Here is a 57,671-nt window from a genome sequence, read left to right as displayed (position 1 = left end):
GACGTCGATCGCGGCACTGCCGTCGGCCCTGGCCGCCGCCGAGCCGCAACTGGTGATCAGGGACGGTGCCGTGCTGGCCGGTCGGCTTGCCCGCGTCTTCCCGCCCGCCGACCCGGCCGGTATGACCTGGGATCCGGAGGGCACGGTGCTGATCACCGGCGGCACCGGCGGCCTGGGTGGCATGCTGGCCCGCCACCTGGTGACCGAGCACGGCGTCGGCCACCTGACGCTGGCGAGCCGTCGCGGTGACCGGGCGGAGGGCGTCGAGGAACTGGTGGCGGAGCTCGCCGGACTCGGCGCCCGGACGAACGTCGTGGCATGCGACCTGGCGGACCGTGATGCCGTCGCCGCCCTGCTGGCCGGGATACCCGCCGAACACCCGCTGACCGCGGTGGTGCACGCCGCGGGCGTGCTGGACGACGGCGTGATCGGCACGCTGACGTCGCGGAGCCTGGAGAAGGTGTTCCGCCCCAAGGTGGACGCGGCCTGGCATCTCCACGAGCTGACCAGGGACGAGAATCTGGCGGGCTTCGTCCTGTTCTCGTCGGTGGCCGGGACGTTCGGGACGGCGGGGCAGGCCAACTACGCGGCGGCGAACGCCTTCCTGGACGCGCTCGCCCGGCACCGCCGGGCCGAAGGGCTACCGGCGGTCTCGCTGGGCTGGGGGCCGTGGGACCAGGCGAGTGGCATGACCGGCGCCCTGAGCGAGGCCGAGATGGGCAGGCTCGCCAGGCGCGGGACGCTCCCGCTCTCCCCTGAGCAGGGGCTGGCGCTGTTCGACGTGACGGTCACGGGCGAAGAGCCGGCCCTGTTGCCCGTACGTCTGGATCTGTCGGCGTTCCGCACCGGCGGGGACGTCCCGTTCCCGCTGCGAGGGCTGGTCAGGGCGCAGGCCCGCAGGCAGGCCACGACCGAGGTGGCGGCCACGCTCGTCGAACGCCTCGCGCCGCTCGGGGAGGGCGAGCGGATGGCTGTCCTGCTGGAGCTGGTGCGGGGCCAGGTGGCGCGGGCGCTGGGCCACGCGGACGGCGACTCGATCGAGCCGCTGGGCAGTTTCCAGAGCATGGGCTTCGACTCGCTGACGGCCGTCGAGGTGCGCAACAGGCTGGCCGCCGACACCGGGCTGAGGCTGCCGGCGACGCTCGTGTTCGACTACCCGAACGTCACGGCGCTGACGGAGTACCTCCTGGCGGAACTGCCGGGTGACCTCGGCGCCCCGGTGAGCGGGCGCGTGGTCGCGCGACCGGTCACACCGGTCGGCGACGACCCCGTGGTGATCGTGTCGATGGCGTGCCGCTACCCGGGTGGGGTGACCTCTCCCGAGGAACTGTGGCGGCTGGTCGAGGAGGGTGGGGACGCGATCTCGGCGTTCCCGACCTCTCGTGGCTGGGATCTGGAGTCGCTGTACGACCCCGGCCGCGAACGCCGGGGCACCAGCTACGTCCGCGAGGGCGGCTTCCTGCACGACGCGGGGGAGTTCGACCCCGGTTTCTTCGGGATCTCGCCCCGTGAGGCGCTCGCGATGGACCCGCAGCAGCGGCTCCTTCTTGAGGTGGCCTGGGAGGCGGTCGAGCGGGCCGGGATCGACCCGCTCTCGCTGCGCGGCAGTCACACGGGTGTGTTCGCCGGGGTGATGTACCACGACTACGCGACGAGCGCGGAGTTCCCGCCGGACGTGGTGAGCTTCATGGGCACCGGTACGGCCGGCAGCGTGCTGTCCGGGCGGCTGTCCTACATCCTCGGTCTGGAGGGGCCGGCGATGACGGTGGACACCGCGTGCTCCTCCTCGCTGGTGGCGTTGCACCTGGCGGCGCAGGCGCTGCGCGGCGGTGAGTGCTCGCTCGCACTGGTCGGTGGTGTGACGGTGATGGCGACTCCTGGGGCGTTCATCGACTTCAGCGCCCAGGACGGGCTCGCCGCCGACGGGCGGTGCAAGTCCTTCTCCGAGGCCGCCGACGGTGTCGGCTGGTCCGAGGGCGTCGGGACGCTGGTGCTGGAGCGCCTGTCCGACGCGCGGCGCAACGGCCACCAGGTGCTGGCCGTCGTCCGCGGTTCCGCGGTGAACCAGGACGGCGCCTCCAACGGGCTGACCGCGCCGAACGGCCCCTCACAGCAGCGGGTGATCCGCCAGGCACTGGCCGGCGCCGGACTGGCCACGGTGGACGTGGACGTGGTGGAGGGCCACGGAACGGGGACGAGCCTGGGCGACCCGATCGAGGCGCAGGCGTTGCTCGCCACCTACGGGCAGGACCGGCCGGCGGACCGGCCGCTGCTGCTGGGCTCGATCAAGTCGAACATCGGGCACACCCAGGCGGCGGCGGGCGTCGCCGGTGTGATCAAAATGGTGATGGCGATGCGCCACGAAGTGCTGCCGGGCACGCTGCACGTGGACGCGCCCTCGTCGCACGTGGACTGGGAGCAGGGGGCGGTGGAACTGCTGACCGAGCACCGCCCGTGGCCGGGGGGCGGATGGCCGCGCCGGGCCGGGGTGTCGTCGTTCGGCATCAGCGGGACCAACGCGCACGTCATCCTGGAGGAGGCGCCGCCGTCCGCGGACGCGACGGCCGGACGTCGCTCGCCGAACGGCTCACCGGGCAGGTCGCAGAACGGACCGCAGAACGGACCGCAGAACGGGGCGTCGGACGTATCACTGAACGGATCGTCGTCAGGCGTCCCGACCGGCCAGGCGCCGGACGTCGTGCCGGTGCCGGTGCCGGTGTCGGGGAAGACGGATGACGCGCTGCGGGCGCAGGCGGCACGCCTGCTGTCGCGGGTCCAGGACGATCCGGACGTCTCCTGTGTGGACATCGGCTTCTCGCTGGCGACGGGCCGTTCCGCGTTCGAGCACCGGGCGGTGGTGCTGGCCGGCGACCGGGACGGGTTGCTCGCGGGCCTGGCGGCGGTGGCCGACGGGCGCCCGGCACCGGGAACGGTGAGGGGACGTGGCGTGCGGCCGGGCAGGCTCGCGCTGCTGTTCACCGGACAGGGCGCCCAGCGGGCCGGAATGGGCAGGGAGCTGTACGAGCGGTTCCCGGTGTTCGCCGACGCCCTCGACGCCTTGCTCGCACACCTGGACCCCGAGCTGGACCGCCCGCTGCGCGAGGTGATGTTCGGCGGCGACACCGAGTCGCTGAACCGGACCGGATACACCCAGCCCGCGCTGTTCGCCCTGGAGGTGGCGCTGTTCCGGCTGGTGGAGTCCTGGGGCGTCAAGCCGGACTTCCTGGTGGGGCACTCGATCGGGGAGATCGCGGCCGCGCACGTGGCGGGCGTGCTCTCGCCTGCGGACGCGTGCCGGCTGGTGGCGGCACGTGCCCGGCTGATGCAGGCGCTGCCTGAGGGCGGCGCGATGATCGCCGTACAGGCTTCTGAGCGTGAGGTGCTGCCGCTTCTCGCCGGATGCGAGGACGAGGTCTCCGTCGCCGCGGTGAACGGTCCCGCCTCGGTGGTGATCGCCGGTGCCGAGGACGCGGTCGTCCGGATCTCCGACCTGCTGGAGGCGAGGGGACGCAGGACGAGGCGGCTGAGGGTGAGCCACGCGTTCCACTCGCCGCTGATGGAGCCGATGCTGGCGGAGTTCCGCGGGGTGGCCGAGGGCCTGGACTTCGCGGCACCGCGGATCCCGGTGGTCTCGACCGTGACGGGCGAGCTCGCGTCGGCGGAGGAGCTGTGCTCACCGGACCACTGGGTGGAGCAGGTGCGGCGCGAGGTCAGGTTCGCCGACGGCGTGGAGACGCTGCGGCGGCGCGGGGTCGGCGCGTACCTCGAACTGGGACCCGACGGGGTGCTGACCGCGATGGCCGAGGACACCGTCCAGGACGAGGCCGCGGTGCTGGTACCGGCGCTGCGCGGTGACCGCGGCGAGCAGGACGCGATCATGACCGCGGTGGCGACGTTGCACACGCATGGGCTCGCGGTGGACTGGCCGGCCGTGTTCGGGGCCGCGTTCGGCGACGCCCGCCGGGTCGACCTGCCGACGTACGCCTTCAGGCATCAGTGGTTCTGGCCGAGTGGGCGGCGGGTCGGGGACGTCAGGGATCTCGGGCTCGCGGCGGCGGCGCACCCGCTGCTGGGGGCCGCGGTGCGGCTCGCCGGGTCGGAGGGGGTCGTGCTCACCGGCCGCCTCTCACCGCGATCACACCCGTGGCTCGCCGACCACGCCGTCGGCGGGATGGTGATCCTGCCCGGCGCGGCACTGCTGGAACTCGCCGTCCGGGCCGGGGACCAGGTCGGCTGCGACCGGGTGGAGGAACTCACCATGGCCGCCCCGCTCGTGTTCGGCGAGGGGGAGGCGATGGACCTGCAGGTGTCTGTGGGCGCGCCCGACGCGTCGGACCACCGTGAGCTCGGCGTCTACGCGCGGCCCGCGGGCGCCGCCGACGACGAGACGTGGACACGGTACGCGACCGGTGTGCTCTCCGGCGGCGGACGCGAGGGCGCGGCCCTGGCCGAGGTCTTCGACACCGAGGTGTGGCCACCGAGGGGAGCGTCCGCCGTCGAACTGGACGGCCTCTACGAGCGGTTCGCCGAGGGCGGGTTCGTCTACGGCCCGCTCTTCCGGGGGTTGCGCGCGGCCTGGCGGCGTGACGACGAGGTGTTCGCGGAGATCGCCCTGCCCGAGCAGGCCGGCGACGCCGGCTCGTACGGCGTGCACCCGGCGCTGCTGGACGCCGCCCTGCACGCGGTGCCGTTCCTGGAGTCCGCCGAGCCGGAGGCGGGGCGCCTGCCGTTCGCGTGGGGCGGCGTGCACCTGCACGCGGCCGGCGCGACGACGCTGCGCGTGCGCGTGACCAGAACCGGCGAGGACACGGTGTCGGTGAGCGCGGTGGACACGGCGGGAGCGCCCGTGCTCACCGCCGAGTCGCTGGTGTCGCGTCCGGCGTCGCCCGGCGGCCTGGTCGCCGGCGGACGCCGGACATCGGGGGACGGGCTGTTCCGGCTGGAGTGGACGCCTCTGCCCCAGACGCCGGCCGACGCTCGGGAAGCGGAGGCGGAGGTGGTGTCGCTGGACGTGACGGCGGATCCCGGGGATCTCGTCACGCCGGGTGCCCCGCCGCGTGCCGCGGCCGTGTTCCTCGCCGCCGAGCCCACCGACCCCGCCGACCCCACTGACGTCATCACCGCGACCCGCGGGTCCACCGCTCGCGTGCTCGGCCTTCTGCAGCGCTGGCTCGCGGAGGAGCGGCTCGGTGACAGCACCCTCGTCGTGATGACGTGTGGCGCGGTCGCCGTCCACGAGGACGACCGGGTGACCGACCTGCCGGGTGCCGCCGTGTGGGGACTGGTCCGCGCCGCGCAGGCGGAGAATCCGGGCCGGTTCGTGCTCGTCGATCTCGACGAACCGCGGGCGCCTTCGACGGCGCTGCTGCGGGCCGTCCTGGCCTGTGGCGAGCCGCAGGTCGCGGTGCGTGACGGGGGGCTGAGAGCGGCGCGCCTGGTGCCGGCCGCCATGGACGGGGACGGCGTACGGCGGTGGGATCCCGAGGGCACGGTTTTGATCACCGGTGGCACGGGTGGCCTCGGCGCCGAGGTGGCGCGGCACCTGGTGGGCGAGCACGGAGTGCGGCGGCTGCTGCTGGCCGGCCGCCGAGGTCTGGAGGCGCCCGGCGCCCCCGAGTTGCGGGCCGAGCTGGCCGCCCGCGGCGCCGAGGTCGTCGTCGCCGCGTGTGACGTCTCCGACCGGGGCGCGCTCGCGGACCTGCTGGCAGGCGTACCCGCCGATCATCCGCTGACGGCGGTCGTCCACGCGGCGGGGGTGCTGGACGACGCGACGATTCCCTCCCTGCGCCCCGAGCGGATGGACACCGCGCTGTGGCCCAAGGCGGGTGCCGCCTGGCATCTGCACGAGCTCACCCAGGGGGTGGAACTCGCCGCGTTCGTGCTCTTCTCGTCGATGGCCGGCGTGGCCGGCGGTGCGGGGCAGGGCAACTACGCTGCGGCCAACGCCTTCCTCGACGGACTGGCCCACCACCGCCGGGCCGCCGGGCTCGCCGCGTTGTCGCTGGCCTGGGGTCCCTGGGTGCGGGACGCCGGGGCGACCGGCGGAATGACCGGCGCCCTCGCCGACACCGACCGGCGGCGGATGGCGCGGGTGGGCATCCGTCCGCTGTCGGTGGAGCAGGGACTGCGACTGTTCGACGCCGCCGGAGGTGTGGACCGCCCGGTGCTGGTGCCGGTCAGGTTCGACCTGCCGGCGTTGCGGGCGCGTGAGGAGGTTCCGCCGCTGCTGAGAGGGCTGGTGCCCGCCGGAAGACGCCGGACGGCCGCGAGCGGGCGCCAGGAGCCGGACACCCTGGTGCACGGGCTGACCGCCCTCGGCGCCGCCGAGCGCGCCGAGGTGCTCCTGGATCTCGTACGGGGCCAGGTGGCGGCCGTACTCGGGCACAGCGGAACCGGCTCCGTCGAGCCGGACCGGGCGTTCAAGGAGCTGGGCTTCGACTCGCTCACCGCCGTCGAGCTGCGAAACAGGTTGACCGACGCCACCGGGCTGCGCCTGCCGGTCAGCCTGGTGTTCGACCACCCCACCTCGCTCGCCCTCGTCGACCACCTGCTCGACCGGCTCGGCCTGACCGAGCAGACGGGGTCCGCGGCGCTCCTCGCCGAACTCGCGAAGCTGGAGAGGGCGTTCAGCGGGATGGCCGTCGACCCCGAGGCGCACCGGCAGGTCGCGGCGCGCCTGGACGTTCTGAAGACGAAATGGGCGGCGCTCTCGCGTGATTCCGGTGATCCCGGCGATACGGAGCTCGACCTCGACTCGGTCTCGGACAGTGAGATGTTCGACATGCTCGACAACGAGCTCGGCCTGTCGTGACCCTGTCGTCGCTGTCGTCGCTGTCGTCGCCGTTTCGGTTCGTGCGTGAGCCGGCCACCTCATGAGGACACGAGGTCGGCTCGCGGCGGGCAGCCCGCACGCCGTCCCCGCGAGGGGTGGAAAACCCGCCGAGGGGGTCCGGCCGAGTGCCGGACGCTCTCGCCGGACCGGGCAGGTCCCGCCGACCTCCGAACGTGCCTCATGATCGAGGATCTACTGCCGGGAGAGGTCAGGTCATCGGAGGTGTTCGACGACTCGCGGCCCTGCGCCCTGTTCTTCGAGGAGGAGGCCGTGATCAGCAGGGCGGTGGAGAAGCGCCGCCGCGAGTTCACCACGGGACGCTGGTGCGCTCGCGATGCCCTGGGGCGTCTGGGCTACCCTCCGGTGCCGGTACCGCCCGGGGTGAAGGGCGCGCCGGTCTGGCCCTCGGGTGTCGTCGGCAGCATCACCCACTGTGCCGGATACCGGGCCGCCGCCGTCGCGCGGTCCGGTGACATCACGACCCTGGGCATCGACGCCGAGCCGAACAAGCCGCTGCCCTCCGGAGTGCTGGAGGTGATCACGGTCGGCGAGGAGCTGCGCCGTGTGACGTATCTCCTGCGGCGCGATCCGTCGGTGAGGTGGGACCGGCTGCTGTTCAGCGCGAAGGAGTCCGTCTACAAGGCGTGGTTCCCCCTCGCGCCGCTGCGGGAACCGCGCCTCGACTTCACGGAGGCGTCGATCACCTTCGATCCGGCCTGGGGCGGCTTCCACGCCCGGTTGCTGGCCGAGGGGCCGAGGCTGAGCGACGGTGTCGAGCTGAAGGAGTTCTTCGGCCGATGGCTGGTGGGCCGAGGGCTCATGATCACGGCCGTCGCGGTCGTGGCGGCACCTTCGGCCGCCAGGAACGCCGACGGGTACCGGCGGAGGCGGGGGAGCGCGCGGCCGGGCGGTGACGGCGCTGTCCGCCGCTCGGGCGAGGGGAACGAAGGGGACGTTCACGATTCTCCGGGTGCGTGAGTCCGGAGTAGGGGGAGGGGGAGTCCCGCCGAACGCCGGTGTCCTCCTGTCGCCGGACCCGGCGACGGGTCCTTTGACCTCATCCGACAGGGTGCCACCCCTGTCGATCTCCGTGAGGGAACCGGGCACGACCCGGTCGGCCTCGGCGAACGAACCGGGTGCCACCCCTGTCGGCCTCCGTGAATGAGGGGTTTCCAGGGTGAAGGGGCTCCTGAAGACTCCGCGGGAAAGGGGCTCACGCAGCCCGGGTCCTCCACGCTCAAGGAGATCTGATGAGCATGCGTCCGCTCGGTGTCGACGGTGCGTGGGTCTTCGAACCGAAGGTGTTCCCCGACAGCAGGGGCAGCTTTCACGAATGGTTCCACGACGCGCCCTTCCGTGAGGCCACCGGCCAGAGCCTGGCCCTGGCCCAGGCGAACTACTCGGTCTCGCGCCGGGGGACGCTGCGCGGTGTGCACTTCGCCGACGTCCCGCCCAGCCAGGCCAAGTACGTCAAGTGCGTCAGGGGAGCGGTCTTCGACGTACTCGTCGACATCCGCGTCGGATCGCCAACCTTCGGGAGGTGGGAGGCGGTGGTCCTCGACGACCGGGATCACCGCGCCGTCTACATCTCCGAGGGACTCGGCCACGCCTTCATGGCGCTGACCGACGACGCGACGGTGGTCTACCTCTGTTCCGAGGGGTACGCGCCCGGCCGTGAGCACGGCATCAACCCGCTCGACGCGGAGCTGGGGATCGAGTGGCCCGCCGGACTTGATCCCCTGCTGTCGGAGAAGGACGAGGCGGCCCCGACCCTCGCCGAGGCCCGGCGAAGGGGCATGCTCCCCACGTACGAGGAGTGCCGTGGCCTGTACGCCAAGCTTCGCGCGTGAGCGGCGCCGCCCTTCGTGTCCCGGCGTCGGCGCGTTCCCCCGCGCTCCGCGCCTCCGCCCCGGGCCGTCTCCGGGCCCCCGCACCATCCCCGGGCCGGTCTCCGGTGGCCCGAGGGCGGTGCGGGGCCCCGGTACGACCGTTGTGCGGGGACCCGCGCCGTACGGGGGCGGGAAGGACGGGTCAGCCGGTCCGCAGCCCCGCCTTGAGCGGCTCCCACCAGGCCCGGTTGTCGCGGTACCAGGCCACGGTCTCGGCCAGGCCCGTCGCGAAGTCCTTGCGCGGGCGGTAGCCCAGCTCCCGCTCGATCTTGGTCCAGTCGACGGAGTAGCGGCGGTCGTGGCCCTTACGGTCCTCCACGTAGGCGATGCTGCTCTCGTCCGCGCCCAGGGCCTCCAGGAGGAGGCCGGTGAGTTCCCTGTTGCTCAGCTCGGTGCCGCCGCCGATGTTGTAGACCTCACCGGGGCGGCCCGCCGTGCGGACCAGCTCGATGCCCCTGACGTGGTCGTCGACGTGCAGCCAGTCGCGGACGTTGAGGCCGTCGCCGTACAGCGGGACCTTCAGTCCGTCGAGCAGGTTGGTGATGAACAGCGGGATGACCTTCTCGGGGAAGTGGTGGGGCCCGTAGTTGTTGGAGCAGCGGGTCACCCGCACGTCCAGGCCGTGGGTGCGGTGGTAGGAGAGTGACAGCAGGTCGCCGGCCGCCTTGGAGGCCGCGTAGGGGGAGTTGGGGCTCAGCGGGTCGGTCTCCGGCCAGGACCCCTCTTCGATCGAGCCGTAGACCTCGTCGGTGGAGACGTACACGAAGGTCGCCGGCCCGCCGCGGAGTGCCGCGTCCAGGAGGGTCTGGGTGCCCACCACGTTGGTCCGCACGAACTCGCCGGCGCCGAGGATCGACCGGTCCACGTGGGACTCGGCGGCGAAGTGCACCACCTGGTCGTGCCGGGAGACGAGTTCGCCGACGAGTTCGGTGTCGCAGATGTCGCCCTGGACGAACGCGAAGCGGTCACTGTCGCGGACCGGGTCGAGGTTGGCCGGATTGCCCGCGTAGGTGAGTTTGTCCAGCACGGTGACAGTCGCCGGGCCGTCCGTGCCGAGAAGGGTGCGTACGTAGTGGGAACCGATGAATCCGGCACCCCCGGTGACGAGAATTCTCAACGGAGATCCACCTCGCTGTGATCGCTGGACGGGAGACCCGCCCTCATGGCTGTGGGCGTCGCGGGGGCGGTGCCCTTCCGTGAATGCGCGGATGTTCGGAATTTCGGCACGCATGGTTTTTGGAGATGATTCGTCGGCGCGGAATTCCGGGGCCGCGGCTCCGACTGTAGGCGGTGAGATCCGGTGTGAGAAGCCCTGCCCACGGGCGATGAATTCGACCGGAGGAAATAGGGGGATTAAGGGAGACGGTAGGGGGTTGATGCCCCCTATGCGCCATGTGAGTCTTTTTGGTACCGGTCGGCTTCCTATCCGATTGACCACCGTTGGCCGACTTCGTCATGAAGGGCTTTTCCATGAAAGGCATCATTCTCGCGGGCGGCCACGGCACGAGGTTGTATCCGCTCACGCTCGCGGTCTCCAAGCAGCTTCTCCCCGTGAACGACAAGCCGATGATCTACTATCCGCTGTCGACGCTCATGCTCGCGGGCATCAGGGAGATCATGATCATCTCCACCCCCGCCGACCTGCCGCAGCTGACCCGCCTGTTGCGGGACGGGTCACACCTGGGGCTCGACATCAGCTACGCGCAGCAGGACGAGCCGAAGGGCCTGGCCGACGCCTTTGTCATCGGCGCAGACCACATCGGCGGCGATCCGGTCGCCCTCGTGCTCGGCGACAACATCTTCCACGGCAACTCCTTCTACGACATCCTCCAGGAGAACGTCGCGGACGTGGACGGCTGCGTGCTGTTCGGCTACCCGGTCAGCGACCCCCAGCGTTACGGCATCGGGGAGACCGATGCCGAAGGCCGGCTCGTCTCGATCGAGGAGAAGCCGGCGAATCCCCGGTCCAACAGGGCGATCGTCGGCCTCTACCTCTACGACAACGACGTGATCGACATCGCCAAGAACCTGCGGCCCTCCCCCCGGGGGGAGCTGGAGATCACCGATGTCAACCGCACCTACCTGCGAAGGGGCAAGGCGCGCCTGCGTGACCTGGGCAGGGGGTTCGCCTGGATCGACGCCGGCACGCCGGAGTCGATCCTGCAGGCCACCCAGTACGTGCAGGCGCTGGAGAACCGGCAGGGCGTACGCATCGCCTGCATCGAGGAGGTCGCGCTGCGCATGGGCTTCATCGACGCCGAGGCCTGCGACCGGCTGGGAGCCGAACTCTCCGCCTCCAGCTACGGCCGGTACGTACGCGGCGTCGCGGCCGAGTTCCGCTGAGCGTTCCAGGGGTCGGAGGCGCGGAAACGATCCGCGGCCACGGCGGCGGACCACATCCACCGAACACACAGACCGGAGGTATTCCAGATGAGCGTCTCCATCGACCAGGGCGGGCAGGAGAGCGGGGCGGAAGGGCAGGGCCATTCCGGATTCGCCGCATCGCAGCTCGAACGGACATATGTCGACGTCGTACTCGAAGGGGGTCCCGCTGATATCTCACGGACCTTTCGTGTCGACGACGCGACGGCGGCCTACGGAAAGATAAAGATTCCCCGGCACAATGGCTACGAGCACTTCGAGCGGCAGACGGAATCGGTTTCCGATGATTCCGGAGCGGCTGTCTTTCGTTGGACGACCCGGACCAGAATCGCCGAGTAGCGCAGTCCTCCGATGTTTTTCTTTCATACATGAACGACTTGCCGAAAAAAGGCTTTCCGGTGACGGTGAGTGATTCGCGTCCCGCGGGAGCCGTCGGGCTGGTCGCGGGGCGAATCCGGGTGCGTGCCCTACGCCCCCTTGTTCCGGCCCTCCACCAGGACGGCGACACCGTCGAGAAGGTGCCGCAGGCTGAACTCGAACCACTCGTCGATGTCGATCGGCTCGTCCTGTTGCGCGTACAGCCTGGACAGCATCGGGAACTGCCCGGACTCCAGGATCTCCAGGAGCATCGGCGTCTTCGACGCGCGCCACTGTCTCGTCGTGACGCCGGTGCGGCGCTCGGCCTCCAGCTCGTTCACCAGCAGCAGGGCCGCGCCCTGCACCTGGGCGCTCACCATCATGGCCACCCAGTGCATCGTCATCGGGTCGAGGCCGAGGCCGTCCATGGCGCGCATCGCCCACTCGACATCGGCGAGCACGTTCGGCCCGAGCGGCGGCTGGGGGGTGGCGATGACCCGCAGCGCCCAGGGGTGCCTGGAGTACATCCCCCACTCCCTTCGTGCCGCGATCTCCAGCCTGGTGCGCCAGCCTCCCGGTACGGAGACCGGATAGGAGGTCTCCCCGAAGACGACCTCGACCATCAACTCGACGAGCGCGTCCTTGCCCGACACGTAGCGGTACAGCGACATCGTGCCGGCGCCCAGCTCGGTCGCGACGCGGCGCATCGACAACGCGTCCAGTCCCTCGGTGTCGGCGATCCGGACCGCGGTGCGTACGATCCGCTCCGTGCTCAGGCCGCTCGGGGGTTCGTGGTGCATGGCCAGATCGTCGGCGCTCTGCCGGAGCGGGGCATGGTCCGCGGCGGGGGCGCATCCCGGCGCCACGGAGAGGGGGGCGTTGGGGGGAGCGACCCGCAGCGCGGAGGCCGGGGTCCGTCCGGCGGACTGCGCGGACCGCTCGGCGGTTCGGGCACGGTAGGCCCGCGCCTGACAGGCGCGGGAGCAGTACCGGGGGCGTCGTCCCCGAGGTGCGGCGTTCAAAGGCTTTCCACATTGTGTGCACGTCAACATGTGGTCCCCGTCCGATTCCAGATGCACAGCCGTGTGACGAAACTCTAGCACATGCTTTTTGTGACGTAATTGGCGATCCAAGCGTGATGAAATAACCAGTGGGAGCGAGGCGTCGTTAGGTGCTAACCCGCTGTTCTCTAGGGTTTATCTGGAACTTTTCAGAAGTCAAGGTCGATCTGAAGATGAGCCGTTGTGCTCTCCGAAGAGTTGTGCGTACGATGTATGCATCTATTTGATGTACGAAGTACCCAAGGAGTTGTAGTCATGACACAGGGCGTAGCCACAGCCGGGCGGAGGGAATGGCTCGGCCTCGCGGTGCTGGTCCTGCCCGTCCTGCTCATCTCCGTGACCGTGACGGTGCTGTACTTCGCGCTCCCCTTCCTGAGCGCGGACCTCGCGCCGACCGGTTCCCAGCTGCTGTGGATCGTCGACATCTACGCCTTCCTGCTGGCCGGTCTGCTGATTCCGATGGGCACCCTGGGTGACAGGATCGGCCGCAGGAAACTGCTGCTGATCGGTGCCACCGCGTTCTGTGTCACGTCGGCCGTCGCCGCCTACGCCCCCAGCGCCGAGCTGCTCGTCGTGGCCCGCGCCCTGCAGGGCGCGGCGGCGGCGAGCCTGATGCCGCCGACCCTCGCGCTGATCCGCAACATGTTCCATGACCCCGGACAGCGCCGGATGGCCATCGCCGTGTGGGCCGCGGGCTTCGCCGGAGGCAGCGTGCTGGGACCGATCGTCGGAGGCTGGCTGCTGGAGCGTTTCTGGTGGGGATCGGTGTTCCTGATCAATGTGCCGGTCATGGTCCTGCTCCTGCTGCTGGGACCGATCGTGCTGCCGGAGTACCGCGACCCCCGCCCCGGAAGGTTCGACCTGCTCAGCGCCCTGCTGTCGCTGGCGGCCCTGCTGCCGACGGTCTACGGGATCAAGCAGTTCGCCGCCGACGGCTTCGAACTCCAGGCCCTGACCGGCGTGATCGTCGGGCTGGCGTTCGGTGTCGTGTTCCTGCGCAGGCAGCGGTTGCTGCCCGACCCGATGCTCGACCTGAGACTGTTCTCCAGCCGGCCCTTCAGCATGTCGCTGATCACGAGCACACTCGCGATCTTCGCCCTGGTGGGGCTGTTCTACTTCATCGCCCAGTATCTGCAGATGGTGCTCGGATTGCGGCCGTTCACCGCGGGGTTGCTCACCCTGCCCGCGGCCGGTGCGGCCCTCGCCGGTTCCGTACTGGCCGCCGTGATCGCGAAGTGGGCGCGTCCGGGATTCATCATGGGCGGCGGCATGGCGCTCGCCGCCGGGGGCTTCGTCGTGATGAGCCTGATCGACGTGGACTCCGAGCGGTGGTTTCTCGTCAGCGGTCTGCTCCTGCTGGGATCCGGCATCGGAGCCGTGCAGGCGGTGGCATCCGACATGATCGTCGCTGCCGCCCCGCCGGAACGCGCCGGCTCGGCGTCCGCGGTCATGGAGGCCGCCACCGAACTCGGGGGCGCACTCGGTATCGCGATCCTGGGCAGCGTCGGCCTGTCCGTCTACGGCGAGAGGTTCGCCGCCTCGGCGCCCGTCCTGCCCCCCGAAGACGCCGAGGCGGCGCGCGAGACCCTCGGCGGTGCGCTCGGGGTGGCCGCGAGGATGCCGGAGCAGACCGGGGCGGCCCTGCTCGACGCCGCCCGTTCGGCCTTCACCGGCGGCATGCAGGTGGCCGCCGTCCTCGGAGCCGTCATCATGGCGTTGACGGCGGTTCTCGCCACGATCCTTCTCCGATCGGTACGAGTGGACACCTCGCAGGTGGACGGTCGTACCGAGTGACCCTCGCCGCCCGTGCCCCCGGAAGCCCCGGCCGGACGGGCACGGGCGGCGAGCCGGTCATTCACATCTGCGAGAACTGCGCCGGCAGATCCCTGCGGCCTTTCACGTTGAGCTTGCGGTAGATGCGGGTCAGATGCTGCTCCACGGTGCTGACGGTTATGTAGATCTTTCTGGAGATCTCGCGGTTGGTGTAGCCGAGCGCGGCGAGCGAGGCGACGCGCTGCTCGGCGTCGCTGAGCACGTTCATGCTCTCCAGACCGTCGCCGCCGTCGTAGCCGTCGCTGTTGTGCCGTACGGCCTGCCGCAGCGGCTCGGCCCGGCACTCGCCGGCCACGCTGTCGGCACGGTAACCGATCATCCGTGCCTTGTTGGGCTCGCCGAGCTCGTTGAGGGTGTGGGTGAGGTCGACCAGCGCGTAGGCCATCTCCAGGCGGTCGCCCGCGCTCTGGAGCGTGTCGATCGCCTCCCGGAGCATGGACGGACGCTGCCTGAGGTCGCTGGTGGCGGCGAGGAGACGCTGTGAGATCCCCCGTGTCCTGAGCGAGTCGCCGCCGGACAGCTCGTAGGGCTGCTCCAGCAGGGTCCGTGCCTGTTCCCGCTGTTCCAGCTGGAGCAGGGCGGCCGCGGCGCCGTGACGCCACGGCACCAGCGCCGGGGTGTCCAGATTCCAGGCACGCATCAACCGCCCGCAGGTGGAGAAGTCGTTGAGCGCGGCGTGCGAGTGGTTCGTCGCCAGATAGTAGTGGGCACGGGCCTGCAGATAGTGGAGCCCGAAGTGGGTCTGGAAGATCGCGTTGGGCACCGGCCATCTGAGATGGCGCTCGGCGACGTCGTACTTACCCATCTCGGTGGTGGCGCGGATCAGTACGGCGAGTGGCAACGCGACGAGGACGCCCAGGCTCCGGGGCGGCAGGATGTCCAGTGCGGCACGCGCGTACTCCTCGGCGGTCAACAGGTCCCCCTGGCGGATGGCGATGCTCGCCCGCAGGGAGGCGAGCAGCGCCCGCCAGGTGGGGGAGCGGCGCCGCACGGCCTCCGAGTACAGGAGGTCGCACCAGAGCGCGGCCTTGTCGGGGCGGTCGGAGTAGACCAGGGCGAGGAGCGCCGCCCCCACGGTCTCCAGGTTCACGTCGTCCAGCGAGGTGGAGTGCAGCACGCGTTCGGCGGTCCTGAGCGTGTTCTCGTCCGGGCCGTCCCGCAGGACGCCCGCGAGCAGAGCCGCCGCCCGCGAGTGCGGACCGCTCTCGACCGTCGTCCACGTCGTCCACGCCGGCCTCGTCACGGAGTCGGCGCTCGCGACGACGCGGGCACGGGCGAGGACCGGGGGGTGGATGCACGACAGCCGGTGGCGGAGGACGTCGAGCCAGGCCGCCTCCTCGTCGGCGCAGGGTTCGCCTGCCAGCTCGGTCAGCCGTTCGAGCACCTCCACGGCCTCGTCGTGCTGCCCGTGCCAGAGCAGGAACCCCAGCAGGGTGTCCAGCTCGTCGAAGCCCAGCCTGTTCTCGCGGGCGTCCGCGACGAGCCGGTCGACGTACCGGTTGGCGGCGGCGGGGTTGAGGCGCCACTCCGCCCGGGCGAGCATCGCCGTGGTCGTCGTGCGCTGCCGGTCGTCGTCGCACAGTTGCAGGGCGAGCTTCAGGCACTGGACCGCGAACTCGTGCCGGTCGTTCGTGAGCGCCTGCTCGGCGGCCTCGCGGAGCTCGGCCAGTGCCCAGGACTCCCGGAAGCGGGGCGAGCCGATGAGATGTTCGGCGACCACGGTGGCCGCGGCCCCCTCCGCGTGGAGAAGCCGCGCGGCGAGCCGATGCATTTCCTGGCGCCGATGCGGGTCGAGGTCGTCGAGCACGGCGGACCTGGCCGCGGGGTGCCGAAAACGTAGCGAGTCAACAATGCCGATGACACCGAGACGGTTCAGCGCCTGGTTCACCATTGTCGTCGTGATGCCGAGTAACTCCGAGAGAAGAGTCGGCAGGGCGAGGTCCCCAAGTATCGCGAGCCCGTGGGCGACCAGCAACATGGTGGGATCGCTGCGGTGCAGGAGAGCCCGGACCGATCGGGAGAATGCGTCGGAGACGATGAGGTTATCCGGTTCGCCGGCACTCCTGTAGTCTTCCATTAATGCCTTGACCAGCAGCGGGTTGCCTCCACTCACATTGTGGGCCGCTGGGCCGAACTTGACCGCCGCAGTGTTGCCGACAAAAGCGGACAGTGTCTTGATGACGCCTCGCAGGGAAAGCGGTGCCAGTGTTATGCGCTCGTAGTGAGGATGGCGCATAAGGTTTATCTCGAGATGCGGATCCATTCCCTGAAGGCCCTCTGTGGCCGTCAGTAGAATGAGCACGTTGGCACTCTTCTGCCGATGGACGAAGTTGAGCAGAAGCTGCCAGGAAAGGGAGTCCGCGTATTCGATGTCGTCCACGGTGATGAGCACGGTATTCGACTTGGAGAGTTCGAGGACAATGGTCCACAGGCCCTGGGTGATACGGAGCCAATCGGACTCCTCGGGGCGCTCACCGGACGACTTCGCCCCGAGCACGGCGTCCTCGATGAGCTGTGCCGCTCGGAAGGCGTGGTCGATGGGGAGTGCCGCGTTGTGGAAGATCTGGCTCACCACGCCGAGGGGCACCTTCTGGTCCGCCCCTGAGCAGGTGGCGCTCAGCCAGGTGACCTTCGACTCGGCGGCACTGCGACCGAAGGCGTACACCAGCTCGGTCTTGCCGGTCGCGGTAGGGCTCGTGATCGTCGCCACCCGGCCACGGCCGCGCGCACAATCCGAAAGCAGGTTTGTGAGAAAAGTGGTTTCGTTGTCCCGCTCGATAAGTATCATAGGGCTCCCCGTCCACCCTAGATGAAAGCAGATGATGGAACGATAACACCCGGCTGGTAAGAGAAGGAAACCTATATTTGCCGGTAGGTGACGTCAACCTTTCCTCTTTTCCGACGGAACTGCCGACGGCGGTAGGATGCCATTTCAGAATTTCATCACGGCGCTGTCCATGATTTCGTCATTCTCTCGCACCTAATTTCATCACGGCATCCAGAATGCTTAACCGGGCGGTAACCCCGTATCCGCCCCAGCGGGATCATCTATGGCTCTCGGCGAAAATGCAAACCCCCTATTAACCCTTATCGATGGGGTTGATTTAGGGGGGCGCGAAGGGCTGCTTCCCTGGATCGTCGCAGGCGACCTTGGATATCCTTCCGCATGCCGACGGCCAGATGTTGCCGTAATGTGATTGGCGTATGACGGTGGGTGACGAATGCTTACGGGAGTGCAGGGCGAGATGGATTATATTCCTTCCGAGGTATTGATGTGAAAGAGGTCGGTGATTTTGGATCTATCGGAGACCTGATTCCGGTTGTCGGAAAGGACGCCGGTGACCGGTGGTCCTGGACGGCGGGATCGAGACGCGCCGGCCGGAACGCGATGGTCGAGACGGGGTGGGAGTCATGAGCGCGGTCAAGGACGGCGACGACATGTGGATCCGGCGCCTCCTTTTCGGGCAGGCGGGGGAGCGGGCCGAGCGGGCACCGGCCACGCTGGTCTGCTTCCCGCACGCCGGGGGCTCCGCGAGCTTCTACCTTCCGGTCGCGCGCCTCGCCCCGCCCACGGTCGAGGTGCTCGCGGTGCAGTATCCGGGCAGGCAGGATCGGCGCGCCGAGAGGTGTGTCGAGGACATCGACGAGCTGGCCGACCGGATCGTCGCGGCACTACCGGCCCGGGCCGTCACGCGCCCCCTGGCGCTCTTCGGGCACAGCATGGGGGCTCTCGTCGCCTTCGAGGTGGCCCGCAGGCTGGAGAGGCGCGGTACGGCGCCGCTGGAACTGTTCGTCTCGGGGCGGCGCGCCCCGTCGATCCACCGGGACGACCGGGCGCACCTGCGGCCGGACGACGGGCTCCTGGCCGAACTGCGCGCACTGGGCGGGACCGCCACGACGGTGCTCGGCGACGACGACTTCATGCAGGCGATGCTGCCCGTGGTGAGGAGCGACTACCGGGCCGTCGAGACCTACCGCCACCGGCCGGGGCCAGGGCTGTCGTGCCCGGTCACCGCCCTGTCCGGCATCGACGACCCGAAGGCCCGCCCGGACGACGTGCGGGCGTGGCGCGACCATACGCGGTCGCGGTTCGAGGCGCGGTTCTTTCCCGGCGGCCATTTCTACCTCACCGACCACGTCGAGGAGATCGTCGCCCTCGTCGCCGGCCGCGTCTCGTCGGCCCTGCTCGCCGCGGACTCGCGCCGCTGAGGTCCTGCCCGGGGGCGTCACGCGCCCTCTCCGTGTTGAAATGACGTCTTTCGCTTTTCGTGTATCGCCCGCTCTGTGTTGAAATGGCCGCCCGCCGCGCGGAAACGACCGTGCCCTCGCGTCGAAACGCTTCGCCGCGCCCCCGTCCCGCGACCCTGTTTCGTGCCCTCGTCCCGCGCGCCCACCCGTGCTCGCGCACGGACACGCGCGGGCGTGGACGGGCGTGGACGGGCATGGGCGGGCATGGACGGGCATGGACGGGCGACGTGCCCCGGCCACACGCCCCGACCATGTGCCCCGGCCACACGCCTCGTCCCCGCGCACAGACGCGAGAACGGCGCCGGACCGTGTCCAGGCGCCGTTCCAGGGAGCGGAGGGATATCAGGAGTAGACGTGGAATCCCCGGCCGGTCTTCTTGCCGAGGAGGCCGCCCTCGACCATGCGCAGCAGAATCGGCGGAGGCGCGTACTGCGGCTCCCTGAACTCCCCGTACAGCGCGCCGGCGATCGAGGCCACCGTGTCCAGCCCGATCAGGTCGGCGAGCCTCAGCGGACCCATCGGGTGCGAGCAGCCCAGCACCATCCCCTTGTCGATCACGTCGGCGGTGGCGAACCCCGTCTCCACCATCCGGATGGCCGACAGCAGGTACGGGATGATCAGGGCGTTGACCACGAAGCCCGCCCGGTCGGAGGAGCGGATCGCCTGCTTGCCGAGCGTTCCGGTGACGAACGCCTCCGCCCGTGCCAGGGGCTCGTCCTCGGTGAGCAGCGACCCGATCAGCTCCACCAGCGGCATGACGGGCACGGGATTGAAGAAGTGCACGCCGACCACCTGGCCGGGCCGCTCGGTGGCCCTCGCCATCCTGATGATCGGGATGGACGACGTGTTCGACGCCAGGATCGCGTCCGGATCCTCCACGATCTTGTCCAGGGCGCGGAACAGGTCGAGCTTGGTCGGCTCGTGCTCGGGGACGGCCTCGAAGACGATCTGCCGGTCGCCCAGATCGTAGAGGTCGCAGGTGAAGGAGACCCGTTCCAGCGCCTCGCTTCGCTCCGTCTCGGTGATCGTCGCCTTGCGCAGCCCGCCGTCGAGGGATCTCAGCAGCCGCTGCCGTCCCCGGTTCATCGAGGCGCCGCTGGAGGCCACGACCCGCACGTCCAGCCCCGCGCGGGCGCACACGTCGGCGATACCCGAGCCCATCAGCCCGCATCCGACGATACCGACCCTGTGGATGTCGCTCATCTCGTCTCCAGACGTGTGGTCGCCGACCAGCGAATCAGGCTCGTGCCCATCGACATGCCGCCGCCGAAACCGGCGAGCAGCACCAGGTCGCCGTCGCCGAGCATGCCCGCTCTGTTGGCCTCGTCGAGCGCCACCGGCACCGAGGCGCTTCCCATGTTCCCGTAGCACTCCACGGTGCGCGGGGTGTGCGCGCCGGTGAGCCCGCAGCGCTCCACCAGCTCGCCGAGCAGCGCCCCGTTGGCCTGGTGCGGCACGAAGGCGTCGACCTGGTCGAGGCCGTACCCGGCACCGACCACCAGCCTTTCCACCGCGGGCGGGACGTTCTCCATCACGAAGTCCCGCACCCCGCGGCCGTCCATCCTGAAGTAGTGCTCACCGGCCGCGACGGTCTCGTGCGAGGCCGGGAACCTGCTGCCCCCGGCCTTGACGCCGATGAGCCCGCTCGCCTCGCCCCGGCTGGACAGGTCACAGGCGATCATCCCGTACGGCTCGGGCACCATGCCGACCAGGGCGGCGCCGGCGCCGTCCCCGAAGAGCACCGAGGTGCGGCGATCGGTGAAGTCGAGACAACGCGAGTAGAGGTCCGCGCCCACCACGAGGGCGTAGGTGTCGGGCTGGAGCGAGAGCAGGGCCTTCGCCAGGGCGAGGCCGTACACGAACCCGCTGCACACGACGTTGATGTCGAAGCAGGCGGCGCCGTAGGCGCCGAGCGCGTTCTGCACGAGGTAGGAGGTGGGCGGTTGCGGGTGGTCACCCGTCGAGGTGGCGACGATGACGTAACCGATCCGGTCGACGTCGACGCCGGCCTGTTCGATCGCGCTCATCGCGGCCCGCGCCGCGAGGTCCGAGGTCGCCTCGTCCCGCGCGGCGTACCGCCGGAAGGAGATCCGGGTCTTGCGCAGTATCCATTCCGGGGTGACACCGGCTCGTTCCGCGATCTGCGCGTTGCCGACCTCCTCCTTCGGAAGGTACGAGCCGGTCGCCAGGATTCCGGCGGTTCGCCTGGTCACGGTCGCCTACACCTTTCCGGCGAGGAGGGGCGTGTCGCGCGAGGCCGACGGGTCTCGCAGCGGGTTCAGCCTCTCCTCGCCGAGCCTGGCCCGCAGTTCGGGATCGGTCACGCCGAGGCCGGGCTCGGGGGCCATGCACAGCACGCCCACCTTGCCCAGGTGGGTGTTGGTCTGCACCAGCCGGGCGGCCTCGGCGACCTCCGCGAGCGGGTACAACGACGACAGGGTCGGCACCAGCTTGCCGAGTTCGAACAGCCGCAGACACTCCCACAGCTCCTGCATGTTGGCCGCGTGGCTGCCGATGATGCGCTTGAGGTTCATCCAGAGATAGCGGTTGTCGAACCGGTGCTGGTAGCCCGTACTGGAGCCGCAGGTGACGACCGTGCCGCCGCGGCGGGCCACGAACACCGAGATCCCGAACGTGGCCCGGCCGATGTAGTCGAAGACGATGTGCGGGTCCCCGCCCGCCCGCTCCCGGATGATCTTTCCGAGGCGTTTGCCCAGCTCGATCGTCCGCTCCGGGCTGCCGGGGGCGTCGCCGCCCATTCCGATCTCGCCGCGGTTGATGACGATGTCGCAGCCGAGCCGTTCCAGGGCCGCGGCCTTCGACGCGGAGCCGACCACCCCGACCGGGATGCCGCCGCCGTTCTTCACCATCTGCACGGCGTACCCGCCGAGCCCGCCGGTCGCGCCCCAGATGAGGACGATGTCGCCCTGCTTCATGTCCGCCCCCTGGCGGCTGACCAGCATGCGGTAGGCCGTGCCGGCGCACAGCGTGATGCTGGCGGCCTCCTCCCAGGTGAGATGGGCGGGTTTGGGGATCAACTGGCTGGCGCGCACCACCGTGTAGTGGGCGAGCGCCCCGAAGTTCGTCTCGTAGCCCCAGGCGCGCTGCTCGGCGCCGAGCATGCCGTCGCCGTGCGTCGCCGGCTCCTGGTCGTCGACCTGGATCGGGCTCACCACGACGCGGTCGCCCACCCGCCAGCGGCGCACTCCGACGCCGGCCCGTACGATCACCCCGGCGCAGTCGGACCCCACGACGTGATAAGGAAGGTCGTGCCTGGTCGCGAACCCGCCGGTGGCGCCGAACCGCTTCAGGAAATTGAACGTCGGCAGCGGCTCGAAGATCGACGACCAGACCGTGTTGTAGTTGATGGAACTCGCCATCACCGCGATCAGGACCTCGTCGGGGGCGAGCTCGGGCATCGGCACCCGCCCGACGCGCATCGACTTGCGCACGTCCTTGTCCTCGATGCCGGTGAACATGTCGACGTCCTCGATCCGCAGGTGGGCGGCGAGGTAGTCCTCCGGCACCGGGGTCCGCGCCAGCTGGTCGGGGGACGCCCCGCCGAGCACGGCCTCGGCCATCGGATCCGCGGTGAGGGCCGCCGGAGTCGTCCGGCGTGGGAAGGGCAGGTCGGGGGAAACGGCGTTCATCGGAATCCACCGGCTCCTTTCGGTGTGGTGGGTCTGCCTGCGGCGACGGCCCTCTGCGGGCGGGCCCGCCTTCGGCCATGAAGTGGTCTTGCCGCGACGGTCACGGGACTCGAGGGAGAGATCGGGGGAGAGGTTCAGAGCGGGATGTTCCCGTGCCGGCCACGCCGGGCCGGGGCGGCGGCGAGGGCCTCGGCGATCCTGCGCCGGGTGTCCACCGGGTTGATCACCTCGTCGACGACACCGAGGGAGAGGGCGCGGTTCACCCCGCCCGCGGTACGGACGTGCTCGTCGACGAGCCGCAGCCGCAGCGCCTCGCGTTCGTCGTCAGGGGCGGCGGCGAGCCGCTTGCGGTGCAGCACGCCGACCGCGGCCTCCGCGCTCATCACCGCGACCTTCGCGTCAGGCCAGGCGAACACCGCGGTGGCGCCCAGGGACCGGGAGTTCATCGCGATGTACGCCCCGCCGTAGGACTGGCGGGTGACGAGGGTGACCCGTGGGACGACCGCCTCGGCGAAGGCGTGCAGGAGCTTGGCCCCGCGCCGGATCACTCCACCCCACTCCTGCCCGACACCCGGCAGGTAGCCCGGCACGTCCACGACGACCACCAGCGGCACCCCGAACGCGTCGCACATGCGAACGAACCTGGCCGCCTTCTCCGCGCTCAGCGAGTCGAGGCAGCCGCCCTTGCGCAGCGGGTTGTTGGCGACCACGCCGACCGACCCCCCGGCGAGCCGGCCCAGGCCGACGACCACGTTCGCCGCCCAGCGGGGCTGCATCTCCACGAAGGGGGCGCCGGGGTCGAGGATCTCGCGCAGCAGGGGGCGCACGTCGTAGGCCCGGCGAGGGTTGTCCGGCAGCAGTGCCCGAGGGTCCGTTCCCTCGCGCGCCGCGGCGACGTCGAAGACGGACCGGCGGGTGAGGAGATCGACGGTCCGGCGCGCCTGTTCGTAGGCCTCGGCCTCCGAGGCGACCACCACGTGCGCCACACCGGACTTGCCGCCGTGCGCGACGGTCCCGCCGAGGGACTCCATGTCGATCCGCTCACCGGTGACGGCGCGCACCACGTCGGGTCCGGTCACGAACATCCGGCCGGCCTCCGACATGATCACCACATCGGTGAGCGCGGGCCCGTACGCGGCGGCGCCCGCCGCCGGGCCGAGGACCACCGACACCTGGGGCACCCGGCCGGAGGCTCTGGTCATCGCGGCGAACATCCGGCCCACGCCGTCCATCGACTCGACGCCGTCGGCCAGCCTGGCGCCACCGGAGTGCCACAGGCCGATCACCGGTGCCCCCTCCAGCAGGGCCGTGTCGATGGCGTTCACGACCCTGGCGCTGCCCGCGGCGCCCATCGCGCCGCCCATGTCGGTGGCGTCGGTGCAGTAGGCGATCACATCGAGGCCCGAGACGCGGCCCCGCACGGCGGACACACCGCTGGCGTCCGCCTCGTGCAGCGGGACCAGGGAGCCCGGGTCGAGCAGCCGTGCCAGGCGGACGGCCGGTGCGCGCTGGTCGAGCTCGGGCTCTCGGTGGGCGAGCTCGGGTCCCCGCTGGTCGAGTTCCGGTCCCCGCTGAGTGCTCGGATAGCCGACGGTCAGTGCCATAATCCATTCCCAAGAAAAGTCGACACGGTGAAGGGCGTTTTTCCTTGCACGTGGGGCACCCCCATCGAAATCAGGTACGGGCGCGATCGGCGGCCGGCGGCCAGGAGGGTTTCGCAGTCACCGCCACAGGGGTTCGCAGTTTTTACCCGTCATGTGGGGGAAACGCTATATGTCGTCCAGGTGAGCACCAACCCTTATCGCACCCCTAACGGATTGTCCATCCGAATGGCCGCGCCGCGCCGGTCGCGCGGCGCCGGATCCTCCCGCGGTGCCGGTCGGGGCCGGCCGGGGCCGGTCGGGGAGACCGAGCCCTCCGCCGGTGCACGTCAGCGGCCCCGGGCGGAGATGCCGGCACCTGTTCGCAGATCAGGAGCGTGCGGAGCCTCCGCCGCTGGCCGGCCCGTCGCGGACGCCGTGAGCTGAACGGTCCCGCGTGCCTCGTTAAGGGGCAGGTAGGGGTTGTCCCGCGCGGTGCCGCTGACAACCATGAACGGTGTCAACGAGAAACGGCGCCGGACGTGTGATCCAGTTCGCCGAGCCTCTGTGAAACACGTCCATCCCCTTCCGAAGGCAGGCGGCGGAAAGGCGGGGCACGAGAGGGGCCGGTGCGGAACACGTTTCCGGGAATGCCGATTCGCGATGAATTCGCATTCGACCGGGCGTGATTCGACGATGCGCGTTCCGATGGTGCGAGGAAAATCTCCGGTGACATCCGGAGAGACCGAGTGCGGTTTTTCTGCGTGTGGTCAGAGGCTTCGCGGGCCCGCGCGTGTTCCCCGGCACATGGCAGGCTCCCAGAAAGGTTCCGGACATGGAGATCCACCAGCTTGAGGTGGACGGCTCGTTCCTGATCAACCCTCAGATCTTCACGGACGACCGAGGACTGTTCCTGGAGGTCTTCAACCAGCCCGCGTTCCACAAGGCCATCGGTCATCCGCTCTCGGTCGCCCAGGTCAACTGCTCGCTGTCCCGGCGCGGGACGATCCGCGGGTTGCACGCGACGGCCCTTCCCGGCCAGGCCCGCTACGTGACCTGCGCCCAGGGGGCCATCGTCGACATTCTCGTCGACATCCGGGTCGGCTCGCCCACGTACGGCAAGCACGTCGCGGTCACGCTGAGCGCCGAGAACCGCCACGCCCTCTACCTGGCGGAGGGCCTGGCGCACGGATTCGCCCCGCTGACCGAGCACGCCACGGTCGTCTACCTGTGCTCCAGCACCTGGTCACCCGAAGGCCAGATCCAGATCGACCCGCTGGACGAGGAACTGGCCCTGCCCTGGCCGCGGGGGCAGCGGCTGCTGCTGTCGGAGAAGGACCGGGTGGCCCCCTCGCTGCGGGAGGCCGCCGAGCAGGGCATGTTGCCGACGTACGCCGACTGCAAGGCGAGGTACGCGGAACTCGACGGCCTCGGCGCCCACGGCGAATACGCCTTCACCGGATGAAACACCGCGAAGTCTGGAGCCAGCGATGATCCCACTGTTCAGCGTGTCGATGTCCGCCGACGCCCCGGCCGCGGTCGCCCAGGTCCTGGGCAGCGGCAGGATCGGCCAGGGGGCCAAGGTCGAGGAGTTCGAGAGCGCCCTGGGCGCGGCCATCGGCAACCCCAGGGTGGCCACCCTCAACAGCGCCACGGCCGGCCTGCACCTGGCACTGCGCCTGGTCGCCGGCGACGGCCGGCCCGGTGGCGACCCCGAGGGCGAGGTGCTGTCCACGCCGCTGACCATGGAGGCCACCAACTGGGCGATCCTGGCCAACGGGCTGCGCATCCGCTGGGTCGACATCGATCCGGCCACCCTCAACGTCGACCTGGACGACCTGGCCCGCAAGATCTCGCCCAGGACGCGCGCCATCATGGTCGTGCACTTCGCCGGCTACCCGGTCGACCTCGACAGGCTGGGGGAGATCCTCGACGAGGCCGAGGCCAGGTTCGGGTTCCGGCCGGCGGTGATCGAGGACTCCGCGCACGCCTGGGGTGCCACCTACCGGGGCAGGCCGCTCGGCAACCACGGCAACATCTCCGTCTTCAGCTTCCAGGCCATCAAACACCTCACCTCGGGCGACGGCGGCGCGATCGTGCTGCCCACCGACGAGGCGCACGAGCGCGCCCGGCTGCTGCGCTGGTTCGGCATCGACCGCACCGCCGACCGGCTCCGCAACCCGCCCGACGTCCTGGAGTGGGGCTTCAAGTTCCACATGAACGACATCAACGCCTCGATCGGCCTGGCCAATCTCGCGGGCGTCGACCGGGTCCTGGCCAGGCACAGGGAGAACGCCGCCTTCTACGACCGTGAGCTCGCCGGGATCCCCGGGCTGGAGCTGACCGAACGGGCGGGCGACCGGGAGTCCTCCTTCTGGATCTACCCGATGAAGGTCGAGGACCGGGAGTCGTTCATGAAGCGCATGGACGATGCCGGGATCATGGTCAGCAACGTGCACGAGCGCAACGACCTGCACACCTGCGTACGCGAGTACTCGGCGCTGCTGCCCAACCTCGAACGCGTCGCCCCGCGCGTCGTGTGCGTCCCCGTCGGCTCGTGGGTCACCGACGAGCAGCGCGGCCACGTCGTCGACACGATCAGGAAGGGGTGGTGACGCCCCCGTCACCCGGGCGGCCGGGTGCCCCTCCGCCCGCGGAGCCGGATGCGCGAGGGCACCGGGCTCCCGGAGACCGCCGGGAGCGGGGAGGCGCCCGTCGCGCCCCGGCCCTGAGTCCGTTCCCGGCACGCCGATCCGGTGAGGGAGGTTCACATGTCCACAGCCCCCAGCGCCAAGGGAACCGTGCCGTTCGGTGAGCACCGGACCTGGTACCGGGTGACCGGCACTCCCAACTCGGGGCGGCCGACCGTGGTCGCCCTGCACGGCGGCCCCGGCAGCACCCACGACTACCTGGTCGGCATGGCGGTGCTCGCCGAGTCGGGATGGCCCGTCGTCCACTACGACCAGCTGGGCAACGGCGGCTCCACCCACCTGCCCGACGCGAGCACGGACTTCTGGACGCCGCGGCTCTTCCTCGACGAGCTGGACAACCTGCTGCGACGACTGGGCGTGGACGGCGACTACGTGCTGTTCGGCCAGTCGTGGGGCGGCCTGCTCGCGGCGAAGCACGCCTCCGCCCGGCCTGCGGGCCTGCGCGGTCTGGTGGTCGCCAACGCCCCCGCCTCGTATCCGCTGTGGCTGAGCGAGATGCGGGTCCTGCGCGACAGGCTGCCGCCCGGCGTCGACGACACGCTGCGTAAGCACGAGGCCGCGGGCACGACGGACTCCAAGGAGTACTTCGACGCCATGATGGTCTTCTACAACAGGCACGTCTGCACGCTCCGGCCATGGCCGCGCGAGTTCGTCGCCACGTTCATGGAGATCTACAACGATCCCACCGTCTACTACGCGATGAACGGGCCCAGCGAGTTCCACGTGATCGGCTCGCTGCGCGACTGGGGGGTCGTCGACTGCCTGCCCGACATCGAGGTGCCCACGCTGGTGATCTCCGGGCGGCACGACGAGGCCACTCCCGCCACGGTCCGGCCGTACGCCGAGCTCGTCCCCGGCGCGCGCTGGGAGATCTTCGAGGACTCCAGCCACACTCCGCACCTGGAGGAGCCGGAGCGTTTCATCGCGGTCATGATCGAGTTTCTCAAGAGTTTGGAATAGCCATATGGAGACCGGCGCCAATGCCGTCACGGCGATCGTCTTTCCCGGCATGGGCCCCACCAGGTTCGCCGACGTCGCCGGGTTCATGCTCGACAACCCCTCGGCGCGGCGGCTGGTCGCCCTCGCCGACGACGCGCTCGGCTACTCGCTGGTCGACCGCTTCCGCGACTCGGGAGACGACTACACGGAGGCGGCCCAGGTCGCGTTCATGGTGAACTGCCTCGCCCTGGCCGACTGGGCGGAGCGGGAACTCGGCGTCGAGCCCGAGGTGTGCGCGGGCCCCAGCTTCGGAGGCAAGGCGGCCGCGGCCTACTCGGGCGCGCTTTCCTTCGAGGACGCCGTGCGCATGACCGCGGGGCTGGCCCGCGTCACCGAGGACTACTTCGGCCGCGAGCACACCGACGTCGTCACCCACTCCTTCGTCCGCGTCCCCGAGCCCGCGCTGAAGGAGGTGCTGGCGGAGCTGGACGCGGGGAACGAGTGGTACGACCTCTCCTGCCGTGTCGACCACGACTTCCACATGCTGTCCCTGCGTGAGCGGCGGGTCGAGTGGCTGCAGGGGCGGGTGCGCTCCCTCGGAGGTCTCTCCCTCTACACCATGCGGCCCCCGATGCACTCGGCCGCGTTCGAGCCGCTGCGGCGCAGGGCCGCGGAGGAGGTCCTCGACGGCCTGCGTTTCGCCGATCCGCGCCTGCCGGTCGTCGACGACCACGACGGGACCGTGCTGAGGACGGGGGAGGCGGTGCGGACGATGCTGCTGGACGGCTTCGTCCGGGCGCTGTGCTGGCCGGAGGTGGTGGCCACCCTCCGGGAACTCGGCGTGACCAGGGTCTGCGTCGCCGGGCAGGACAGCCTGTTCGGGCGGGTGCCGGTCACGACGAGGAACTTCACGGTGGTCCCGGTGAATCCCCGGGTGGCGACGATGTCGCAGCCGGTACGGCGCTCAGGTGCGTGAGAGGGCCCGCGGATCCGCCGGGAGGTGTCCCGCGGGCACCCTCACCGGTCAGGCGACGGGCCTGAACATCCCGGACAGCGCCTTCCAGAGGGTCCCCGGCGTCTCGAAGGTCTCCATGGTCAGCGCCTCGTCCCTGAACCTCACCCCGTACTCCTCCTCCAGGGTGGCCAGCAACTCGACGATGCCGAGGGAGTCCAGCCCGAAGTCGGCCAGGCCGGTGTCCTCCCGGATCCTCTCGTCGGCGGGCAGAAAGGGGAGCTGCCTGCGCAGGGTTTCCTCGAAACGATCGTCCCACATGGCAATCGATTTCCCTTCTCAAGGAGAGTCGCGATGAGCGGGCGTACGAAAAGGAGGGGAGCGGGGCCGTGGTTCGCGGAATTCGCCGTCGAAGCCGGTGCCCGTATCGGGAGACGCTGTGGAATCAGCCCTTCCGGTTTTGAATCTAGCGCGCGTGCGCTTCGATGTCCACCGGGCCGGCCGGAATCAATTGAATTATCTCCGCACTTTCCGTAAAGCGTATCCGAATAGCTACAGATACTCGTCGAGATCTTAGGATGGAAATGAACGGAGAAAGCTCGCACGCCCTCTACGCGCGTTTCCTGCGCGGCCTGGAGGCGTCTCCGGGACGGGCGGCCTTCCGTGTCGACGGTGCCGTCGCCACCTACGCAGAGGTCCACCGTTCGGCGCTGCTGTGGGCCGGCGCGCTGTCACTCCTGGCCCCCTCCCGGCCCGGGGCCGTCGGGGTGCTCGCCGCCAAGGGGGCCACCTCCTACACCGGCGTCCTCGCCGGACTGTTCGCCGGGGCGACCGTCGTGCCGCTGCAGCCGGACTTCCCCGCGGCCCGCACCCGGCAGATGATCGAGGCCGCGGGGGTCTCCACGCTGATCGTCGACGGTCGTGGCAGGGCGCGAGCCGCCGAGCTGCGCGAGGCGGGGCTGGACGTCGCGGTCCTCGAACCGGCGATCACCTCCTTCGACCCGGAGTGCGCGCTCGCGCGCCCGCGTCCGGTCGCCCCCTCCGACGTCGCGTACGTGCTGTTCACCTCCGGATCCACCGGGCGCCCCAAGGGGGTGCCGATCACCCACGGCAACACCGCCCACTACTTCGCCCTCCTCGACGCGCGCTACGACTTCACCCCGGACGACGTCTTCTCGCAGACCTTCGACCTGACCTTCGACTGCGCGATGTTCGACCTGTTCTGCGCCTGGGGCGCCGGGGCCACGGCGGTCGCCGTACCGCCGCACGCCTACCGCGACCTGCCGGCCTTCCTGCGGCAGCAGGGCGTCACGGTGTGGTTCTCCACGCCGAGCGCCATCTCCATGGTCCGCAGGACGGGTCGTCTGGAGCCGGGCGCGCTGCCCGGCCTGCGCTGGAGCTTCTTCGCCGGCGAGGCGCTGAAGTGCGCCGACGCCGCCGACTGGCAACGGGCGGCGGACGCCTGCGCGCTGGAGAACCTCTACGGGCCGACCGAGCTCACCATCACCATCGCCGGTCATCGCTGGGACCAGGAGACCTCCCCGGCTCTGGGCGTGAACGGCATGTCGCCGATCGGGACCGTCAACGACGGGCACGACCACGTGCTCCTGGACGACGAGGGCCGGCCCGCCGAGGTCGAGGGCGAACTGTGGATCACCGGGCCGCAGACCACCCCCGGCTACCTCGACCCCGCCGACGACGACGGCCGGTTCGTCGAGCGCGACGGGCGCACCTGGTACAACACCGGTGACCGGATCCGCCGGGCGGCCAACGGCGAGCTGGTCTACCTGGGCAGGGCCGACGCGCAGGTGCAGGTGCAGGGCTGGCGGGTGGAGCTCGCCGAGATCGACCACGCCATGTGCGGCTGCGAGGGGGTCGACGACGCGGTGACCGTGAGCAGCACCATCAACGGCGTCACCGAGCTCGTCGTGTTCTACACCGGGACGCCCTCGCGCCCGGCCGACCTCGCCGCCGGGCTCCGCCGGGTCCTGCCGCCGGGCATCGTCCCCCGCCACTACCGGCACATGGACGAGCTGCCGCTGAACCCCAATCGCAAGGTCGACCGTGCGGGCCTGCGCGACCGGGCCACCACCGTGCTCGCCGGTGCCGGCCGGCCTGTGTGACGGTCGCCGGAAACGGCGCGACCCATGGATACGGAATTTCACCCGCCAGGTCCTGTGGCGCCGCACCCAATGGCGCCCGGGACGGCGAATGTGTTCTCCTGAAAGCCGCCCCAGAAAAGGTGCCGAGCATGCCTGGATGATCTCGGAATCCTTTAGGGGGGGCGTAGGGGTGTGGGGCCCGGGGAGTATCGGGGTAACGTTTCCATGTATTTGTTCGGCTCCCACTTATTTAGTAAGTGGTATGAGAGCCGGAGTGAATTCTTTTTTCATTCAGGAACGGGAGAGTCGCGTTGGAAGGCTTGGTACCCGGGACACCGCCACTGCGGTCGGATCTCCTGCACCACCTGCTGGACGACGCCGCGGCCGCGGGCCCGGCCGAACCCGCGGTCCGCGACTCGCGGGGCGCGTGGAGCTATCAGCGGGTCGTCGAACTCAGCCACGCCTTCGACGGCTGGCTGGCGGACCGGGGGGTGATCCCCGGCGACCGGGTGATCGTCCAACTCCCCAACCGGCGTGAGGTGGCCCCCATCGTCTACGGCGTCTCCAGGCGCGGCGCCGTCCTCGTGCCGCTGAACCCCGGCATGAAGCCCTTCCACCTGGGATCGGTCCTGAAGGACTCCGAACCCGCGCTGGTCATCGGGACCGGGAACTCCGCGGAGACCGTGCGGGAGACCGCCGCCGAGGTGCCCGTACACGACATCGACGAGATCTGGGCCGAGGTCGAGGAACGGGCCGGCCGTCCCGCCGAGCACGAGCCCGTCAAGATCTTCCCGGAGGACGTGGCGATCCTCATCTACACCTCGGGCAGCACCGCCGCACCCAAGGCCGTGGTGTGCCCGCACGCCCGGGTCACCTACGCCGCCTCCGCCATCAACGCGGTGCTCGGCTACCGGCGAGGCGACGTGGTCTTCTGCCGCCCGCCGATGTCCTTCGACTACGGCCTGTACCAGATCTTCCTGTCCGCCCTCGGCCACGCGGAGCTGGTGCTGGCCGGTGACGAGCCGGACCTGGTGCTGCTCCGGCAGATCCGCGAGTGCGGAGCCACGATCGTCCCGGTCGTCCCCTCCCTGGGCGCGATGATCGCGACGCTGGCCAGGCGCGCCCCCGGCTCCGCGCCCACCGTGCGGATGTTCACCAACACCGGGGCGGCGCTGCCGGCCGCGACCATCGACAGCCTGCACGAGTCGTTCCCCGGCGCGCGGGTGGTCCGGATGTACGGCATCACCGAGTGCAAGCGCGTCACCATCATGGAACCGGAGCTCGACGCCGAGCGCCCCGGCGCGTCCGGCAGGCCACTGCCGGGCACCCGGGTGCTCATCCTGGACGGCGAGGGCCGCCCGATGCCCCCGGGGGAGGTCGGGGAGATCGTCGTGGCCGGGCCGAACGTGATGGCCGGCTACTGGCGCGACCCCGTCCTGACCGCGCGTGCCTACCGCCCCGACCCCGACACCGGCGAGGTGCGCCTGCACACCGGCGACTACGGACGGCTCGACGAGGACGGCTACCTCTACTTCCAGGGGCGGCGTGACGACATGTTCAAACGCAAGGGCACCCGGATGAGCACGGTGGAGATCGAGGCCGCCGCGATGGACATCCCCGGCGTCACGGCGGCGGTCGCGCTGCCCCCCGACGAGCAGCGCGACCTCGTCGTGTTCGTGGAGGGCGACCTGCCCTCCCACGTGGTGCTGCGCGAGCTGGCCAGGCGGCTGGAACCGCCGAAGGTGCCCGCCGCCTGCCACGTGCTCGACAGGTTCCCCCTCACCCTCAACGGCAAGAACGAGCGCAAGCGGCTGGCGTCGCTGCTGGAGGAGAGCGCGCGATGACGCGGAACGCGGACCTTGTCGCCAGGTACGGCTCCCCGCTGTACGTCTACGACCTCGACCGTGTCACGGCCGCCCGTGACTCCCTGCTGTCCTCGCTTCCCGAGGGCTTCGAACTCTTCTTCTCCTTCAAGGCCAACCCGCACCCGCAGATCGCGCGGGCGCTGCGCGGGACCGGTGAGCGCGGCTGCCTGGCCGAGATCAGCTCGACCGGCGAGCTCACCGCCGCGCTGGAGGCCGGTTTCACCGGCTCCGAGATGCTCTACACCGGGCCGGGCAAGACCCACGAGGAGCTGCGGGTCGCGATCGGCGCCGGGGTCACCTCGTTCTCCGTGGAGTCGCCGAGCGACCTGCGGCATGTCGGAGAGGTCGCGACCGGGTACGGCGTGGTCGCCGACTGCCTGCTGCGCGTCAACAGCGCCACCTCCAGCGCCGCCACCAGCATCAGGATGACCGGCACGCCGTCGCAGTTCGGCATCGACAGCGAGACGCTGCCGGAGCTGATGCCCGAGCTGCGCGCGGTGCCCGGCACCCGGCTGTTCGGGGCCCACCTGTTCTCACTGAGCAACGCCAAGGACGAGGAGAGCCTCGTCGGCGAGTTCCGCCACACCATCTCCGTCGCCGCGCGACTCCGGCGGGAGGTGGGCCTGCCCGTCCACCTCCTGGACATCGGCGGGGGATTCGCCGCCCCCTACCTCTCGCCGGGAGAGCGGCCCGCCTACCCCAACCTCCGCGCGGAGCTGGAGGACGTCCTCGACGAGGAGTTCCCCGACTGGCGACGCGGCGTCCCCCGGATCGCCTGCGAGTCCGGCCGTCACCTGGTCGGCGACTGCGGGGAGCTGCTGTGCACCGTGGTCAACGTCAAGGAGAGCCGGGGCCGCAAGTTCGTCATCCTCGACGCGGGCATCAACACCCTCGGCGGCATGTCAGGACTGGGCCGGCTGTTGCCGGTGTCGGTGCGGCTGGAGGAGACCGACCCCGCCGAGCGGGAGGTCGCGACCCTGGCGGGGCCGCTGTGCACGCCGGGCGACGTGCTCGGCAAGAACGTGCCGCTACCGGTGCTCGAGGTCGGCGACGTGGTGAGCATCCCCAACGCCGGCGCGTACGGGATGACCGCGAGCCTGCTGATGTTCCTCGGGCGCCCCGCGCCCACCGAGGTCGTCGTACGCGGCGGCGAGGTCGTGTCCGCCTCGCGCGTCGAGTTCACCAGGAAATACGACTGAGATCCCACCGGCCCCGACCTCGGTGGGCCGAGCCTCTGCCGAGCCCCTGCTGAGCCCCCGCCGGGCCCTGACCTCGGCGGCCCGAGTCCCGGCAGGGCGGAGCGGCGGGGCCGTCCGGCGCGGACCCGCGGTGGTCTCCGCCGACTTCGAAGATCTATACGGCTTTTCACACGACGTGGAGTGGACCGATGAGCGAGTCCGAGCAGTTCGTTTCCAGCACCTCCGACGCGGCGGGCGGCAGGCGGGGAGAACCTTCGGCGTTCGCGACATCCCTCGCGGACCTGCCCGTCGAGCGGCGGCTCGGCTTCCTGGTCGGGCTCGTGCACGACCTGACCGTCGAGATCCTGGGGAACATGCTCCCGTACGCGCCCGAGGAGGTGAACCCCGACCAGGCGTTCAGGGAGATGGGCTTCGACTCGCTCGCCGCCGTCGAACTGCACGACCGGCTGGCCGAGCGGATCGGCGCGGAGCTGCCGATGACGATCGCCTTCGACCACCCCACCCCGGCGGCCGTCGCCGCCTACCTGTTCACCGAGGTCCTCGACCTGGCAGGGGAGAGGATCTCCGAGGTCCACGCGGCCGCCGGCTCCGACGAGCCGATCGCGATCGTCGGCATCGGCTGCCGCTACCCGGGCGGCGTCGCCACTCCCGAGGAGCTGTGGCGGCTCGTCGCCGAAGGGCGCGAGACGGTCACCGGGTTCCCCACGGACCGAGGGTGGGACCTGGGCCGGCTGTTCGACGACGACCCGGCGAAGTCCAACACCAGCTACGCGCGCGTCGGGCACTTCCTGCACGACGCCGCGGAGTTCGACCCCGACTTCTTCGGGATCAACCCGCGTGAGGCCGAGGCGATGGACCCGCAGCAGCGCCTCGTCCTGGAGACCGCCTGGGAGGCCTTCGAACGAGCCGGTATCGACCCGCGTTCGCTGAAAGGCAGCCAGACCGGCGTGTTCATCGGCGCGGAGCCGCAGGACTACGGTCCCCGGCTGGACAAGGCGCCCAGGGAGGTCGAGGGATATCTCGTCACCGGCAACGCCACCAGCGTGGTGTCGGGCCGCATCGCCTACGCCCTCGGCCTGGAAGGCCCGACCCTCACCGTCGACACCGCCTGCTCCGCCTCCCTGGTCGCGATCCACCTCGCCTGCCAGTCGCTGCGGACGGGCGAGACCTCGCTCGCCCTCGCCGGCGGCGTGACCGTGATGTCCACCCCCGGTACCTACACCGCGTTCAGCCGGCAGGGCGTGATCGCCGCCGACGGCCGCTGCAAGGCGTTCTCCGCCTCCGCCAACGGCACCGGCTTCTCCGAGGGCGTCGGCGTCATCGTGGTCGAGCGGCTCTCGGACGCGGTGCGCGCCGGGCACCCGGTGCTGGCGGTCATCCGTGGCTCGGCGATCAACCAGGACGGTGCCAGCAGCGGGCTGACCGCGCCGAACGGCCCCTCGCAGGAGCGGGTCATCCGCCAGGCGATGGCGAACGCCGGACTGTCCAGCGGGGACGTCGACGTGGTCGAGGCGCACGGCACCGGCACCAAGCTGGGTGACCCGATCGAGGCGCACGCCCTGCTGGCGACGTACGGGCGCGACCGCGGCGACGCCCGGCCGCTCAAACTGGGCTCGATCAAGTCGAACATCGGCCACACCCAGGCGGCCGCCGGTTCAGCCGGTGTGATCAAGATGGTGATGGCGATGCGGCACCGCGTGCTGCCCCGCACCCTGCACGTCGACGAGCCCTCCCCGTACGTCAACTGGTCCGTCGGCGCCGTCGAAGTGCTGACCGAGGACCTGCCCTGGGACAAGTCCGGCGCCCCGCGCCGGGCCGCGGTGTCCTCCTTCGGCGTCAGCGGCACCAACGCGCACGTGATCCTGGAGGAGCCCCCGACCGCCGAGCTCGTCCCGGACGGCGTGGACGGCGAAGACGGCAAGGACGGCGTGGACGGCGAGATCACAGCGCCGGCCGCCGTCGCGCAGGAGCGGATCGAGCCCGCCGTGGTGCCCGCCGCGGTGCCGGTGGCGCTGTCGGCCAGGGGAGGAAAGGCGCTGCGCGACCAGGCCGCGCGCCTCGCCGCCCACGTGGCGGCCCACGAGGACCTGGGACTGGTCGACATCGGACACTCTCTGCTGACCACACGGTCGGTGTGGGACCACCGCGCCGTGGTCGTCGCCGGGGACAGGCAGGAACTGCTCGCCGCCCTCGCCGCCCTCGCCGAGGGCGAGTCGGCCCCCGGCGTGGTCGAGGGCGTCGCCTCCACCGGGGAAGGCCCGATCTTCGTCTTCCCCGGCCAGGGGTCCCAGTGGGCGGGAATGGCCGCAGAGTTGCTCGACTCCTTCCCCGTCTTCGCGCGGAGCATGGCGGAATGCGCGGCGGAGATCGAGACCCACGTGGACTGGAGACTGCTCGACGTGCTGCGCGGCGCACCGGACGCGCCCTCCCTGGACCGGCTGGACGTGGTCCAGCCGGTGCTGTTCGCGGTGATGGTCTCGCTCGCCGCGCTCTGGGAGTCCTACGGGGTGAGGCCCGCCGCCGTCGTCGGCCACTCGCAGGGCGAGGTGGCCGCCGCGTACGTGGCCGGAGGACTGTCGCTGGCCGACGCGGTACGCGTGATCGTGCTGCGCAGCCGGCTGTTCACCGAGACCCTGCTGGGCAAGGGCGGAGTCGCCGCGGTCGCGCTGCCCGCCAACGAGGTCGAGCGGCGGCTCGCCCGCTGGCACGGCAAACTGTCCGTCGGAGGCAAGAACGGCCCCTTCTCCTCGACCGTGGTCGGCGACGCCGGCTCCCTGGCCGAGCTGGTCGCCGAGTGCGAGGCCGAGGGCGTGCGCGCCCGCGTGATTGCCTCTTCGGTCGCCTCACACTGCGCCCAGGTCGATCCGCTGCGCGAGCGGCTGCTGGAACTGCTCGCCCGGGTCTCCCCGAAGACCGGCCACACCCCGTTCTACTCGACGGTGACCGGCGGCCTGCTCGACACCGCCGAGCTGACCGCCGAATACTGGTTCGGCAACGCCCGCTACCCGGTGGAGTTCCACCAGGTGGTCCGGACGCTGCTGGCCGAGGGACACCGCGTGTTCCTGGAGTCGAGCCCGCACCCGGTGCTCGTGATGAGCGTCCAGGACACGATCGACGAGGCCGGCGTCGACGCCTCCGCCTTCGGCTCGCTGCGCCGCGACGAGGGCGGCCCGCGCCGTTTCCTCGCCTCGGCGGCCGAGGCCCACGTCCGCGGCCTGAGCGTCGACTGGGAGCAGGCGTTCGCCCCGTACGGCCCGCGGCGGGTCGACCTGCCCACCTACGCCTTCCAGCACCGACGCTTCTGGCTGGACGCCGGCGTGTCCGGAGGCGACGTCACCTCGGCGGGGCTGGTCGCCGCCGAGCACCCGCTGCTGGGCGCGGCCGTGATGCTCGCCGACTCCGACGGGGTGCTGTTCGCCGGCCGTCTCTCGCTGCAGACCCACCCCTGGCTCGCCGACCACGCCGCCTCGGGCACCGTGCTGCTGCCGGGTACGGCGTTCGTGGAGCTGGCGGTGCGCGCCGGTGACCAGGTGGGGTGTGGGACGGTGGACGAGCTGGCCCTGGAGGCGCCGCTGCCGCTGGGGGACGACGGCGTGCAGGTACAGGTGTCGGTGGGGGCGCCCGACGGGTCGGGCCGCCGTCCGGTCGCCGTCCACTCGCGCTCGGAGAGCGCCCCGGTCGACGCCCCGTGGACCCGTCACGCGACCGGTTTCGTGATCCCGGCCGGATCTCCGGAGGTGTTCGATCTCGTCGAGTGGCCTCCGGCGGGTGCGACGCCGGTGGAGGTGGACGGCCTGTACGAGCGGCTCGCGGGCCAGGGGTACGGGTACGGCCCGGTGTTCCAGGGGGTGCGGGCGGCCTGGCGGCGCGGTGAGGAGATCTTCGCGGAGGTGGACCTGCCCCAGGGGGTGGCCGCCGACGCCGGGAGGTTCGGCCTGCACCCGGCGCTGCTGGACGCCGCCCTGCACGCGGAGTCGCTGCTGGAGGGCGAGCAGGAGGCCGCGGGGCGTGGCGTGAGCCTGCCGTTCGCCTGGAGCGGGGTCTCCCTCTACGCCACGGGCGCCTCCACCGTGCGGGTGCGGCTGTGGTCGGAAGGCCCGGACACCGTGTCGCTGCGGCTGGCCGACACCTCGGGGGCCGCCGTCGCCTCCGTACGCTCGCTGGTCTCGCGCCCCGTCTCCGCCGAGTCGCTCTCCGCGGCCGCCGCCTCGCACCACGACTCCCTGTTCCGCCTCGACTGGGCGGTGCTGCCGGTGGTGGAGACGTCGGGGGCGACCGGGGCCGCCCTGCTCGGCCCCGACACGCACGGCCTGCGGACGGCGGGCGTGGTGAGCGGGGAGTTCGCCGACCTGGCCTCGCTCGCGGGCACGGACGCGGTTCCCGACCTGGTGTTCACCTCCTTCCCGGGAACCGGGACCGACGCGGATGTGGCGGGCGAGGCACGACAGGCCACCCGCCGGGCGCTGGGGCTGGTGCGGGAGTGGCTCGCCGAGGAGCGGTTCGGGTCGGCGCGGCTGGTGGTGGTGACCAGGGGCGCCGTCGCGACCGGGCCCGGTGAGGACGTGCGCGACCTGGCGAACGCGCCGGTGTGGGGCCTGCTGCGGTCGGCGCAGTCGGAGAACCCGGATCGCATCGTGCTGGTGGACCTCGACGAGCACGACGTGCCGGGCGCGGCCCTGCTCGCGGCCGCGGGCTCCGGCGAGCCGCAGCTGGCCGTACGGTCCGGCACGGTGCTCGTCCCCCGCCTGGCGCGGGCGGCGGGTGGGGACGGGCTCGCGGTGCCGGCGGGGGTGGCCGAGTGGCGGCTGGACGCGCCGGTCAAGGGGAGCCTGTCGGACCTGGCGCTGGTCCCGGCACCCGAGGCGGCGAGGGCACTGGAGGCCGGCGAGGTGCGGGTCTCCATCCGCGCGGCCGGGCTCAACTTCCGGGACCTGGTCGTCACCCTGGGCATGGTGCCCGAGAACGACGAGCCCATCGGCGGAGAGATCGCCGGCGTGGTGCTTGAGGTCGGTGCCGGGGTGGACGACCTGGCGCCGGGTGACCGGGTCTTCGGTCTGCTGGACGGCGCGTTCGGCCCGGTGGGGGTGACCGACCGGCGGCTGCTCGCGCCGATTCCCGAGGGCTGGACCTTCGAGCGGGCCGCGTCCGTCCCGGTGGTCTACCTCACCGCCTACTACGGGCTCGTCCAGCTCGGCGGCCTGAGCTCGGGGGAGTCGGTGCTGGTGCACGCGGGTGCCGGTGGGGTGGGGATGGCGGCGGTGCAGTTGGCGCGGTATCTGGGGGCGGAGGTGTTCGCGACGGCGAGTCCTGCCAAGTGGGGGGTGTTGCGGTCGTTGGGGCTGGATGAGGAGCACATCTCCTCGTCGCGGGATCTGGACTTCGAGGAGCGTTTCCTGGGGGTGACGGGTGGTCGTGGGGTGGATGTGGTGCTGAACTCGCTGGCGCGTGAGTTCGTGGACGCCTCCTTGCGCCTGCTGCCCCGAGGCGGCCGCTTCCTGGAGATCGGCAAGACCGACCTGCGCGCCCCCGAGGAGGTCGCCGCCGCCTGTCCCGGAGTCGACTACATCCCGTACTCGCTGATGGAGGCGGGGCTCGACGGCCTGCGCGACATGTTGGCGGAGGTGCTCGATCTGTTCGGGCGGGGGGTGTTGCGGCCGTTGCCGGTGCGGTCGTGGGATGTGCGGCGGGCGGCGGAGGCGTTTCGGTTCCTGGCGGGGGCGCGGCATGTGGGCAAGGTGGTGTTGCGGATGCCGCAGGTGTTCGGTCCGGGGGGGACGGTGTTGGTGACGGGTGGTACGGGGTTGTTGGGTGGGTTGGTGGCGCGGTATCTGGTGGGGGTGTGTGGGGTGGGTCATGTGGTGTTGGTGAGTCGGCGGGGGCGTGGGGCGGAGGGGGTTGCGGAGTTGGAGGCGGAGTTGGTGGGGTTGGGGGCGCGGGTGAGTGTGGTGGCGTGTGATGTGGCCGATCGTGAGGGGTTGGCGGCTGTGTTGGCGGGGATTCCCGCGGATCGGCCGTTGACGGGGGTGGTGCACACCGCCGGCGTCCTCGACGACGGTGTCATCGAGACGTTGACTCCCGAGCGGGTGGACGCGGTGTTGCGGCCGAAGGTGGACGCGGCGTGGAACCTGCACGAGCTCACCCGTGACATGGACCTGTCGGCGTTCGTGATGTTCTCCTCGGCCGCCGGAGTCTTCGGTGACGCGGGACAGGGCAACTACGCCGCCGCCAACGTCTTCCTGGACGCGCTGGCGGCGCACCGCAGGGCTCAGGGGCTGGCCGGGCTCTCGCTGGCCTGGGGTTTCTGGAACCAGCGCAGCGGCATGAGCGCCCATCTGGACGACACCGACATCGCGCGCATGGAGCAGTCCGGTGCCCGAGGCCTCTCCTCCGAGGAGGGGATCGCCCTGTTCGACGCGGCCCGCGCCTTCGACGAGGCGCTGCTCGTGCCGATCCACCTCGACCTCACCGCGCTGCGGGCAGGGTCCGCCGCGCCGCCGGCGTTGCTGCGAGGACTCGTCCGCACCCCGGCCCGCCGCGAGGTGACGGCGTCCGCCACCCCCGCGTCCGGCGGTGGCTCTCCCCTGCGACGGCAGCTGGAAGGACTCCCCGAGGCCGAGCGGGACCGCGTGCTCGTCTCGCTGGTCCGTACGCAGGCCGCCACCGTGCTCGGTCACACCGACGCCGACTCGGTGCCGCCGGGTCGCGCCTTCAGGGAACTGGGCTTCGACTCGCTCACCGCCATCGAACTGCGCAACCGGCTCAACACCGCCACCGGCCTGCGCCTGCCCGCCACCCTCGTCTTCGACTACCCGACCCCCGAGACCCTGGCCGAGCACCTCAGGGGCAGACTGCTCGGAGCAGGAGTCTCCGCCGCGCACGCCGAGCCGCTCGCGCCGGTCTCGGTGGCCGCGGACGACGACCCCATCGTGATCGTCTCCATGAGCTGCCGCTACCCCGGCGGCATCGACTCGCCGGAGGCGCTGTGGCGGCTGCTGGCCGAGGGCGGGGAGGCCATCTCCGAGTTCCCCGCCAACCGGGGCTGGGACCTGGAGCGGCTCTTCGACCCCGACCCCGCCCGGCACGGCACCAGCTACGCGCGCGGCGGCGGCTTCATGCACGACGCGGGCGAGTTCGACGCGGGCTTCTTCGGTATCTCGCCGCGCGAGGCCCTCGCCACCGACCCGCAGCAGAGGCTGCTTCTTGAGGCGTCCTGGGAGGTGCTGGAGCGCGCGGGGATCGCCCCCGACGCGCTCAAGGGCAGCTCCACCGGCGTGTTCGTCGGAGCTTCGAGCACCGGATACGCCACCGGGCTGGCGAAACTGCCCGAGGGCGTCGAAGGCTACCTGCTCACCGGCAACTCCAGTTCGGTGATGTCCGGCAGGGTGGCCTACGTGCTCGGCCTGGAAGGCCCGGCCGTCACGGTGGACACCGCCTGCTCGTCGTCGCTGGTGGCACTCCACCTCGCCTGCGACTCCCTGCGACGGGGCGAGAGCACGCTCGCGCTGGCCGGCGGAGTGACGGTGGTCTCCACTCCCGAGCTCTTCGTGGAGTTCAGCCGTCAGCGCGGCCTCGCCCCCGACAGCCGGGTCAAGTCCTTCGCGGACGCCGCGGACGGCACGGTGTTCTCCGAGGGCGTCGGCATGGTCGTCCTGGAGCGGCTGTCGGACGCGCGTCGCAACGGTCATCCGGTGCTGGCGGTGGTGCGGGGCAGCGCGGTCAACCAGGACGGTGCCAGCAACGGCCTGTCGGCTCCGAACGGACCCTCCCAGCAGCGCGTCATCCGCCAGGCGCTCACCAACTCCCGTCTCGCGCCGTCGGACGTCGACGCGGTGGAGGCGCACGGCACCGGCACCACGCTCGGCGACCCGATCGAGGCCCAGGCGCTGCTCGCCACCTACGGTGAGGGCCGCTCCCCGGAGCGTCCGCTCCGGCTGGGCGCGATCAAGTCCAACATCGGCCACACCCAGTGCGCCGCCGGGGTCGCGGGCGTCATCAAGATGGTGCTCTCCATCCACAACGGCATGCTCCCGCGTACCCTCCACGTGGACGCGCCCACCTCCCACGTCGACTGGTCGGCGGGTGCGGTGTCGCTGCTCACCGAGCCCGTCGAGTGGCCGGAGAACGGCCACCCGCGCCGCGCGGGCGTGTCGGCCTTCGGTATCAGCGGTACCAACGCCCACGTCATCATCGAGCAGGCCCCCGCCCCCGCCCTCGTCGACACCGAGGCCGAGGTCGAAGAGGGGCTGCCGACTCCGGTGGCGGAGTTCGCCGGAGGGTTGCCGTTGCCGTTCGTGCTGTCGGCGCGCAGCGAGGAGGCGTTGGGCGCGCAGGCCGCGCGTCTGGCCGGGCACATCGAGGAGCGGCCGGAGGTCGGTCTGCTGGATGTGGCGTACTCGCTGGCGACGACGCGTGCTGCCCTCGATCATCGTGCGGTGGTGGTGGGCGGGGACCGTGGAAGTGTGGTGGCCGGGTTGTCGGCGGTAGCCGGTGGTTCGGGTGTGGTGCGGGGTCGGGTGGGTGATGGCCGGGTGGCGGTGTTGTTCACCGGTCAGGGCAGTCAGCGGGCCGGGATGGGCCGGGAGTTGTATGGGCGGTTCCCGGTGTTCGCGGCGGCGTTGGACGCGGTGGTCGCGGAGCTGGATCCGCTGCTTGAGGGGTCGTTGCGTGAGGTGCTGTTCGCCGAGCCGGGGTCGGCGCAGGCGGAGGCGCTGGACCAGACCGGGTGGGCGCAGCCGGCGCTGTTCGCGGTGGAGACGGCGTTGTTCCGGCTGGTGGAGTCCTGGGGGGTGGCGCCGGATGTGCTGGCGGGTCATTCGGTCGGGGAGATCGCGGCGGCTCATGTGGCGGGGGTGTTGTCGCTGGCCGATGCGTGTGCGTTGGTGGCGGGCCGGGCGCGGTTGATGCAGGCGCTGCCCGCGGGTGGGGCGATGGTGTCGGTGCGGGCCTCCGAGGAGCAGGTCGCCGGGCTGCTGGCCGGGCGCGAAGACCAGGTGTCCATCGCGGCCGTCAACGGTCCGACCTCGGTGGTGATCTCCGGTACCGAAGAGGCGGTGCTGGAAGTGACCGCCGCTCTGCGGGAACGGGAGATCAGGACGAAGCAGCTGCGGGTGTCGCACGCGTTCCATTCGCCGTTGATGGACCCGATGCTGGAGGAGTTCCGGGCGGTGGCGGCGACGCTGTCCTACGACCCGCCGCGGATCCCGGTGGTCTCGACGCTGACCGGGGAGCTCGCCACCGACGAGCAGCTGTGTTCGCCGGAGTACTGGGTGGAGCAGGTGCGTGGTGCGGTGCGGTTCGCCGATGGGGTGGGGGTGTTGGTTTCTGCGGGGGTGGAGACGTTCGTGGAGGTGGGGCCGGACGGGGTGTTGTCGGCGATGGGGCAGGAGTGCCTGGCCGGTGACGGGTCCGGTGGTGTTTCCGGCGATGGGCCGGCGGCGGCTGGTTCGGGGGCGGTGTTCGTGCCGGTGATGCGCCGGGATCGTGGTGAGGCTTCGGAGTTGGTCACGGCGTTGGGCGCTTTGCATGCGCGGGGGGTGGCCGTTGACTGGGAGGCGTTCTTCACCGACGCCGCCACCGCGTCCGTCGCTCCCGCCGAGGTGACCGCCGAGAGCGGCACGGCCACGGGTGCGGTCGCCGTGGACGGCGCCGTGGTGCGTGCGAGGAAGGCACGCAGGGTGGAGTTGCCGACGTACGCCTTCCAGCACCGCCACTACTGGCTGGAGACCGGTGACCTCACCGCCGACGCGTCCGGTTTCGGACAGGTGCCCGCCGAGCACCCCCTCCTCGGCGCGGTGGTGGCGTTGCCCGAGTCCGGCGGCGCCGTGCTGACCGGACGTGTCTCGCTGAGCAGCCATCCCTGGCTGGCCGACCACACCATCCTGAACACCGTCATCGTGCCGGGCACGGCCTTCGTCGAGCTCGCCGTCCGCGCGGGAACCCAGGTCGGCTGTGACACCGTCGAGGAACTCACCCTGGAGACCCCGCTGGTCCTTCCCGGCAGGGAGGGCGTCGCGCTCCAGGCGGTCGTGGGAGGCGCCGACGACTCCGGCCGCCGCACGCTGTCGCTGTACTCGCGCACCGGTACGGGCGACGAGCCGTGGACCCGGCACGCCACCGGCCTCCTCGCGCCGTCCGCCCCGTCCGGCGACTTCGACCTCGGTGAGTGGCCACCGCCCGGCGCCGAGCCTGTCGAGCTCACCGGCCTCTACGAGCGGCTGGCCACCGAGGGGGCAGGTTACGGCCCGGCCTTCCAGGGGCTGCGCGCCGCCTGGCGACGGGGCGGTGAGGTGTTCGCCGAGGTCGCGCTGCCCGAGGGCGTCGCCGCCGACGCCGCGCTCTTCGGCGTCCACCCGGCCCTGCTGGACGCCGCGCTGCACGCCATCGAACTCGGCGAACCGGCCGAGCCCGGCAGGCCCGTCGAGCTGCCGTTCGCCTGGAACGGAGTCGCCCTGCACGCGACCGGCGCCTCGTCGGTGCGGGTGAGGGTCTCCAGGAACGGTTCCGACACCGCCTCGCTCCAGGTGGCCGACGGCACCGGTGCCCCGGTGGTCACCATCGGGTCGCTGGCCATGCGCCCGGTCTCCGGCGAAGGGCTCGGTGCCGCCCGCGACTCGCTGTACCGGGTGGACTGGACGGCGGTGCCCGTCGTCGAGGGCGGCGGAGAGTGGGTCGTCCTCGGGGCCGAGGACGACCGGCTGGGCCGGGCACTGCGCTCGGCGGGACTCGACGTCTCCTTCGTCGCGAACCTCGACGCGCTGCGCGCCATGCCCGTCAGGCCGAAGACCGTACTGGTCCCGGCCCTCTCCGGCGGGGACGGCGGGGACGGCGGTGCGGCGGAGACGGCGAGGACCGCGACACTGCGCACCCTGGACCTGCTCGGCACCTGGCTCGCCGACGACCGACTCGCCGGGACCAGGCTGGCCGTGGTGACCCGCGGCGCGGTCAGGACCGGCTCCGGCGACGGCCCGCCCGACCTCGCGCAGGCTCCGCTGTGGGGTCTGGTCCGCGCGGCGCAGGCGGAGAATCCGGGCAGGTTCCTCCTCCTGGACGTGGACGGCTCCGACGACTCCCACCGCGCGCTGCCCGGCGTGCTGGACGTGGGCGAGTTCGAACTGGCACTGCGCGACGGCCTGGCCATGGTGCCGCGCCTGGCCAGGACCGGCTCGGCGGGCCTGCTGACACCACCGGCCGGCGAGGGAGCCTGGCGGCTGGAGGTGACCAGGCAGGGCACGCTGGACAACCTCGCGCTGTCCGCGTGCGACGCCCGTGATCGGCCGCTGGAGCCCGGCGAGGTGCGCGTGGCGATCCGTGCCGGCGGCCTGAACTTCCGCGATGTCATGATCACCCTCGGCATGTATCCCGGCCGGGCCGACCTGGGCGCGGACGCCGCCGGGGTGGTCACCGAGGTCGGGCCCGGGGTGGTCGGCCTCGCGCCCGGCGACCGCGTGATGGGCCTCGTCGACGCCTGCTTCGGCCCGTACGCGGTGGTCGACCACCGGATGGTCGTGCCGATCCCGGCGGGCTGGTCCTTCGCCGAGGCGGCGTCGGTGCCCGCCGTGTTCGCCACCGCCTACTACGGCCTCGTGGACCTGGCCGACCTCAAGGAAGGGGAGTCGGTGCTGGTCCACGCGGCGGCCGGTGGCGTCGGCATGGCGGCCGTCCAGCTCGCCGCCCACCTGGGCGCCGAGGTGTTCGGCACGGTGAGCGACGGCAAGCGGGACGCGCTGCGGGCCCTGGGCGTCCCCGACGACCGCATCGCCTCCTCCCGCGACCTGGACTTCAGGAGCCGCTTCCTGGAGGCCACCGGCGGCCGAGGCGTGGACGTCGTGCTCAACTCGCTGGCCAGGGAGTTCGTGGACGCCTCCTTGGACCTGCTGCCGCGCGGCGGCCGCTTCGCCGAGATGGGCAAGACCGACGTGCGATACCCGGAGGAGGTCGCGGCGCAACATCCCGGAGTCGCCTACCGGGCGTTCGACCTCTCCGACGCCGGTCCCGACCGGACCGCGGAGATCCTGGCCGAGCTGGTCCGGCTTTTCGAACAGGGTGTGCTCACCCCGCCGCCGATCCGCACCTGGGACGTACGCCGCGCGCCCGAGGCGTTCCGGTTCATGGCGCAGGCCAGGCACGTCGGCAAGCTCGTGCTCACCGTGCCCGCGCCGCTCGACGGGAACGGCACGGTGCTCGTCACCGGCGGCACCGGCGGCCTCGGCGCCCTCGTCGCGAGGCACCTCGTCACCGGTCACGGAGCCCGTCACCTCGTACTCGCCGGTCGGCGGGGCATCGACGCCCCGGGTGCCGAGCGGCTCCGCGACGAACTGACCGGGCTCGGAGCCGAGGTCACCGTCGCCTCGTGCGACGTCTCCGACAGGGAGGCCCTGGCCGCGCTTCTGGGCGACCTGCCCGGCGGCCGCCCGCTCACCGCGGTCGTCCACACGGCCGGAGTCGTGGCCGACGGTGTCGTCGGGTCGCTCTCGCCCGGCCAGGTCGACACGGTCTGGCGGCCGAAATCCGACGCGGCCTGGCACCTGCACGAGCTCACCCGCGGACTCGACCTGTCCGCGTTCGTGCTCTTCTCCTCCTCGGCGGGCACGCTGGACGGTGCCGGGCAGGGCAACTACGCGGCGGCGAACGCCTTCCTGGACGCGCTGGCCGAGCACAGAAGGTCCGCGGGCCTGCCCGCGGTCTCCCTCGCCTGGGGTATGTGGGCACCCGAGATCGGCGGCATGACGGCACAGCTCGGCGAGACCGACCTGCGCCGGCTGCGTGCCTCCGGCCTGCTGCCGCTCACGGCCGAGGCCGGGATGGCGCTGCTCGACCGGTCGCTCGACTTCGGGGAGGCCACCCTGGTCCCCATCCGGCTGGATCTGACGGCCCAGCGCTCACGGGCCGAGGCGCTTCCGGCGATGCTCCGCGGTCTGGTCACCACCAGGACTCGCCGGGCGGTCCGCGAGGCGGCTTCGGCCCCGGTCGAGCAGTCGTTGCGGCAGCGGCTGGAGTCGCTGTCGGCCACCGGCCGCGACCGCCTGCTGCTGGACCTGGTGCGCACCCACGTCGCCGCGGTCCTCGGACACCTGGACGGTGACGCGGTCGATCCGCTCAGGCCGTTCAAGGAGCTGGGTTTCGACTCGCTGACCGCTGTGGAGCTCCGTAACCGGCTCGGTGCCGCCACCGGCGTGCGGCTGCCCGCGACCCTCATCTTCGACTACCCGACCCTGGCCTCGGTCGCCGACCACATCAGGACCGAACTCGTCGCCGACGAGCCGCCCGCGGCGACGCTGGAGGCGGAGCTCGCCAGGCTCGAACACGCGATGGAGACCGCGGCGCCCGACCCGGTGGAGCACGAGAGGATCACCGGCCGGCTGCGCGCGCTCACCTCCAGATGGATCGAGACACACCGGAGGGAGGCGACGACGACCGGCGGGACCGAGCTGGAGTCGGCGACCGCGGACGAACTGTTCGACATCCTCGACAGTGAGCTGTGACGGGCTTCGACCTGGGATGGACTCCTCGCGCCCCGCGCGGGGAGGTCCTGCCCCGGGACATCCGGTCCCTCACCGCCACCCGTCGCAGGGATGAGCCGTATGGCCCCTCCGGCCGATGTGCCGACTATCGCCCGCTGATTACGCTTCGGCCTATGGACAGCGAAGGGATCCGCGCGGAGAGTCAGGAAGTCGAGGAGATCGTCCGGCTCGACTCGGTGCAGAAGACCTACCGGAGCGGAGCGGACGTCGTCGTCGCTCTGGGAGGTGTGACGATCGGCTGCCCTCGCGGCAGCCTCACCGCGATCATCGGGCCGTCCGGGTCGGGCAAGAGCACGCTGCTGCAGTGCGCGGCCGGGCTCGACAGGCCGACCTCGGGAACGGTGACCCTGGAGGGGAGGGAGCTGAACGGGCTCGACGAGGCGGCGCTGACGGAGTTGCGCCGTGAACGGATCGGCTTCATCTGCCAGAAGTTCAACCTGCTGCCCGCACTGGACGTTGAGGAGAACGTCGTCCTGCCCCTCTCCCTGGCGGGCAGGGCCGCCGACCCCTCGCTGCTCGCCGAGGTGATGCGCAGGGTCGGGCTGGCCGACAGGACGCGCCACCGGCCGTACGAACTCTCCCCGGGACAGCGCCAGCGGGCCGCCATCGCCCGTGCCCTGGTCACCCGCCATCCGGTGATCTTCGCCGACGAGCCGACCGGCGCGTTGGACGCCCGCGCCACCGAGAGTGTCCTCGGGCTGCTCCAGGAGGCCGTGCACGAGGGCGGCCGGACCGTCGTCATGGCCAGCCACGACCCGCTGATCGCCTCCTACGCCGATCGCGTCGTCTTCCTCGCCGACGGCCGCGTCGTCGACGAGCGGAGCCTGCCGATGGACAGGGCGGTGGTCCAGAGGATGTCGCACCTCGGCATCTGGGACAGGCCACCGAGGCCAGAAGAGGGGAACGTCGGCTGATGTGGCGCCTCGCCCTGCGCACGCTGTCCTTCCGCAAGGATGTCTTCGCCGCCGTCTTCACCGCGATGCTCCTCGGTGCCGTGATCGTCTCGGCTGCCGGTGCGCTGATGGAGACCGGCCTCCGGGGGAAGGTGCCGCCCCAGCGCCTGGCGGGGGCGCCGATCGTGATAGTCGGTGACCCGTCCTATCCGCTGCCCAAAGCCGACCTCCGGGACGAGGACACCGAGTGGACGCGGTTGACCGAACGCGTGCGGCTCGGTGTCGGCCTGCTCGACACCCTGAGGGCCGTGCCCGGGGTGGACCGGGTGATCGGTGACCTGTCGTTTCCCGCCACGATCCTGCTGGGGAATCGGCCGGCGGGCGTCGGGCACGACTGGAGCTCCGCCCGGCTCGCGCCGTACGAGCTGGGCGCCGGCACGCCGCCCGGAGGTTCGGGGGAGGTGGTGCTCGACGCCACGCTGGCCCGGCGTTCCGGTGCCCGGGTGGGAGACCGGGTCGAGGTCGCGGTCGGCGGCGTCGCCGGGACCTACCGGGTCACCGGTGTCGCCGCGCCCGCGGACGGTCGCGCGATCACCGAGGCCGCGATGTTCTTCTCCGCGTCCGACGCCCGGCGCCTGGCCGGGCACCCCGGCACCGTCGACGCCGCCGCGGTCCTGCCCGCCCGGGGGATCGACGCCGGGGTGCTCCGCCCGCGGATCCAGGCCGCGCTGCACGGTCACATGGCGACGGCTCTGGTCGGTGACGACCGCGGACTGGCCGAGTTCCCCGAGGGCAGGGACGGCGGCGAGAACCTCGTCGTCATCTCCGGGGTGACCGCGGGGACGACGCTCCTGGTCGCCGCACTCGTCGTGGCGGGCACCCTCGGCATGTCGGTCGAGCACCGCAGCCGGGAGATGGCGCTGCTGAAGGTGATGGGCACGTCCCCGGCGCGGATCCGGCGCATGGTGTTCAGCGAGGGGATGACGGTCTCCGCGCTCGCCGTCGTGCCGGGCTGCCTGCTCGGTCCCTACCTCGGACACTGGTTGTTCGGGCGGTTGGTGGCCGACGGGCTGGTCCCCGAGGTCATGCCGTTCCAGCAGAGCTGGATCCCGGTCCTGGCCGCCGTCGCGACGTGCCTGCTCGCCGCGGCGGCGGCGGTGTTCCTTCCGGCGAGGCGGGCGTCGATGATCCCGGCCGTCGAGCCGCCCGCCGGCACCGTGCCCCGGCGGCGGCCGCTCGGCCTGGTGCGGTCGGCGATCGCGCTGGTCTGCCTCGCCGGCGGCGCGGCGCTCGCCGTCTCGGCGGCGGTGGCGTCCCGCCCACCCGGGGTGATCTCCGTCTGTCTCACCGTGATCGCGCTCTCCGTCGGGCTGACCCTGGTCGCCCCTCGTATGACGGTGGCGATGACCGAGGCCCTGCGCCGGCCGGTCCGCGCGGTCTTCGGTCAGCCTGGACACCTCGCCATCCTCAACACCCGCGCGCGGACCGTCCGGGTGGCCGCCGCGGCCACGCCCATCATGCTCGTCACGGGAATCGCCCTGGCCAACGTCTACCTTCAGGTGTCCCCGGCGGGTGTGGCCGAGCGCGCGTACGTCAGGGACCTGCGCGCCGACGTCGTGCTCACCGCGCAGACCGGCGGCCTGGCCACCGACCTGCTCGGCCGGGTCCGGTCGATCCCGGGTGTCGCGGGAGCCTCGGAGTTCGTGACCGGCACCGTGTTCCTGGAGAGCCCGTACGACGCCTGGCAGGGCGAGGACGGATGGCCGGCCCGGGGGATCACCGCGGAGGGCGCCGAGCACGTCATGAAGCTCAGGCTCACCGCCGGTACGCTCACCGGGCTGCGCGGGCACAGCGTCGCGCTGGCCGAGGGGCACGCCCGGCAACTCGGCCGCGGTCTCGGCGACACGGTCAGGATCCGCCTGGGCGACGGACACGCGGCCGAGTTGAGGGTGGTCGCGCTGCTGTCGGCGAAGGCGGGTGCCGAGACGGTCCTGATGCCGGCCGACCTGCTGGCACAGCACACCACGGCCGGCCTGCCGCCCCAGATCCTCGTGCGCGCGGTCTCGGACGGAGACGTCCCCCGGGTGGCCGCGACCCTGGCCGGGGTGGCGCGAGCCGTGCCGGGGCTGCGGGTGAGCGGCGACGACGTGTTGTCCGGCCCGCACACCGAGCGGGAACGGACGCGGGCATGGGTGAACCACCTGCTCATCGGGACGACACTCGCCTTCGTCGTGATCTCGGTGATCAGCACCCAGGCGGCGGGCGCGGTACGGCGGCGCAGGGAGTTCAGGCTGCAACGGCTGATCGGCTCCAGCCGGGGGCAGATCCTGCGGATGATGGGCGTCGAGGGGGTCCTGGTCGCCGTCATCGGCGTCGTGCTCGGCACCGTGTGCTTCGTGCCCTTGCTGCTGCCCTTCACCATCGCGGTCAACGGCTCCCCGCTTCCCTCAGGACCGGTGTGGCTCTACGTCATCGTGGTCTGCTCCGTCGGCCTGTCCGCGCTCATGGGAGCCCTGTCGCCCGCGTGGATCGTCACCCGTCCCCGCCGCGTCCGCTCCGCCGACTCCGGGGGCTCCTAGCGGGTCACGGGTCGCCGGATACCGGCGCCTGCCCTCCCCTCGGCCGGCCCGCGTGGCCCCGGTCGCGAGGGGCCGTCGCACGCGATGTTCCAGCCGGGGTTCACCGTCCGGTCCACCGGCTAGGGGAGGGGGCACGACACCCCCTCCCTTCGCCGTTCCGGCACGTCTCCACATGCTCTGACCTGGTCGTGCCGCCGACGGCCGCCCCGGAAGCCGGGGTTCTCCTCAGGGGAGGCTGAGGGGTGCGCTAGGGGTCGGTTTCATCGCACCCACATAGGTAGCGTGCTACTTGGTTCGGCATGGAAAACGGCGGACAGCAGTTTTCCCCACCTTCTGGAATCGGTGCGGGTTACCCGTGACCGCGAAGCACGAAGACGAATTCGCTGATCTCGCGGTAGGCAGTCTGATCTCGTTTGAATGAAATCCGGAGGAAATCTTCATGCGTGTCCTGTTCACCCTGCACGCCGCGAACGCCCATCTCTTTCTGGTGGTGCCGATCGCGTGGGCGCTGAAGGCCGCGGGCCACGAGGTGATCGTCGCCACCCAGCCGGACATCCTCGACGAGGTCACCCGGACCGGCCTGACCGCGGTATCGGTGGGTGAGATGTCCAACGTGGCCGAGCGGCTCGCGACCGTCCCCGCCGACCAGCAGATCTTCGGTTCCGGCTACGACATCGCCGAGGAGCGGCCCGACGTCCTCACCTACGAGTACGTGCGCGACTGCATGGCCTCCTTCGCCTCACCCCTCGCGCTGGATTTCATCACGGACGAGTCGATGTACGACGACCTCGTCGCCTTCTGCCGCCACTGGCGTCCCGACCTGGTGGTCTGGGACTCGATCACCTTCCCCGGCCCGGTGGCGGCCCGGGCCTGCGGAGCCGCGCACGTCCGGTCGACCTTCGGCAGGGACCACTGGGGGCGGATGCGCTCGCTGTTCCTGCGGTTGAGGGAGACGCGGCCGGGGCACCCCGTCGAGGACCCGGTGGCCGACTGGGTGACCGCGAAGCTGGCGAGGTACGGCTGCGAATTCCACGAGGACACCATTCTGGGCCAGGCCACCGTCGACTCGATGCCGGTCTGGACGCGCTTTCCCGTCGAGCACGACTACCTGCCCGTCCGTTTCGTCCCCTACAACGGTCCCGCCGTCCTCCCGGACTGGCTGCGCGAGGCCGGGTCCGGGCGGCCCCGGGTCTGCTTCACCCTCGGCGTGTCGGGGCGCGAGGTGTGGGGCGGGAACGGCAGCATCGGAGCCGCCGACCTGTTCGAGGCCGTGGCCGACCTCGACCTCGAACTGGTCGCCACCCTCAACGCCGCCCAGCTCGATCCGGGGGAGAAGGTTCCGGACAACGTGCGGATCGTCGACTACGTCCCGCTCAACTCCCTGCTGCCGGGTTGCGCGGCGATCGTCCATCACGGTGGCACCGGGACGTTCGGGACCGCGATCGCGCACGGGATTCCGCAGCTCGTCGTCCCCGCGAAACTCTACGACGAGGCGGGCATGGCCCGGCGGCTGGCCGCCGAGGGCGCGGGCCTCGTCCTTGAGCCGGAGAAGCTCTCGGCGCGGACGCTCAGGGAGAACCTGCTGCGCCTGATCGACGAGCCGTCGTTCAGGGAGAACGCGACCCGGCTCAGGGACATCGCCGAGGCCACCCCGGCCCCGCACGATCTCGTACGCGACCTGGAAGAGCTGGTCGCCCGCCACCGGGCGGAGAACGGCGAGCCGACGCCGGCCGGCTGAGGTTCGCCCGCGATTCACCGGAACGCCGAACACGGGCCGCCCCGCGACGCGAGCGCCCTTTTCCTTTACGCCTCGACCCGAGACGCACGGTTCGACCGGGCGAGGCCCCCGAACGGTCTGACAGGGGTGACGTGGTGGAGAACGACGGCAAACTTCTCGACTATCTGCGGCGGGCGACGACCGATCTGCGGGAGGTCAGGCAGAGGCTGCGAGAGGCCGAGCGCAGGGAGACCGAGCCCATCGCGATCATCGGGATGAGCTGCCGGTTCCCCGGGGGAGTGGACAGTCCGGAGGCGCTGTGGCGGCTGCTGGCCGAGGGCGGCGACGCCATCTCGTCGTTCCCCGAGGACCGTGGCTGGGACGTCGACGACCTCTACGACCCCGACGCGGACCGTCCGGGCAAGAGCTACACGCGCTCGGGCGGCTTCCTCTACGACGCGGCGGGGTTCGACCCGGCCTTCTTCGGGATCAACCCCCGGGAGGCGGTGGCGATGGACCCCCAGCAGCGACTGCTGCTGGAGACCGCCTGGGAGGCGTTCGAGGACGCGGGGATCGACCCGCTGTCCGCGCGGGGCAGTGCCGTCGGCGTCTACGCGGGGGTGATCTACCACGACTACGGCTCCAGGGCCCGCGTCGTCCCCGACGAACTCGGCGGCTACATCGGCAACGGCAGCGACGGCAGTGTCGCCTCCGGACGGGTCGCCTACGTGCTCGGCCTGGAGGGGCCCGCGGTCTCGGTGGACACCGCGTGCTCCTCGTCCCTGGTGGCTCTGCATCTTGGCGTCCAGGCACTGCGTCAGGGCGAGTGCTCGATGGTGCTGACCGGCGGCGTGACGGTCATGTCCACGCCGAGCACCTTCGTGGAGTTCAGCCGCCAGCGGGGCCTCGCCCCCGACGGCCGGTGCAAGGCCTACGCCGCCGCGGCGGACGGCACCGGCTGGGGCGAGGGCGTGGGCATGCTCCTGATGGAACGCCTCTCGGACGCCCAGCGCGCCGGACACCCGATCCTGGCGGTCATCCGCGGCTCGGCGATCAACCAGGACGGCGCCAGCAGCGGGCTGACCGCGCCGAACGGACCCGCACAGCAGCGGGTCATCCGCCAGGCGCTGGCCAACGCGCGTCTGTCGGCCGCCCAGATCGACGCCGTCGAGGGGCACGGCACCGGCACCGGCCTCGGCGATCCGATCGAGGCGCAGGCGCTGCTCGCCACGTACGGACGGGAACGCCCCGAGGGCAGGCCGCTCCGCCTGGGCTCGATCAAGTCGAACATCGGCCACACGCAGGGGGCCGCGGGCGTCGCCGGCGTGATCAAGATGGTGCTGGCGATGCGGCACGGAGTCCTGCCCCGCACCCTGCACGTGGACGAGCCCTCACCGCACGTCGACTGGTCGGCCGGTGACGTCACGCTGCTGACCGAGGCCGAGACCTGGGAGAACGGCGGCGCCCCGCGCAGAGCCGGCGTCTCCTCCTTCGGGGTGAGCGGCACCAACGCGCACGTCATCCTGGAGGAGGCGCCACCGCCTGCGCCGGAGGCCGCGGACGGTACGGAGCACGCGGGCGGTACGGAGCACGCGGGCGGTACGGACACGGACGGCGCCGTCGCCGGCGGGTACGGCCCACCCCTCGTGGTGCCCTGGGTGATCTCGGGAAAGGGCGAGGAGGCGCTGCGCGCCCAGGCGGAACGCCTCGCGGCGCACGTGGACGCCGACGCCGGGCTGTCGCCGGTCGACGTCGGGCACGCCGCCGTCACCTCCCGCGCGGCCTTCCCGCATCGCGCCGTGGTGGTCGGCACCGGCCGAGCCGACCTGCTGGCGGGCGTGCGCGCCGTCGCCGGACACGACGCCGCGCCGAACGTCGTGCGCGGCGTCGCGGTCCCCGACCCGAAAGTGGTGTTCGTCTTCCCCGGGCAGGGAGCGGCGTGGGCGGGGATGGCCGTCGAGCTGATGGACTCCTCACCGGTGTTCGCCACCCGGATGGCCGAGTGCGCCGACGCGCTCGCGACGTTCGTCGACTGGAAGCTCGTGGAGGTGCTGCGCGGCGAGCCGGGCGCGCCGCCGCTGGGACGGGTGGACGTGGTGCAGCCCGCGCTGTGGGCCGTCATGGTCTCGCTGGCCGAGCTGTGGCGCTCGTACGGTGTCGAACCCGACGCCGTCGTCGGCCACTCGCAGGGAGAGGTCGCCGCCGCCTGCGTGGCGGGCGCTCTGTCGCTGGAGGACGGCGCCCGGGTGGTCGCGCTCCGCAGCCTCGCCATCGGCGAGGAGTTGTCCGGCCACGGGGAGATGATGGCGGTCTCGCTCCCGGCCGAGCGGATGCGGGAACTGCTGGCACCCTGGGGCGACCGCGTGGCGGTGGCCGCGGTGAACGGTCCCGGATCCGTGGTGCTCTCCGGCGAGACGGAGGCCCTGGACGAGCTGCTGGAACGGCTGGTGGCCGACGGCGTCCGCGCCAGGAAGATCCCCGTCGACTATCCGTCGCACTCGGCGTACGTGGAGCCGCTCAGGGAGCGGATCCTGGCCGACCTGGAGGGGATCGCCCCCGGGTCGGCGGGAGTGCCCTTCTACTCCACGGTGACCGGCGAGCCGATCGACACCGCGGGACTCGACGCCGGTTACTGGTACACCAACCTCAGGCGGCAGGTGCGCTTCGAGGAGGCCACCCACGCGCTGGTGCGGGATGGGCACGCTCTGTTCATCGAGATCGGCCCCCACCCGGTGCTCACCGTGGGCGTCCAGGAGAGCGTGGAGGCCATGGAGGTCGCAGCCGGTACCGCGGTCGCCGTCGGCTCCCTGCGGCGCGACGAGGGCGGCATGAACCGGTTCGTCACCTCGCTGGCCGAGGCGTACGCGCACGGGGCGCCGGTGAACTGGGAACCGCTGTTCGCCCCCCACGACCCTCGCCCGGTGAAGCTCCCCACGTACGCCTTCCAGCGTGAGCGGTACTGGCTGGACGCCACCGACGCGATCGACCTGGCGTCCACCGGCCTGACCGCGGCCGGTCACCCGCTGCTCGGCGCGGCGGTGACATCGGCGGGAACCGGCGAGGTCCTGCTGACCGGGCGGCTGTCGACGCGCACGCACCCCTGGCTCGCCGACCACGCCGTGGCGGGCACCGTGCTGCTGCCGGGTACGGCGTTCGTGGAGCTGGCGATGCGTGCCGGTGACCGGGTGGGGTGCGGGACGGTGGACGAGCTGACGCTTGAGGCGCCGCTGCCGCTGAGAGAGGGCGGCGTGCAGGTGCAGGTGTCGGTGGGGGCGTCGGACGAGACGGGCCGCCGCCCGGTCGCCGTGCACTCCCGCCCGGAGGACGCAGGCGACGAGGCGGACGCGCCCTGGACCCGGCACGCCACGGGTTTCCTCGTCGCCGACCTCCCCGCAGACCCCTTCGACCTGGCCGAGTGGCCTCCGGCGGGTGCGACGGCACTGGAGGTGGACGGCCTGTACGAGCGGCTGGCCGACCAGGGATACGAGTACGGCCCGCTGTTCCAGGGGCTGCGGGCGGCCTGGCGACGCGGTGAGGAGATCTTCGCCGAGGTCGCCCTCCCCCAGGACGCGCGAGGAGAGGCGGGGAGGTTCGCCCTGCACCCGGCGCTGCTGGACGCCGCCCTGCACGCCGAGGCACTGCTGGAGGGCGGGTCCGGCGAGGTGAGCCTGCCGTTCGCCTGGTCCGGCGTCTCCCTGCACGCCGAGGGTGCCGCCGAGCTGAGGGTGCGCCTGTCGCCCGCCGGCACCGACACGGTCTCGCTCCGGCTCGCCGACGTCTCGGGGAGCCCGGTGGCGTCCGTGGAGTCCCTGCTGTCGCGTCCCCTCCCGGCGGACCGGCTCTCCGCGGCGGCCGACGCCCGCCGCGACTCCCTCTTCCGGGTGGACTGGACGGTGCCGCCACTCGCCGAGATCCCCGCCGGGCAGCGGTACGCGGTGCTGGGCGCCGACGGGATCGGGCTGGCCGAGGCACTGCGCGCGACCGGTGCGCAGGTCGAGGAGTTCGAGGACCTGGGGTCGTCGGCGGCCTCCGAGGTCGTGCCGGATCTGGTGTTCGTCCCCTTCCCGCCTTCCGAGGGGCAGGAGAACGGAGACGTCGCGGCTCGGGTACGGACGACGACGCACCGGGCGCTGGGGCTGGTGCGGGAGTGGCTCGCCGAGGAGCGGTTCGGGTCGGCGCGGCTGGTTGTGGTGACCAGGGGCGCGGCCGCCGTGCACGGCGACGACGTCACCGACCTGGCGGGCGCCGCGGCCCTTGGCCTGCTGCGCGCCGCCCAGGCGGAGAACCCGGGCCGCCTCCTGCTGGTGGACCTCGACGAGAGCCCCGTTTCCGGTACGGCGTTGCTCAGCGCGACGACCCCGGACGAGCCGCAGGTGGCCGTACGGGACGGAAAGGCGTGGGCGCCGCGCCTGGCGCGGGCGGCGGGCGGGGACGGGCTCGCGGTGCCGGCCGGGGTGGCCGAGTGGCGGCTGGACGCGCCGGTCAAGGGGAGCCTGTCGGACCTGGCGCTGGTCCCGCACCCCGCGTCCGGCAGGGCGCTGGAGCCGGGCGAGGTGCGGATCTCCGTCCGCGCCGCCGGGATGAACTTCCGCGACGTCGTCGTGGCGCTCGGCATGGTGCCCGAGCGCGATGTGCCGATGGGAGGCGAGGCCTCCGGCGTGGTGCTTGAGGTCGGTGCCGGGGTGGACGACCTGGCGCCGGGTGACCGGGTCTTCGGTCTGCTGGACGGCGCGTTCGGCCCGGTGGGGGTGACCGACCGGCGGCTGCTCGCGCCGATTCCCGAGGGCTGGACCTTCGAGCAGGCGGCGTCCGTCCCCGCCGTGTTCCTCACCGCCTACCACGGCCTGAGGCACGTGGCCCGCCTCCAGCCGGGGGAGTCGGTGCTGGTGCACGCGGGTGCCGGTGGGGTGGGTATGGCGGCGGTGCAGTTGGCGCGGTATCTGGGGGCGGAGGTGTTCGCGACGGCGAGTCCTGCCAAGTGGGGGGTGTTGCGGTCGTTGGGGCTGGATGAGGAGCACATCTCCTCGTCGCGGGATCTGGACTTCGAGGAGCGTTTCCTGGGGGTGACGGGTGGTCGCGGGGTGGATGTGGTGCTGAACTCGCTGGCGCGTGAGTTCGTGGACGCCTCCTTGCGCCTGCTGCCCCGAGGCGGCCGGTTCGTCGAGATGGGCAAGACCGACATCCGTGACGCCGCCGCGACCGGCGACGCGTATCCGGGGGTCGAGTACGCGGCCTTCGACCTCATCGACTCCGGCCCCGACCACATCCGCGACATGTTGGCGGAGGTGCTCGATCTGTTCGGGCGGGGGGTGTTGCGGCCGTTGCCGGTGCGGTCGTGGGATGTGCGGCGGGCGGCGGAGGC

General features: G+C 71.6%; 27 protein-coding genes (1 of these 27 running past the window's edge). 19 read left to right on the top strand and 8 right to left on the bottom strand.

Going from position 1 to position 57,671, the window contains the following annotated elements; translation table 11 throughout:
* The 3 genes from AB0B90_RS37775 to rfbC (AB0B90_RS37765) form a co-directional block, all read left to right on the top strand.
* Positions 1 to 6,811: part of an SDR family NAD(P)-dependent oxidoreductase coding region (locus AB0B90_RS37775; protein ID WP_362926681.1), annotated on the top strand (this coding region is incomplete at its 5' end). Its footprint begins 10,236 nt before the window's first position; the window shows 6,811 of its 17,047 annotated nt.
* 201 nt (positions 6,812 to 7,012) lie between these two features.
* Positions 7,013 to 7,810, top strand: coding sequence for a 4'-phosphopantetheinyl transferase superfamily protein (locus tag AB0B90_RS37770; protein WP_362926679.1), 798 nt, complete (start codon positions 7,013 to 7,015; stop codon positions 7,808 to 7,810).
* 272 nt (positions 7,811 to 8,082) lie between these two features.
* Entirely contained in the window at positions 8,083 to 8,682 is a 600-nt protein-coding gene (rfbC, locus tag AB0B90_RS37765; protein WP_350950194.1) for a dTDP-4-dehydrorhamnose 3,5-epimerase, read from the top strand.
* Between the two features lie 181 nt (positions 8,683 to 8,863).
* Here the strand turns inward: rfbC (AB0B90_RS37765) and rfbB are convergent, their stop codons facing one another.
* Positions 8,864 to 9,838, bottom strand: coding sequence for a dTDP-glucose 4,6-dehydratase (rfbB, locus tag AB0B90_RS37760; protein ID WP_350950193.1), 975 nt, complete (start codon positions 9,836 to 9,838; stop codon positions 8,864 to 8,866).
* 353 nt (positions 9,839 to 10,191) lie between these two features.
* On the opposite strand from rfbB, the gene rfbA reads away from it, so the two are divergent.
* Both rfbA and AB0B90_RS37750 read left to right on the top strand, forming a co-directional pair.
* The gene (gene rfbA, locus AB0B90_RS37755; protein WP_350950192.1) at positions 10,192 to 11,064 is read left to right on the top strand and encodes a glucose-1-phosphate thymidylyltransferase RfbA; all 873 of its coding nucleotides are present in this window, start codon (positions 10,192 to 10,194) and stop codon (positions 11,062 to 11,064) included.
* 87 nt (positions 11,065 to 11,151) lie between these two features.
* Complete coding sequence (locus AB0B90_RS37750) at positions 11,152 to 11,442, top strand: DUF5988 family protein (RefSeq protein ID WP_350950191.1); 291 nt, start codon at positions 11,152 to 11,154, stop codon at positions 11,440 to 11,442.
* A 128-nt stretch (positions 11,443 to 11,570) separates the two neighbouring features.
* Here AB0B90_RS37750 and AB0B90_RS37745 read toward each other — a convergent pair whose 3' ends face one another.
* A complete protein-coding gene (locus AB0B90_RS37745; RefSeq protein ID WP_362926676.1) occupies positions 11,571 to 12,482 on the bottom strand; it encodes a TetR/AcrR family transcriptional regulator in 912 nt (303 codons plus the stop codon).
* A 294-nt stretch (positions 12,483 to 12,776) separates the two neighbouring features.
* Between AB0B90_RS37745 and AB0B90_RS37740 the strand changes: the two genes are divergently transcribed.
* Positions 12,777 to 14,315, top strand: a complete 1,539-nt coding sequence (locus AB0B90_RS37740) for an MFS transporter (protein WP_350950189.1) — start codon at positions 12,777 to 12,779, stop codon at positions 14,313 to 14,315.
* A gap of 61 nt (positions 14,316 to 14,376) precedes the next feature.
* Here AB0B90_RS37740 and AB0B90_RS37735 read toward each other — a convergent pair whose 3' ends face one another.
* Positions 14,377 to 17,142, bottom strand: a complete 2,766-nt coding sequence (locus AB0B90_RS37735) for an AAA family ATPase (RefSeq protein ID WP_350950188.1) — start codon at positions 17,140 to 17,142, stop codon at positions 14,377 to 14,379.
* A gap of 623 nt (positions 17,143 to 17,765) precedes the next feature.
* Here AB0B90_RS37735 and AB0B90_RS37730 point away from each other — a divergent pair.
* On the top strand, positions 17,766 to 18,563 hold the full coding sequence (locus AB0B90_RS37730; protein WP_362926673.1) for an alpha/beta fold hydrolase: 798 nt from the start codon (positions 17,766 to 17,768) through the stop codon (positions 18,561 to 18,563).
* A gap of 381 nt (positions 18,564 to 18,944) precedes the next feature.
* Here AB0B90_RS37730 and AB0B90_RS37725 read toward each other — a convergent pair whose 3' ends face one another.
* The 4 genes from AB0B90_RS37725 to AB0B90_RS37710 all read right to left on the bottom strand — a co-directional run bounded on the left by AB0B90_RS37725 (position 18,945) and on the right by AB0B90_RS37710 (position 23,856).
* Positions 18,945 to 19,805 carry a 3-hydroxybutyryl-CoA dehydrogenase gene (locus AB0B90_RS37725; RefSeq protein ID WP_350950186.1) on the bottom strand — a complete coding sequence of 287 codons (861 nt, stop codon included), beginning with the start codon at positions 19,803 to 19,805 and terminating at the stop codon, positions 18,945 to 18,947.
* A complete protein-coding gene (locus AB0B90_RS37720; RefSeq protein ID WP_350950185.1) occupies positions 19,802 to 20,815 on the bottom strand; it encodes a ketoacyl-ACP synthase III in 1,014 nt (337 codons plus the stop codon). The genes AB0B90_RS37725 and AB0B90_RS37720 overlap by 4 nt, the downstream gene beginning before the upstream one ends.
* 6 nt (positions 20,816 to 20,821) lie before the next feature.
* Positions 20,822 to 22,183 carry a crotonyl-CoA carboxylase/reductase gene (gene ccrA, locus AB0B90_RS37715; protein ID WP_350950198.1) on the bottom strand — a complete coding sequence of 454 codons (1,362 nt, stop codon included), beginning with the start codon at positions 22,181 to 22,183 and terminating at the stop codon, positions 20,822 to 20,824.
* 203 nt (positions 22,184 to 22,386) lie between these two features.
* Positions 22,387 to 23,856 carry a carboxyl transferase domain-containing protein gene (locus AB0B90_RS37710; RefSeq protein ID WP_362926671.1) on the bottom strand — a complete coding sequence of 490 codons (1,470 nt, stop codon included), beginning with the start codon at positions 23,854 to 23,856 and terminating at the stop codon, positions 22,387 to 22,389.
* A gap of 811 nt (positions 23,857 to 24,667) precedes the next feature.
* On the opposite strand from AB0B90_RS37710, the gene rfbC (AB0B90_RS37705) reads away from it, so the two are divergent.
* From rfbC (AB0B90_RS37705) to AB0B90_RS37690, 4 genes are all read left to right on the top strand, one after another.
* Positions 24,668 to 25,297, top strand: coding sequence for a dTDP-4-dehydrorhamnose 3,5-epimerase (rfbC, locus tag AB0B90_RS37705; protein ID WP_350950183.1), 630 nt, complete (start codon positions 24,668 to 24,670; stop codon positions 25,295 to 25,297).
* A 25-nt stretch (positions 25,298 to 25,322) separates the two neighbouring features.
* Positions 25,323 to 26,447: a DegT/DnrJ/EryC1/StrS family aminotransferase gene (locus tag AB0B90_RS37700; RefSeq protein ID WP_350950182.1), complete on the top strand. Its 1,125-nt coding sequence runs from the start codon at positions 25,323 to 25,325 to the stop codon at positions 26,445 to 26,447.
* A gap of 156 nt (positions 26,448 to 26,603) precedes the next feature.
* Positions 26,604 to 27,503: a proline iminopeptidase-family hydrolase gene (locus AB0B90_RS37695; RefSeq protein ID WP_350950181.1), complete on the top strand. Its 900-nt coding sequence runs from the start codon at positions 26,604 to 26,606 to the stop codon at positions 27,501 to 27,503.
* A gap of 4 nt (positions 27,504 to 27,507) precedes the next feature.
* The gene (locus AB0B90_RS37690) at positions 27,508 to 28,458 is read left to right on the top strand and encodes an ACP S-malonyltransferase (RefSeq protein WP_362926668.1); all 951 of its coding nucleotides are present in this window, start codon (positions 27,508 to 27,510) and stop codon (positions 28,456 to 28,458) included.
* Positions 28,459 to 28,506: 48 nt separating this feature from the next.
* Here AB0B90_RS37690 and AB0B90_RS37685 read toward each other — a convergent pair whose 3' ends face one another.
* A complete protein-coding gene (locus AB0B90_RS37685) occupies positions 28,507 to 28,755 on the bottom strand; it encodes an acyl carrier protein (protein WP_350950179.1) in 249 nt (82 codons plus the stop codon).
* A 263-nt stretch (positions 28,756 to 29,018) separates the two neighbouring features.
* Between AB0B90_RS37685 and AB0B90_RS37680 the strand changes: the two genes are divergently transcribed.
* The 8 genes from AB0B90_RS37680 to AB0B90_RS37645 all read left to right on the top strand — a co-directional run.
* Positions 29,019 to 30,557, top strand: a complete 1,539-nt coding sequence (locus AB0B90_RS37680; protein WP_362926666.1) for an AMP-binding protein — start codon at positions 29,019 to 29,021, stop codon at positions 30,555 to 30,557.
* A gap of 290 nt (positions 30,558 to 30,847) precedes the next feature.
* Entirely contained in the window at positions 30,848 to 32,380 is a 1,533-nt protein-coding gene (locus AB0B90_RS37675) for an AMP-binding protein (RefSeq protein ID WP_362926664.1), read from the top strand.
* A complete protein-coding gene (locus tag AB0B90_RS37670; protein ID WP_362926662.1) occupies positions 32,377 to 33,600 on the top strand; it encodes a type III PLP-dependent enzyme in 1,224 nt (407 codons plus the stop codon). Before AB0B90_RS37675 ends, AB0B90_RS37670 begins: the two co-directional genes overlap by 4 nt.
* 188 nt (positions 33,601 to 33,788) lie before the next feature.
* Positions 33,789 to 47,081 carry an SDR family NAD(P)-dependent oxidoreductase gene (locus tag AB0B90_RS37665; RefSeq protein WP_362926660.1) on the top strand — a complete coding sequence of 4,431 codons (13,293 nt, stop codon included), beginning with the start codon at positions 33,789 to 33,791 and terminating at the stop codon, positions 47,079 to 47,081.
* Between the two features lie 152 nt (positions 47,082 to 47,233).
* A complete protein-coding gene (locus AB0B90_RS37660) occupies positions 47,234 to 48,034 on the top strand; it encodes an ABC transporter ATP-binding protein (protein ID WP_350950354.1) in 801 nt (266 codons plus the stop codon).
* Complete coding sequence (locus tag AB0B90_RS37655) at positions 48,034 to 50,592, top strand: FtsX-like permease family protein (protein ID WP_362926657.1); 2,559 nt, start codon at positions 48,034 to 48,036, stop codon at positions 50,590 to 50,592. The genes AB0B90_RS37660 and AB0B90_RS37655 overlap by 1 nt, the downstream gene beginning before the upstream one ends.
* Positions 50,593 to 51,031: 439 nt before the next feature.
* On the top strand, positions 51,032 to 52,330 hold the full coding sequence (locus AB0B90_RS37650) for an activator-dependent family glycosyltransferase (protein ID WP_362926655.1): 1,299 nt from the start codon (positions 51,032 to 51,034) through the stop codon (positions 52,328 to 52,330).
* Positions 52,331 to 52,461: 131 nt separating this feature from the next.
* Positions 52,462 to 57,671, top strand: a 5,210-nt coding sequence (locus AB0B90_RS37645; protein WP_362926653.1) for a beta-ketoacyl synthase N-terminal-like domain-containing protein, incomplete at its 3' end; no start/stop codon positions are given.

Source organism: Streptosporangium sp. NPDC049078 (assembly GCF_040648855.1).
Taxonomy (GTDB): domain Bacteria; phylum Actinomycetota; class Actinomycetes; order Streptosporangiales; family Streptosporangiaceae; genus Streptosporangium.
The sequence above is the reverse complement of the archived record's forward strand: the minus strand, read 5'-3'. Positions and strand labels throughout refer to the sequence as shown.

Excerpts from the sequence above, each read along its gene's own strand:
- AB0B90_RS37665 (WP_362926660.1), top strand. The coding sequence starts at position 33,789 with ATGAGCGAGTCCGAGCAGTTCGTTTCCAGCACCTCCGACGCGGCGGGC.
- AB0B90_RS37740 (WP_350950189.1), top strand. The coding sequence starts at position 12,777 with ATGACACAGGGCGTAGCCACAGCCGGGCGGAGGGAATGGCTCGGCCTC.
- AB0B90_RS37750 (WP_350950191.1), top strand. The coding sequence starts at position 11,152 with ATGAGCGTCTCCATCGACCAGGGCGGGCAGGAGAGCGGGGCGGAAGGG.
- rfbC (WP_350950194.1), top strand. The coding sequence starts at position 8,083 with ATGAGCATGCGTCCGCTCGGTGTCGACGGTGCGTGGGTCTTCGAACCG.
- rfbC (WP_350950183.1), top strand. The coding sequence starts at position 24,668 with ATGGAGATCCACCAGCTTGAGGTGGACGGCTCGTTCCTGATCAACCCT.
- AB0B90_RS37655 (WP_362926657.1), top strand. The coding sequence starts at position 48,034 with ATGTGGCGCCTCGCCCTGCGCACGCTGTCCTTCCGCAAGGATGTCTTC.
- AB0B90_RS37735 (WP_350950188.1), bottom strand. The coding sequence starts at position 17,142 with ATGATACTTATCGAGCGGGACAACGAAACCACTTTTCTCACAAACCTG.
- AB0B90_RS37680 (WP_362926666.1), top strand. The coding sequence starts at position 29,019 with ATGAACGGAGAAAGCTCGCACGCCCTCTACGCGCGTTTCCTGCGCGGC.
- AB0B90_RS37690 (WP_362926668.1), top strand. The coding sequence starts at position 27,508 with ATGGAGACCGGCGCCAATGCCGTCACGGCGATCGTCTTTCCCGGCATG.
- AB0B90_RS37710 (WP_362926671.1), bottom strand. The coding sequence starts at position 23,856 with ATGGCACTGACCGTCGGCTATCCGAGCACTCAGCGGGGACCGGAACTC.
- AB0B90_RS37770 (WP_362926679.1), top strand. The coding sequence starts at position 7,013 with ATGATCGAGGATCTACTGCCGGGAGAGGTCAGGTCATCGGAGGTGTTC.
- ccrA (WP_350950198.1), bottom strand. The coding sequence starts at position 22,183 with ATGGCCGAGGCCGTGCTCGGCGGGGCGTCCCCCGACCAGCTGGCGCGG.
- AB0B90_RS37660 (WP_350950354.1), top strand. The coding sequence starts at position 47,234 with ATGGACAGCGAAGGGATCCGCGCGGAGAGTCAGGAAGTCGAGGAGATC.
- AB0B90_RS37695 (WP_350950181.1), top strand. The coding sequence starts at position 26,604 with ATGTCCACAGCCCCCAGCGCCAAGGGAACCGTGCCGTTCGGTGAGCAC.
- AB0B90_RS37700 (WP_350950182.1), top strand. The coding sequence starts at position 25,323 with ATGATCCCACTGTTCAGCGTGTCGATGTCCGCCGACGCCCCGGCCGCG.
- AB0B90_RS37685 (WP_350950179.1), bottom strand. The coding sequence starts at position 28,755 with ATGTGGGACGATCGTTTCGAGGAAACCCTGCGCAGGCAGCTCCCCTTT.
- rfbA (WP_350950192.1), top strand. The coding sequence starts at position 10,192 with ATGAAAGGCATCATTCTCGCGGGCGGCCACGGCACGAGGTTGTATCCG.
- AB0B90_RS37670 (WP_362926662.1), top strand. The coding sequence starts at position 32,377 with ATGACGCGGAACGCGGACCTTGTCGCCAGGTACGGCTCCCCGCTGTAC.
- AB0B90_RS37725 (WP_350950186.1), bottom strand. The coding sequence starts at position 19,805 with ATGAGCGACATCCACAGGGTCGGTATCGTCGGATGCGGGCTGATGGGC.
- AB0B90_RS37650 (WP_362926655.1), top strand. The coding sequence starts at position 51,032 with ATGCGTGTCCTGTTCACCCTGCACGCCGCGAACGCCCATCTCTTTCTG.
- AB0B90_RS37730 (WP_362926673.1), top strand. The coding sequence starts at position 17,766 with ATGAGCGCGGTCAAGGACGGCGACGACATGTGGATCCGGCGCCTCCTT.